Source organism: Gilvimarinus sp. 1_MG-2023, assembly GCF_030548285.1.
Genome location: NZ_JAUOSC010000011.1, coordinates 56938 through 114608, shown reverse-complemented (window position 1 = coordinate 114608; position 57671 = coordinate 56938). Strand labels below are relative to the sequence as shown.

The following is a 57671-nucleotide window of genomic DNA, read 5'->3' as shown; positions in this document are numbered from 1 at the left end:
ATTGCGCCGCAGCTGTTTGAAGAGCTGGGCTGCGATGTGGTGCCATTGCACTGCGAACCAGACGGCACCTTCCCTAACCATATGCCCGACCCGAGCAAACCGGAAAACCTGCAAGACCTCATTGCCAAGGTTCAAGAAGTTGGCGCCGACTTAGGTGTCGCTTTCGACGGTGACGGTGACCGAGTGGTCGTGGTTACCCCGGCCGGCTCCATCATCTGGCCGGACCAACTGCTGATGCTCTTTGCCAAAGACGTTTTGTCACGCAACCCGGGCGCCGACGTTCTATTTGATGTGAAGTGCTCCAAGCAACTCAACCAATTGATATCCAGCTACGGCGGCCGCCCCATTATGTGGAAGACCGGTCACTCCCACATGAAGAGTAAAATGGTAGAAACCGGTGCACTGCTCGGCGGTGAATATTCCGGTCATATTTTCTTTAAAGAGCGCTGGTACGGTTTTGACGACGGTCTCTACGCCGCGGCGCGACTGATGGAAATTATTACGCTGCGCGACCAATCGGTCGATGAAGCCTTTGCCGCCTTCCCCATGCTACCCAGCACACCGGAGTATCGCGTTGCCATTGCCGACAGCGAAAAATTTGCCTTTATCGAAAAACTGATAGAACAGGGCGACTTCCAAACCGGCAAAGCCACAACCATCGATGGCTTGCGCGTCGACTTTGCCAAGGGCTGGGGGCTGGTGCGCGCATCCAATACCGCGGCGGAGCTAACCTTGCGCTTTGAAGCCGAGAACGAAGCCACCATCGAAAAACTCAAGCAACTATTCAAGCGCGAACTGCGTAAGATTAACAAGAATTTAAATCTGGACTTTTAACTATGTCACTCAACCGTGATGAGGCGATGAACATCGCCCACGTACTGGCGGAAGCCCTGCCTTACATTCAACGCTTTACCGGCAAAACCATCGTCGTAAAATTTGGCGGCAACGCCATGGTGGACGAAGACCTGCAAAACAGTTTTGCCCGCGATATTGTTATGATGAAGCTGGTGGGCATGAACCCTATTGTGGTGCATGGCGGCGGCCCGCAAATTGGCGATTTATTAAAGCGCTTGAATATCGACTCGCAATTTGTCAACGGCATGCGGGTGACCGACAGCAAAACCATGGATGTGGTGGAAATGGTGCTGGGCGCTACGGTTAACAAACAAATTGTTAACTTAATTAATCGCAATGGCGGTGAGGCGATCGGCATCACCGGTAAAGACGGCCAGTTAATTCGCGCTAAGAAATTAGAAGTGAGCGCTCATTCGCCGGAAATCTCGGCCTCCGAAATTATCGATATCGGCCATGTGGGAGAGGTATCCTCCATTAATAAATCGGTCATCGACATGCTGTTAAACAGCAATTTTATTCCGGTTATTGCCCCCATCGGCGTAGGTGAAGATGGTGCCAGTTACAACATCAATGCCGATTTAGTAGCCGGTAAAATTGCCGAAGTCCTACAGGCGGAAAAATTGATGTTGCTGACCAATGTCGAAGGGCTGATGGACAAGCAGGGCAAGATTTTAACCGGGCTTTCCACGGCCGAGGTTGATGAACTGATTGCCGATGGCACTATTTATGGCGGCATGCTGCCTAAAATTGGTTGCGCGCTAGACGCGGTAAAATGTGGCGTCACCTCCGCCCATATTATCGACGGCCGCGTCTCTCATGCCGTGCTGCTGGAAATTTTTACCCATGCCGGTGTCGGCACCTTAATCACCAACAAAGCGGGCCTTTAACCATTAAGCGCACCGTTTTATTCACAAGAAAAAATTGAGTCAGTGCTATGAGTAAATCGAACCAAAAGGTTTCCCGTCGCCAACAGATTCTTGAGGCGCTCGCCCGTATGTTAGAGGCCAGCCCCGGCGCACGTATTACTACCGCAGCACTGGCCAAAGAGGTGGGCGTGTCGGAGGCGGCGCTGTATCGCCACTTCCCCAGTAAATCCAAGATGTTTGAAGGCTTAATTGAATTTATTGAAGAGACGATATTCAGTCGCATTAATTTGATTTTAAGTGAAGAGACCAACGCACTGCCGCGCTGTGAAAATATTCTCTATTTGCTGTTAACGTTTACCGAGCGCAACCCAGGCATTACCCGCCTGCTAACCGGCGATGCCTTAACCGGTGAAACCGACCGCTTGCGGGTTCGGGTTGCTCAGTTATTTGAACGCATTGAAACGCAATTAAAACAAGTCATTCGCGAAGCCGAACTGCGCGAGGGGCTGCGCCCCAACTTGCCGCTTTCGGCCGCTGCTAATTTATTAATTGCGCTGGTAGATGGCCGCATCACTCAATTTGTGCGCAGCGAATTTAAACGCGCCCCAACCGAACACTGGCAAGATCAGTGGCAAGTCGTGGCGGCGGTTTTACTGCGTGAAGATGCGATAGACCAGTAACCTATCGCCCAGGGGATAGCTTAGGATATTAAGGCGTAGGCTCGGCGTTGGACTGCCCTAAAATAACCCGAAAGCGCTCAATGTCTTTATCGAACGCCGCCGCTCGCTCAGCAAGCTCGGCTTCGCGGGCGGCAATCTGCTTACGCACCTCAACCTGTTCATTTTCCAAATTGGCGATATTCTCTAAAGTCGTCGCGGGTATTTTACGGCCATTGCGCTCATGAACACCCGCTTGGCGCTGCTGGGTCTCAAGCTGGGCCACCACACCGGTAAGGTTGGAACGCAGAATAGCCAAATTGCCGGTTAACTCACTCAAAGATCGCTTTTTCGCCGACTCAATATCTTTAATACTGCTGTAACGGCGCTTAAGCTTGGCATCCCATTCGGCTAAGTGTGCTTCGCGGCGCAAGCGCTCCGCGTATTTAACCGCGTCTTCACCACTGAGCGCCTTGGGCACCTTTTTCAAGACCCGCCCACTTTCGGTAATAATCTCATAGCCACCGGCCGCCGCCGCAGGGGGGATACTCTGCTCGACAACTAGGCTGCCGCGCTCGTCGGTGTAACGAAACAAGATGTTGCTAGGCGCATCATCATCGAGCGGCTGAGCCGAAACGGCACTGCCCAATAGACAAAGAAGTATTGCCACCATCAATTGTTTGTTCACCATACCCACTCCTATACGCCGTATTGTGCCCGGTACTCGCGCACGGCTGCCAGCTTAGTCTGATCGCCTTCGCTTTCAAGATAGTTGATAATATCGCCCAAGCTGACGATATTTACTACCGGAATCTGGTAATCGCGCTCCACTTCCTGAATTGCGCTCAATTCGCCTTGTCCTCGCTCCTCGCGATCAAGCCCGATCACCACCGCGGCAGGCGTCGCATTTTGCGCAGCAAAGATATCCATCACCTCGCGCACTGCCGTACCTGCAGTAATCACATCATCCACAATCAATGCCCGTCCCTGCAAAGGAGCGCCCACCAAGGTGCCGCCTTCGCCGTGAGCTTTCGCCTCTTTGCGGTTAAAACAATAGGGCTTATCCAGGTCGTGATGCTCTGCCAAAGCCACCGCTGTGGCGCTGGCCAAAGGAATACCTTTATAGGCCGGGCCAAACACCAAATCAAACTCGACACCGGCATCAATAATTGCTTGGGCATAAAACCGGCCCAAAGACGCCAAACCTTGACCGGTTTGAAAAAAGCGCCCCGCGTTGAAAAAATAGGGGCTTACCCGGCCAGATTTCAGGGTAAATTCACCAAACAACAGTGCCTGCTTTTCAATCGCCAGGTTGATAAATTCGTGTTGGTAATCTTTCATGTACTGTATTCCTATACCCTTTTCGCGAAAAGCAGCTATTATAAACGAGGTGCTTACAATACGCAGAGCACCATGAGGTGATGATTTTTCGACCAAAGAACATAAAAAAAGGTAAAAAATCCCCTCAAACCTTACTACGTCCGATAACTCATAACACAATAGCTTTCGGCTCGGGTATCATACACAGTCCGTAACTAAGGGGCTAACATGAGAGTGATCAGTCTTAGCGTCGATGGCATTTTTCAGGCGGCGCAACGAGGCCTATACGACTGGCTGGATAATCAAGATGCTGACATTATTTGTCTGCAGGATTTGCGTGCGCTCGAATACGAGCTAGATGACCCTGTATTTCACCCCGAAGGTTATTTCGCCTATTTTTTTGATTCGGGCACCGCGCACTATAACGGCGTGGCCATCTACACCCGTAAACAACCCAAGGCATTGATTTTTGGGCTGGGCTTTTCTTCGGGTGTGGATATGGAAGGTCGCTACCTGCAGATCGACTACGAACACATGAGCGTCGGCACACTGCTGGCACCTAGCGCCAGCTCCGAGGTGGAGTCGCAAGAAGTGAAAATTAAATTTTTCGACGACCTGCAGGCGCATATGGATAAAATTACTCGCAAACGGCGCGAGTACATCTTTTGCGGCAACTGGCAGATGGCCCACACCCCGCGCGATGTCACCGACTCCGACGCCATGCAGCACGACTCGGGCTTTTTACCCCACGAGCGCCAATGGCTGAGCCAAATCTACAACCAAATTGGTTACGTAGACGCTTTCCGCCGCGCTATACGCGACCCAGATGAGTACACCTGGTGGCCAGAAGGTAAAATTGGCAGTGGCCCGGGCTGGCGCACCGACTTTCAAATAGCCTCCAACAGCATTGGCCAGAAAGTAGAGTACGGCGCGATCTACAAAACCAACACCTTCTCCACCCACCTGCCTGTGATCGTCGATTACGATATGGAGTTGTAAGGGCGCAGTGCGCCCTGTCTGACGACCGACGTCAGACGTCAGACGTCAGTGCCTCTTGCTGCAGCTTGTTCAGCTCGGCAATGCCCTTTTTCGCCAGAGCAAACATCGCAGTAAATTGCTCCTCGGTAAAGGGGTCGGCCTCGGCGGTGCCCTGAATTTCGATAATACCGCCGTCATCCGCCATCACCACGTTCATATCGGTATCGGCGTTAGAGTCTTCCGGGTAGTCCAAATCCAGCACGGGCACTCCTTGATAAACCCCCACAGACACTGAGGCAATAGCGCGCAATAATGGCTCGCCTTTGCTTAAGCCCTCTTTCTTTATATAGGCAATGGCATCGGCCACCGCCACCCAAGCGCCGGTAATAGACGCGGTGCGAGTACCGCCATCGGCCTGAATCACATCGCAGTCAATGTGCAGGGTGTTTTCCCCTAGCTGGTTAAGATCGACCGCTGCGCGCAATGAGCGACCAATTAAGCGCTGAATTTCCACCGTGCGACCACCTTGTTTGCCACGGGCCGCTTCGCGCCCCATGCGACTGCCAGTCGAGCGCGGCAGCATGCCGTATTCGGCCGTCAACCACCCCTGCCCTTTACCGCGTAAGAAAGGCGGCACACCGGGCACCACACTGGCAGTACAAATTACTTTCGTATCGCCAAACTCAACCAACACAGAGCCTTCGGCATGTTTGGTGTACTGACGGGTTAGTTTAATTGGGCGCAGCTGTTCGGGCTGTCTTCCACTCGGTCTTTGCATAGAGTAATTCCTGTCGTATTGCGAAAATGGGGTGTGATAAGATCAGACCATGTTAACGTCTAACGGGGGGTAATCTCTACCACCCCGAGCCCCTGATTAAAAAGGACACCCGATGCCACGCAGTATGACCGGCTTCGCCCGGCTGGAAAGTAAGCAAACCGACCACACCCTGACCTGGGAGGTGCGCAGTGTTAACCACCGCTATCTGGAAATACACCTGCGCCTGGGAGACGACTTTCGAGAAATAGAACCACAACTGCGCGAAATCATACGCAGCAAACTGCAGCGCGGGAAATTGGAAGTGACCATCAACTTTCAACCCGAACAAGCCGCCGAGGGCAAAATAGGCCTCAACAGCGATCGCTTGGCGCAACTGGCTGACGCTTTCACCCGCATTGACGCCCAAGTGCCCAACTGCGCCGCCGTTAATCCGCTCGAAGTATTGCGCTGGCCCGGGGTACAAATCACCCAAGAGCTGGACCGAGACACACTACACGAGCAGGCCTTAGCCTTGTTTAGCCGCGCGCTGGACCAACTGATTGAGCACCGCACTCGCGAAGGCAACGAGCTGGCTAATTTTATCGAGCAACGCCTAACGAGCATTGGCGAGCAGGTAGCACTGCTGCGCGAGCGCATGCCCGAAATTTTGCAAGCCCAGCGCAACAAGCTCAACGGCAAAATCGCCGCCTTGCAGGTAGAGCTTGATCCCGAGCGTCTGGAGCAAGAAGTCGTGCTGATGGCGCAAAAGGCCGACGTTGATGAAGAGCTCGACCGACTCGATACCCACATTGCCGAAGTGCGGCGCACCTTAAAACAAAAAAACTCACTGGGCCGCCGGCTCGACTTTTTAATGCAAGAGCTTAACCGCGAAGCCAACACCCTCTCCAGTAAATCCGTCGTCAGTGAGACCACCCAGGCCGCGGTCGAACTAAAAGTGTTGATCGAACAAATGCGCGAGCAGGTGCAAAATATCGAGTAAGGCACACACTCGGCAGTTCTCAATCGAATCGCCAAATGCAAAAAGCGCCAAAGACTCAGACGAGCCCCTGGCGCTTTTTTCGATTAACGCGTGTATTTACGTATTTACAACTCGCCATCGACCGCCATTTTGACGTAGCTCGCATCAAAGCGCAGCTGAATATTACTCTTATCACCCAGCACTGAGCCGTCTGCGAACTCCATACCCACAACATCGGGGCTAGGGCTACCTTCGCCAAGTAAACCCTTGTCAAAAGAGAACTCACGCACCATATCCATAAAGCTCATAATCTCTTTACTGCTGGCAAACTTATAAGCATCTTCAGGGGTATAGAACAACATAGTATCCGCCAGCTGTGCTTCATAACCGGCCAGGTCTGTACCCGCCTGCTCTGCCATATAAGTGCGCGCCGCAATAGCCTCGGCCGAATCGCCCTGCATTAAGGCCAAGGTTTCAAACCACGCCCCAACCAACGCTTTACCAAAGGCTGGGTTTGCTTCCAACACCTCGGTTTTAGCTGCCATCATATCAATAATTTCGCCGGGAATTTGTTTGGAGGTAAAAACCTCTGTCGCATCTTCAGCGCTATCTAAAATAATACCTAACTGCGGATTCCATACCGCCACAGCGGTAACATCGTCGGTCATGTAAGAAGAGACTGCATCGGCATCCGAGGTATTAATAACCGTTACGTCCCGCTCAGACATACCATTCATGTCCAGTGCACGCGCCAAAAAGTAATGCGAAACCGACAGCTCCACCAAATTGACATTGCGACCTTTAATATCGGCCATGCTGTCGCCGTTTTTAAGCACAATACCATCGTTACCGTTGGAGTAGTCGCCTAAAATTAAGCCCGTGGTGTCCACACCAAACGCGGCCGGAATGGTCAAAGCATCCATATTGGTCATGGCGCAGGCGTCGAATTCACCAGCGGTAAACTGATTAATGGATTCGATGTAGTCATTCATTTGCACCACTTCGATTTCAATATCGTACTTATCGGCCCACTTTTTAATAATGCCTTTATCCGTTGCGTAGGCCCAAGGCATCCAGCCCGAATAAATAGACCAAGCAACCTTAAACGACTTTTTCTCTTGCGCATGGGCAGCACTTACCCCTAGCACACAAACAATGACACACAGCGCCGTCGCCAGGCGCTTGGCACTCTCTTTAAGACTTAACAGTATATTCATCATGGATTTACCTCTCGGTATTAGAAATAAGATTTGGTATAGCGACACAGGGTTTCTCGCTCTTGTTCAAACCATTGGTTTGCCTGTGCGGTAGTGGTCGTTATTTGGGAATAACTTTGCATTGGCTCCAGTGTGTCAATACGATATAGGCGCTCAATGTCAGTGCCATCGCACAGCGTTACACATTGCTTGAGCGTTTTTCCGTTATCGGTAATGGTAAAGCCATCCAAAGGCAACAAGGGCTCGCCCACACGGTTGGGCTGTGTACTCATAGTTACCTTATAGCCTTTGGTTAAACTGCCCTGCGCCACTGAGGTTTCAAACTCAAACAGTGAGGCCAGAGCATCCCCATTACCGACTGCCGCAACCGCTTTCTCACGCAAAGCGTTAGCGTGCTCAGCGTCAATCGCGCCAGGCCTGGCCAGCACTAAAGCGGCGTAATCCCCGCAAACAATCAGCCCACCGCCGCGTGTTGTAACCACACCGGTGCTCAGATTTTTTTCCTCCGTCAGCCGCAAACCAATTAAGGGGCCGGGCTGACTCGGCTGCAAACGCCAGTCTTCTACATAAGCATTGCTGGGGCAAAATTCCATCATGCAATTGCCGATACGCTTTAAATAAGCCGGCTCTAACCAACGGCCGTGTAACTGCAGCGCCATTTCATTTTGCCAGGCCAGAGTTTCGCCATTCCACACACTGTCTGCCACCCAACCTTCGTAGTTGCCCAGGCGGCGCAATTCCACTGCGCTGTAGTCTTGCCAAGGTTTGGCCGCGACCTGTTCCGCCTCGATGGGCAGGCGCAAATCGATGGTGAAATTGCGACTCTGTAACCAACAGACATGGGTACTCAGATCAGTGTCGCCATTGGCAAAACTGATGCTGCGCCGCTTAAAAAAGCCCAGCATCCAATCTGGCACACCGCTGTCTGCGGTATAGGGAGACTGTTCGATTAATTCTTGTAAATGCACAACGCCCCCTATAAACCGTGATAGCCAAAGCTATCCACATTGCGAGCGTTTTCCGGCAGGCTAATCTCACCGCGTGCCAGCTTTTCTTTTAAATACCCAAAGGTATGAATGGTTTGTGCGTATAGGTGGTCACCGCATTTGATTGTTTCGTACTCCCGATCTTGTCGCCCTTTGGGCAATGAGGCGATAGGGGCGATTTCGGTTTCGTAATCGCAGGCACAGAACAAAGGAAATGAGTAACGTTCCTCTTTGACTTTGCGAACCCGATGCGAGGTTGCCACAAATTGACCATTGCTGAGCACCTCCAGCATATCGCCAATATTAATGACAAACGCGTCGTCTTGTAGAGGGACATCAATCCACTCGCCAGCGCCGTTGATAACTTCAAGGCCCGGAGCGGTAGGCAGCAAAATGGTAAAACACTCGTAATCGGTGTGAGCGCCAATACCGGGGCGGTCCGATGGAGCCTCGGCGTTAAAGGGGTAGTGAATCATACGCAACTGACTGGGAGGATGATTCACGTTGCGCGACAACGCATCTTCCTCCAGGCCCAACGCTAACGCGAAACCGCGAAAAAGTGTATCGGCCACCTTGAGCGCCGCACGGTAATAAGCTTGCACATCTTCTTTAAAGCCCGGAGCATCCGGCCACTGATTAGGTCCGAGCATAGGGTGCCGCCCCTGCTCACTGAGATAATCGTAGTTGACGTCATAGGCTTCTTTAAAATCGGGAGCGCCGTTACCGAGCTTTTCTTCACCCTCGGGAACGTAGCCGCTGTGATTTTCCGACTGACCGATATAGAAACGCATTTTTTCATCGAGTGGGCGAGCAAAATACTCTTGCGCCCGGTCAATTAAACGCTGGCGTATTTCGGGCGCCACACCGTGGCCGGTGATATATAAAAATCCGACATCGCGCGCGGCATCGCCCAGTTCATTCGCGACTTTCTGCCGCTCTTGGCTATCGGCACTAAACAGACCGGCAATATCCACACTCGGCAGCGCAGTAAACGCCGTATGGCTTGATGGGGTAGTGTCTGGCATTGGGGCAACCTCCTGAATAAGTTGGAATATTCAAAACGTCGCCTGGTCGTCCAGACAAAGAAACGGCAAGCCGCTCCGGGTCGTCCCGGATACTTCTTAGCGGATATACAGCAATGCTTATACCAACATATAAAAATGCGCCTAAATGCTTGATTTTTAGCCAATTAATACGCAGCACTCGATACAAAGACACATCGCCTGCAGACCCTAAATGGTGCGCACGCCCTTCGCCGCGCACCATTTGAGTCAATTTATAGAGCCCCAGCACCCATCAACATCTCTCAAGAAAATGCTCAAAATTAATGACAAGCTGCGCACCGACAACGGCGAGGCCATGCGCGACGCCTGCGTGCAGGGCATCACCATCAACTCCAGCTGGAGCGCCTATCAACAATTGCGCAGCGGCGAGCTGGTGCACATTCTTAAAGACTACCCGCTGGTGTCCAACATCTTCCTCTTATCCGTGCTCCGCACTGACTGCTTTCGTTATCCGTAGGCCGCCTTATTTATGCCCTCACCCAACTAGCCACCTCTACCCAACAAGGCAGCGTTGCAGTAATACTGCGCGCACGGCTATTCAATGTTTATCAGCCTGTTGAGTTCTCTCATAACTTTGCCGCCTTTTACTTCGTTCAATGCATCCGGATGAGGATCGGCAAATGCCCCTTTATCATTGTCAAAGTAAAGCCCAGAGGCCTGATCAAACTCCGGGCTCAAAGCAGCCTTTAACAGAATGTCGGCACCAATACTTAAATCGTTACCGGCAACACCAAAGCCCTCTTTCACCATTTTACTGGCGAGTAACGAGCCGGGGTTAACCGCGATTATCGCCGGCCCTTTGCTCTTCAGTTCAAGGCCAAGCTGGTGCGACCACATGGTGAGCGCCAGTTTGCTTTGCGCATAGGCTGCAAAGTCGTCGTTCAAGATTTTTTTGCCTGTCAGCGCCTGTAAATCCACCGGTGCCTGAGCGGCGGATGATAAATTAATGACCCGGCCACCGGGCGGCATTAGCGATAACAGGCTGGTGGTCAATAGGTAGGGGGCGAGAGCGTTCACCACAAAGCGAACATCCTGCCCGCTGGCATTAAGCGGTTGGGCAATGTTGTAAACACCGGCGTTATTGATAATCACATCCGGCGTGACACTCTGGCTTTTGATTTGTTGCACCATGGCCGCCACCTCGGCCAAGTCGGAAAAGTCCGCCCGGTAGGTGCTAATGGATACCGCACCACACTCGCGCAAGGTTTTTGCGGCGGCGTTTAGCTTGGCTTCACTGCGCCCGTGAATCAGCAGCGAGTGACCAAGCGCCGCTAATTTTTGTGCGGTTAACAGGCCAATGCCATCGGTGGCGCCGGTAATCAGTATCGCTTTGCTCATGGTGCTCTCCGTGTTTAAGGTTCACTAGGAAATGGTAATAACCACTTTGCCCATGCCCTGTCCGCTCTCGGCGTAATCGTGCGCGGCGGCGGTTTCGGCCAGAGTAAATTGTTGCTCGGTCAGTACCGGTTTCAGCTCACCGGCATCCACAATACTCGCCACCTGCTTTAAAATTTCACCGTGGCGCTCGCGCCCGACATTGTGCAGCATCGGCAATAACATAAACACAATATGCATGCTGGCGCCTTTAATATGAGCCAGGGTTAAGTCGATTTCCGACATGGTAGAGGTCGTTGCAATTTGGCCGTTCAGCGCAATCGCCTGAAACGAATTGAGCAGGTTGGCGTCGCCGACGGTGTCGTAAATCACATCGAAGCCTTTGCCCGAAGTGTGCTGCTCGACATACTCATCCACCGCTTGGGTTTTGTAGTTGATGCCTGTCGCGCCGAACGATTCAATCAGTTGCAGCTGCTTGTCGCCGCCACCGGTGGCATACACCTCGGCGCCTAATTGTTTGGCCAGCTGCGTTGCAATATGCCCAACACCACCGGAACCACCGTGTACCAATACTTTTCGCCCGGCGCTGACACCGGCGCGGGTAAGGCCTTCAAAGGCGGTAATGCTCACCAACGGCAAAGCGGCAGCCTCGGCCATGCTTAAGGTTTTGGGTTTGTGCGCCATCAAGCGCGCATCGGCGACCATGTACTCAGCCAGAGTACCGGGTAAGTCCGCCAGGCCACCGGCGCAGCCGTAAACTTCATCCCCTACGGCAAAATCCGTCACACCTTCACCGACCGCGTCAACGGTACCGGCAAAGTCCATTCCCAACACGGCGGGCAGAGCCGGGGCAAAGGGTAAGTCTTCCCCTGCGGTGCGAATTTTGTAGTCCACCGGGTTAACACTGGTGGCGGCGATGCTCACCAAAACATGGCCGGGCTTAACCTCGGGCTGGGCGATCTCGCTCAAGGTAAAATGTTCACTGCTACCGTACTGGGTTAAGGTCATTGCTTGCATAGTGTTCTCCTGAAAATTAATTAAAAAAATAAAGGGTGCGGACAAAGTTTGCGGGCCGGGTTGGGCCGCTTATACCAATGGCACGCTGGGAAATTCGGGCAATACATCGCGGGCCAAAACCTCCAGCGTCGCTTCAATAGGGGCGCGGTTAAATCGCAAATTAAGCGCCACATGATTAATGCCTATGTCTTGCAGCGCGTGCAGGCGCTCCACCAAATGGCGGCTGCCCACGTGTAGCCCCAAGTGAATTGCCTCGGGTTTTGCATCCGGGTTTTCGGCCAAATCGATATACAGCGGCTGCATAACCGGCTTGGCAGGCCCGCCGGCCGCTTTTACCCGCGACCGCCACGCATCAATAATGATTTTTTGTTGGTCGGTAGCGCGCGGGTAAAGCATCCAGCCGTGGCCGTTTTGCGCAATCCACTCGGGCGCCTGCTGGCTGGAGCCGGTAATCAGCAAAGGCACTTCGCGCGCGGTGGGCTTGGGCAATAACTCCAGCTCCGGGCTCAGTTGGCCGTAGCGGTTATTGACCTCGGCCGGGTTGTGCCAGGCGCTCTGAATGTATTGCAGGGCATCGCGAAAGCGCTCTGCGCGATCGGCAAAGGGGAGGTTCATCGCCGGGTACTCTTGCGGCCGATCGCCCGAGGCCACGCCCAACAGCAAGCGCCCGCCGCTTAACTGATCCACACTGGCCGCCGCTTTTGCCACATGGGCGGGGTGGCGCAGCGGCAGCACAATGCTGGATACCCCCAAAGCAATATCAGAGGTTTGAGCCGCGAGATAACCCAGGTACACAAAGGGATCATAGACCTGACCGGCATCGCCAAACGAGGGCACATTAAAGGGCACATCGCGCAGCCAAAGCGCGGCAAAGCCCAGTTGCTCGGCCAGCCGGGTACGCTCGATATGCGCCTGCATCGCCGGTACCGGGTTGTCTGGGTAGCGCTCCAAGGGCGCTACTAAACCTAAGGTTAAGCGCGAGGGACGAAACACGCGGGTATAGGCGGCGTTTAGCGTCTGAAATGACTCGGCAATAGGGGCAAATGTATTCACAAAATGGCTCCTTCGGCTCGTAAAGCTTTGCGCTTATCGATAAGGGCCAGTATATTTATACTTGATCTTGTTGATAATGCCGTATTTTAAACAATCACTTTTAAGATTTCGTTGATAATATTATGAACATAGAGCATTTGCGCCTATTCGTTCGCGTGGCGAGCACACACAACATCAGCCAGGCCGGCGAAGAGCAAAACCTGTCGCCGGCAGTGGCCAGTGCCTATATCAACAAGCTAGAGAAGAGCTTGGCAACGCGGCTGATACACCGCACCACCCGGCATGTATCGCTCACCGAAGACGGCGAGGCATTCTTACCCCACGCCGAAGATGTGCTCGCCAGCGTCGAGGCGGCCGAGGCCGCCATAGGCCGGGGCAATCACGCCCCCAGCGGCACCTTGCGTATCACCGCCCCGGCCTCTTTCGGGCGCATGCATTTAATGCCGCAAATGCATGACTTTATGCGAGCCTACCCCAACCTGACCATCGACTGCCGATTCTCGGACGCGATTGTCGATTTGGTTGAAGGCGGTTTTGATATCGCCATTCGCAATGCCGAGCTTAAAAACTCCAGCCTGATCGCCCGCAAGCTGGCACCGGATAACCGCATACTCTGCGCCGCGCCGTCCTACCTAGAAGAGTTTGGCATACCGCAAACACCGCACGAACTGACTCAGCACCAATGCCTGACGCTCACCGGATTAGACACCTGGCGCTTTACCGGCCCCGAGGGGCCAATCGCGCTCAAAATTAAGGCCAAACTGCGCACCGACAACGGCGAAGCCGTGCGCGACGCCTGCGTGCAGGGCATTGGCATCACTATCAACTCCACCTGGAGCGCCTATCAACAATTGCGCAGCGGCGAGCTGGTGCACATTCTTAAAGACTACCCGCTGGTGTCCAACACCTCCCTCTGGGCCGTCTACCCCAGCTCGCGGCAACTGGCACCCAAAGTGCGGGCGTTTATTGATTACTTTGCCGGCTTATACAGTGGAATACCTTACTGGGAGCAATAAAGCATCATGCTACACTGGCGCCTCATGATGAAACCGCCACACTCTCTTGATGCCTAACTCCAACACGCCCGCCACTCGCTTAGCCACCCGCCTCGGTTTTTTAGTGGCGGGGTTTGGTATTGCCTGCTGGGCGCCGATGGTGCCTTTTATTAAAAGTGATTTAGGCATTAGCGAAGCCATTCTGGGTGTACTGCTTTTGTGTATTGGTTTTGGCTCTCTGGTTGCCATGGTGTTAACCGGTATTATTGCGGCGCGTATTGGCAGCCGGTCGGTGATTCTGATCAGTGGCTTTGCGCTCGCATTAATCTTACCGCTCTTACCCTACGCCGCTAGCATTGAACTGCTCGGTGTTGTTTTATTCGCATTCGGCGCCGCCATGGGTTCACTGGATGTTGCTATCAACCTGCACGCCATTGAAGTGGAGCAAGCATCAGACCAACCCCTTATGTCTGGTTTTCACGCCATGTTTAGCTTGGGTGCGTTTATCGGTGCGGGCTTTATTACCTTGCTGCTGTCATTGCAATTAAATTTATTATCCGCGTGCCTGGCAGGTACCGTGATCATGATTGGGACAATGGCTTTTTCCGCCCCCAACTTACTGCATGACCGTCCACCCGCAGGCGATACAACACTGGCCATGCCCCGCGGAAAAATTTGGCTTATTGCCGCGCTTACCGCCATCGCCTTTCTAGCCGAGGGCGGCATTCTCGACTGGAGCGCGCTGCTTATTGTGGCAACGGAAAAAGTGCAGGCAAGCCACGGCGGTTTGGGTTACATGTTGTTTGCGATTGCCATGGTAGCGGGTCGCCTTAACGGTGACCGACTCGCCACCCGCTTTGGCGACTACCGTTTACTCGTCAGTAGCGGGTTACTCTCGGTTGCGGGCTTTGTGATTTTACTGGCCATCGACCAAACAACCGTTTCACTCGCAGGTTTTACGCTAATCGGTCTGGGGCTCGCCAACATTGTTCCCGTACTGTTCCGCCGCGCCGGCAAACAAAAAGACATGCCCCCCGCACTCGCCATCTCCGCCGTTACCACCGCCGGCTACGCCGGCATCCTCATCGGCCCAGCACTGATTGGTTTTGTCGCTGAATGGGTAGGGCTTACCACGTCCTTCTGGTGTTTGGCCGGGTTGTTAGTTTTGGTAGTGGTAAATGCGAAAGGGAGTTGCCGGTGAATTAACGGCCGGCAAATTTCTCAGAAATGTGACTTATAGTCCGTAGACCTTGCAGCCTAGCCGTACAACAATAATCCTGTAACCACGACAGGAGAGCACGCCATGCAATACGAACTTATTGCCGAAGGTATCGGCCAAGCCAACCAACACTACGAAGAGGCTGCCGAGGAGCTTGCCCACGAGTTCCTACGCAGGCGTTATATGGAGCTGGAAGATGCCTATAACGTTTATCAAGCCTACCTGCAAAACGCCGAATCCGAAGACGGGAAGCTATGGCGAGAGCTGGAGGTTTATGCGAATCAGGTGTTGTATGGGGAGATGCATGAGAACTCTTTGATTACGATTGAAGTTGAAATGCTTAAGCCTTCATAAGCTCTGGGGGTAGATACGCCAAGAAATATAGGCGCCGCTAACGCGGACTTAAATTATAAGCTCGTCTCGCCGAGCGTGGCGAGTGACTTTTCTTTGCTTGGCCAAATCAAAGTAACCAAAATGCCGTTCCTGCGTATCCATACACCCACGGCATTAGTGCGTCCTTGCACGTCAAAGGCCACCCCAGCATCTCAGCCCTTCGTCGCTGAGCGTCCGGCCAGCAAGCACAGCTTACTGTTGTTCGATTACGCACAAAGTGGTACTTTGCAAACGCTAGATCTCACCCCTCGCTACAGCCTATTTTAGCGGGCCGCATCGACACGCCGTGGCCCAGGCCAGCCTCTCTTACTTCGCAATTCACCTTCTCCGTGGCGTGGCGATGCTTGCGCAAATGCAGCCCAGGCTGCCCTCTCTTGCTGTGCAATTCACCTTGCCTCTATTTTCTTACCCCTTAAAATAGGCCTACGCTCGGCTGGCTGCAGGGGACCTAAAAGCGGTACTTCGTAGTAAAGTGAATGAGCATATTTATGCGTCTATAGCGTTGACGCCACTTCGTAAAAGCTTTTCCTCTTGATATGGCTAATTATTGCATTTGAGTTTAGGGATGTGACTTATAGTCCGTAGACGTCACTTTCCTCAGGCGCAACAATAATCCTGTAAGCACTACAGGAGAACACGCAATGCAGTACGAACTTATTGCCGAAGGTATTAGCCAAGCCAGCCAACATCACGAAGAGGCGGCCGAGGAGCTTGCCCAAGAGTTCATACGCAGGCGTTATATGAAGCCGGAAGATGCCTATAACGTTTATCAAGCCTACCTACAAAATCCCGAATCACAAAACGGAAAGCTTTGGATTGAGCTGGAAACTTATGCAAATCAGGTGCTGTATAGAGAATTGCACGGGCATTCGATACTAAACATTACCATTGAACTTTGTAAAACCTGAAGCTTATCGTAGCTTACTCATTTAAGTGCAACATTTTATTAAGCTTCCAATAGGGATTCTATATACTCCACCAAACCTTCAACACTATCGAAAGCCGTTTTAACAGACACCATTGTCACTCCTGTTGTATTAGATTCCTGTCCATGGGCGATCCCATTACGCCACTTAACAATTGAGTTTATATGACCTTTTCGCTCATCTTTTGATAACAGCCAACCTTCAAAATCCTCTCCCCACTGACTATTAAAGCTGGAAAGGATAATCTTAATATTTTCCGTAGTCATATTTCGGGATATCGGCCAAGTCACCTCAACATAGCGTAATATTTTCTGATTGGCACCTTTTGAAGCATAATGCAACAACAATTCTTTTATTGCCTGCTCCAGATAACCAGAAGTAAGTACAGCGAGGTACTTCGCGTTATGAGAAAGAGCTTCCGGATCGGGATTTCTCTCCTCGGAGTAAATCCTGAACAAATTATCAATTCTTGACTTATACCTCCTGTACGACTGGTGACGAGCTCTCGACGTCATTGCATTCACCTTTCAAATATTTCCATTGCAATTCTTATTCTATTCTTAACATTTTCGGTATCGTTAATAAAGTCAGAGGTTGCATTCTTGTACTGCTCACTTTCTAAGATCTCATCTATCCTTATCAAAAGATTTGAACTTTGGAAATCACCGTGGAAAAGTCTTGACCTCGCAAACCCAACCATAATTGCATCGAATTTTGATAGGAGAAAAGTCCCACCTTTCTTGAACAAACTTTCTCCGCCCGACACTAATAAACCACGCACAGTCGTCTCAAATATTCTACGATACTCGATCGCTTTCTCACCACTTATACGTCTATTGACCTCCATAAACTCGTCTAAAAAGCTAGGCATGGGCGCCTTATATATCTCAAAACTTTCGTAGAGCGCAAAAAATCTTAATATAGCTTCAACATCCTTATATCGATTATGAACCGCACCGAACAGCTTTCGCCAGCTTGCGTCTTCATTCAAGTCATGCAATAAATCATCAAATTCCCCATGAAATATACAGGACCTTACTTCCTGATGCTGCAACGGCTTTCCGCTAGTGTTCAATCTCCGAAATATTTGAACTACAGCTTTGTTATATTCATATCCATAATCATCACTATCCGAAGCAGGATCCGGTCTTATAACAATACTATGAAGAATAGAATCACTTAACGCTCTCGCATCCGACTCATCTAGAACTTTAGATCTAGATGATTTAGCAACATCAGTATTAAAATAGCGACCTCTTAGATCTTCATGTATTTTCTTGCTATTCGATATTGAAAATTTTCCAGAGAGGTATCGATCTAGCGTCTTTAGCCTTTGCTGCCCATCGACAATATTCAAAGTTTTGGAATCACCATCTTTCGCCAAAAAAATATTGGGCACCGGCAAACCTAGTATTAAGGACTCGATAAATCTAGACTGCTCCGTAACACTCCAAACAAACCCCCTCTGAAAACCAGGAAGCTTTATATCTCCTCGCCTAACTCTTTTAACAAGTCCCTCAACATCACTATCCCACCCATAACTTGACACTTCAAATCTCGAAGGCTCATCTGACTCACTGCTATCCGCCTCTTCAACCTCAGTTATTTCTGAATTTTCATCAACACTAGCGGCAATATCAACTTGGCTCGCTTCTTCAATAATATCTATGAGCTCACCATAATCGGCCGCTCTGGATGGTTCATTATTTGTAAGATTTAGAAGAATAATTTGTTCATTCGAAACAAATAAAGCAAACACCTCCTCTGGCTGTGCAAAATTAGTAAATCGCCCCGGCCAAAATCTTGGATCACCGTCTTTTGTCTTAGGCCGATAGAGAGAAATTTTTGTTTCGAACTGACCACCATCACTAAGCACCACACAAGGAATAAAAACCTTACCCTCCGCCCCCTTATTTTGTCTTTCGTAATCATGAAGTTGCTCATCCCCTAGCAGCTTGACGATGGGTTTGGTAGCGTCGATTATATGATGATCGAGAGCATTTCTTGTTAGAAAGACTAGAGCATAATTAATCTTCCTCTCCTTTAACCATACCTCCCATTTTAACTCATCGCTATTGAGCACTCTATCTCCCATACAATCACCTCATCCGTTTTTTCGAACTTCATTGCTGTAAAATCATTCTAAATAACTAGCAGCATATCCTATGCCGGTCAAAACTACAGAAACTGACATAACTAAACTCTAATTAGCAAATTAGCCAAGGCATTACCTACGGCCAAGCCAAGCAACGGAGGAACCGCGTTGCCCACCTGCGTATACTGAGGAACTTCATATCTTCGCATTTGGCCACCGGTAGTAACCTTGGAACGAAAAACAAAATCATCAGGGAAAGACTGAATTCTTGCCATTTCCCGAACAGTCAACGTTCGAAGCTCAGCCTCATCATAATGACACGCATCATCAGGTATTGACAGCGCAGCGGGCGCTGGCAACTTAGAGTCCAGTGCATTTTGAGTTCTTTTTTTAGTAGTATGAGCATGAAAAAACTCTATTAAATTTGACTTTTCACCATGCCTAAATAACTTATATGAACCATCTTTCAGCAAGAATCTGTATTCCCTCAACTCACCCCAAGCACGCTCACTCAACTCAGAACTCATACCCTTAAGAACTTGCAAGGCCTCTCGCTCAGTTGCTTTTGAGCACTTTTTAATTATCTGATATATTCGAAAGCGTCGCCGGACCGAATCACTATTATTTCTAGGTTCGTGATTAAATATTTCTTTTCTTTTTTTCAGAAATGAAAACTCCCTATTAACACTCTTTACGAACCTCGACTTACCAGAAGGATTAGAAAACTTTATATCGTCCAAAGCATCTTTTACTGACACCTGATTTTTTATCACCAAATCAGACAAAAAGGATTTTTTCATCAAATCTAGATCTTTATCTCGTAGAACATCAAAGTACTTTAAGTCCTCCAAGCCTACAGACTCGGGGTTTTTTCTTACCTTTCCGACAAACTTTTCTCCATACGAGAAAAGTAGTTTTTCACTATCGTTAAGATTTGGCCTGAGAGACCTATAGAAATCCAGACGAGCTCCAATCATTAAAAATCTTGGTCTATTCTGAGGAACACCAGCTAAACGAGCATTTACATGCAAACATAAAGGCACATATCCGATTTCAGCAAAAGCTTTCGCAACTTCAAACCAGGCATGGTAGCGAACACCTCCTTCAGTAAACGCACGCAGAATACCCGTGACGTTTTCGAGAACGGCAAAACGAGGCTTTATCATTTTTACAAATTTGGCAAATTCCCACGGAAGTACGTTCTTATCACAATCCTTTTTCCGTAGTCCAGCCATACTAAAGCTTTGGCATGGAGGCCCTCCCGAAACTAGATCGATACCACCGGCGCCGTAGCCATCCCTTATTGCCATTCGCAGGGAAGTTCTTTTTTCTAGAAGCTTATTCAATTCAACAATGCTTCCGACAACTAGCTTTCCCTTCATTGACTCTATGTTTGAATCAATGTCTGAAAATCCCTCATCGATACCGGGAAATTGAAAGGGGTTTTCTCTTAAGCGCTTTGATATATCTATAGTGTCATACTTGCTTGAGAGCCATTTTACTGATTCCGGCACCCTGCCAACCACTGCATAATTTTCAAGATCTTCGCCAAAGAAGTTATAGGCGAAAGTTTCTGCAGCCATTGGAGAGAGCTCATTAGCCAAAACCAGGTTAAAACCAGCTTTTTCCAATCCTAGAGAAAGACCGCCACAGCCAGCAAATAGTTCGATATGGTTCAAAGTAGGGTGCCCATTTAGAGTTAGTTATGCCGAGGCGTATTCTAAAGGAATTCACCCGTAAATTCCAGGAGGGGGTTATTGACACTAACTATCACAAACGGTAATCTAATATCTAGGCTTCTGAGAGCAGCCTTCAGCCCACTCTAGTAAAGACCCCTCGCGTCCTCTCGTATTACAACATCAATTCGGTTAGAAAGCTTATTTGTGGGCAGTAAGTTTGCACCTTCCGAACATAGACTGTTGTAGTGCAGAGGAAATTATGGCGGACCAACCTCCACTTACTGAACGTAAGATCAAGCGCTATAAGCAAGCTGCTAAAAAATTAAAAAATGAAACCAACTGCACCCATGCCCAAGCTCTCGATTACGTTGTCCGAGAGGCAGGCTTCAGCAGCTGGAAAGAATTACTAAAAAAAGCAGAAGAACATAAACAATCAGAATTTCAATCGTTACATATAGACCTTGCTGAGGACACAAAGAGGAACGACACCACCTCTGAAATAAATAATTTAACCGAACTCAATCGCCGGTTTCTCGCAAAAGAAGGTATTGCGTTTTCTGCATTTTTTCCTACACCGACAGGGTTAAAAAAGTCCATTCTAGACGCCACACAACAAATTAGAACGCACTTTTTATTGGAAAGCTTTCATAACTATGACGATCAACCACAAGGGCCTAATCACAAAATACTAAAAGACGCCTTTTTTGTATATGACGATCGGATTCAAGGTACCACTATGAGCCTGTACCGGCCGATTACAAAAAATGGCGACCCCCGAATGTGGTTTCGAGAGTTAAATCATTTTTGCAACGCAGGAGATTTGATAGCTATTGTACTAATTGATGGCACCCCCCATCTTTTTAATCTAGCACAACAAGATTTATCTAGTGGCTTTGAAACTGACTGCGCAATACGTCATGCGTTGTTGAAGTATTTAGAGTCGAGTCAAGACACAGTAAATGAGCTTTTAGGTAAGTTGCGACAGCTGGCAAAGGCGCCGCTCAAAGCTATAGGTCATGGAAATACTACAATTGGTATGACGATTGAGGCCGCACTAGGAGTTGACCCTAATTCAAGCAAGTTGCCAGACTATAAGGGAATAGAGCTTAAGTCAGGGCGAAGCCCTAAAAATCGCTCAACTTTATTTGCTCAAGTTCCAGATTGGAGTAAAAGTCAGTGCAAAAGTAGCGCTGAGATTTTAAAAAAATATGGCTATCAGCGCGAAGACGATTATAAACTGTATTGTACAATTAGCGCACGGAAAGCTAACTCTCAAGGCCTTTACTTTAAATATAGCGACAGTAAAGATGAGCTAACGGAGGTTCATACTTCGGGTCAAAATGTTGCTGCTTGGTCTGGCGAAGTACTTAGAAGAAGGCTAAAAGAGAAGCATAGTGAAACATTCTGGATTCATGCCACCACCAGAATTGTCAATGGGGAAGAATATTTTAACTTGGAAACAATAACTCACACTAAAACGCCAATTATCAGTCAATTAATGCCCTTAATTGAAGATGGAACTATTACAATGGATCATTTAATAAAGCGATCCGGTAAATTGAAGCCTAGAGTTACAGAGAAAGGCCCCCTGTTTAAAATAAACAAGCGAGACCTACCTTTGCTATTTCCAGAGCCACGAGAGTACCAGTTAGTTGATAGAAGGGAGCATCACACATAATATCGTGCTTCGGGCCTAGGGTGGAATATTAAACTGCCCCTCACACATTTTGACTGCGAATAAAACAAACAACTGAAAAGCTAGTTATGGGGCAGCCGCGATATTGGATTCAATTTTCGTCCTCCGCTCCTCGAGCCGACCCAGCGCCTTCGGCAAAGCTGGTCCCGCGAGCAAAAGATTGAATTAGCCTCAGTGAACCCCTTTACGTCAAACCACTTCCCGCACACCGTCGCCCACTCTTCACGTTGATTATGTACCAGGCAGCAACCGAAATGGCGCCGTATACGTTGTTAGATTGACGGTTTAATACAATCGCCTCGTATATGTCCATGACATCGACACACCGGCCTTTTATGTCGATACTTTACTACTTTTTCGACATAAACGACGTTTTATCCAGACCCCACCGCCCGTAAACCGCTCCCCGTAAACCACACGCCGTCCTCCACTGTTCAGAAAACCAACTTCAGCACTCTCTATTTAACCGATTTACCGGGTGGGGTGCGCACCACTCATAATAGAGGCAAAACCGAAACTGGGTAAAAAATGGGCGCGGCCATAAGCCGCCCGCCCCACTAAGCCCGGTACTGCCTAGAACAAGTCAAACATATACCTTTTGGCATATGACCTTTACATACCCTTACCGTCAGAATTATTATTGGTCATTTAGTGCTCAACGAAAGTGCCCCGAACCCACACTAACAGCTGTAATTATTTACCCATGTAGCTGCATCACGCTTTGATATAAGTAATCGCAGGCTCTCTAAAAATAGGAAAGGGAATATTTATGGATCAGTCGCCTGTGCAAAAGCTCCTTGTTATTCGCCAGTCAGATGGGCAATTAGTCACTCAATCGCTCCCCCTCGAACAACCTATAATGGCAGTACCGCAAAGCGGTTATGCGATTATCGATCCGGCAACAGGCAAACCCCCCGCCAACCTAATCGCCAAAAAACGCGACGACGACTTAGTCATTGACCTGGAAGGCGAGCAAGCCATAGTGGTTGAGGCCTTCTTTAGCACTGAAGGCACCGTGTTTGTTCCGCAAGCGACACTGGCCGACGATGCACTTACCGGCGCAGCCTTGGATGCCCTCGCCGCAGCCGATGGCAATGAAGACTCTATTGTTTGGCCGCAAAGCTCAGAGGACGAGTCATCGCTTTTGACTCCAATCGGTTGGGGTGTGGGCTTTGTGGGTGGGTTGGCACTCGCGCTGGGTGGTTCCAGCAGCAGCGATGACGCAACAAATCCAACCGGGCCAGCACCAACCCCAGATCCAGAACCTATCGTTACCAACATTACTGGCACCCTAGTGGCAGGCCCCGTTATTGAAGGCAACGGCCTCACTGTGGATGTGTTTGCCGCCGACGGCGTAACATTGCTCGGCACCACAACCGTTGATGCCAACGGTCAGTTCATCATTGATGTAGGTGACTACACGGGCGCTATTATCGCCCGTGTGCGCGACGCAGACGATGGCGCCGACTACCTGGATGAAGCCACCAACCAACCAACCGATCTGACCGCAGAACTTAGCGCTATTGGCGTTGTAACCGAAGCGGGCAGCCGTGTTTCGCTTAACATCAACCCGGTTACCACGCTGGCGGCGGAGTTTGCGCTCAATAACAGCAGCGACGGTTCGCTAACCGCGGAGTCGGTTAACGCGGCCAACCAAGCCATTGCCGAACTGTTCAACCTGGGCAACTTGCACGATGTCACCCCGAGTGCCACCAACAACGGCACTTTTGATGGCACCGATGGCTTCTCGCCAGCCGAAATGTATGGCCTGCTCTTATCAACCTTCTCAGGGGCGGACCAACAAAACGCGGGTGACAGTCAGGCCACTATTAACGACATTCTGGCCGCCATCAGCACCGACGATTCAGGCAATCTGGTGCTTTCTGAGCAGGGGCAGAGTCAACTGCTGGCAGGCGCGGATCTTGTCACTCTACCTTCCGGCGACCCAACGACTCACAATGTCGCGCCAATGATTGATACCTACGCACCCAACTTTACCTCAGAGCCGGTGGCAGACAACCTGGCCGAAAACAGCGGCGCCGCGCAAACCGTTTTTACCGCCGCCGCCACCGATGCCAGCATCATTACTTACAGCATTAAACAAACCGATGGTGATGATTCATCACTGTTTACCATCGACGCTCAAACCGGCGACCTTACGCTAACGCACAACCCAGACCACGAAACGCAAGCCAGTTATCAGCTCACCATTATCGCCACCGACAGCGCCGGCAACAGCAGCGAGCAAACTCTGACCCTGAACGTTGACGACCTTGACGAATCCACCCCCAACTTTACCTCCGCATCAACCGCACCCGCCATTGAAGAAGACTCCGGGGCGGGCCAGGTTATATACACCGCTGCGGCTACCGACACCGCCGATGTGGATGACAGTACCGACACCTCAGCAGAGCTCACCTACCAATTAAAACAAGAGGGCGACCACGCACAGCTTAGTATCGACGCCAATACAGGTGAGGTAACGCTGATTGCGAACCCCGACTTCGACACCCAAAGTCGTTACGACTTTACCGTTATCGCCACGGATGTTGCCGGCAATACCACTGAGCAAGCCGTGAGTCTGGACATTGACGAAGTCGCGGATGTAACACCGCCGGTCACCCCAGACAACACCAGCCCGGTTATTACCTCTGCCGCGACGGCCCCGGCCATCGACGAAAACTCCGGCGCAAACCAAGTTATTTATACCGCAAGCGCTACCGACAACAGCGCCGTCACCTACTCCCTGACGGCCGGTAGCGACGCGGCACTGAGCATTAACGCCATCACCGGCGCCGTCACCTTAACCGACAACCCCGATCACGAAGCCCAAGCGAGCTACAACTTCACCGTCGTCGCGACCGACACGTCCGGCAACAGCAGTGAGCAGGCAATTACCCTCAACGCCAATGACCTCGACGAAAGCGCCCCCAGCATCACCTCGGGCGCAACCGCCACTGCAATTGATGAAAACTCCGGTGCAAGTCAGGTTATCTACACCGTTACCAGTACAGACAGTGCCGATATCAACACAGGCAGCACTGCCTACAGTCTTAAAGCGGTGGACGATCACGCCCTGTTAACCATTGACCCTTCCAGCGGCGAAGTCACCCTTACCGGTGACCCAGATTTTGAAACCAAAGCCAGCTATAACTTTACCGTCGTCGCCACCGACGCTGCCGGCAATACCAGTGAGCAAGCGGTTTCTCTCGGTATTAACGACATAACCGATGAAACCGCGCCTACCGTGAGCAGCGTTGCCATTACCAGCGCTACCGGCATCCAAAACAGCGCCGTAAATGCCGGCGATGTCGTCACCGCCACGGTAACCATGAGTGAAGCCACCAATGTCGACACCACCGATGGCGCCCCGCGCTTAGCACTTAACATTGGCGGCAACGCCGTTTACGCCAACTACGCAGGCGGCAGTGGCACCAACGCCTTAACCTTTATCTATACGGTGCAGGCAGGCGATACCGACGCCAACGGCATCAGCATTGCTGCCAACGCGCTGAACGCCAACGGCGGCACACTCGAAGACGCCGCCGGTAATACCGCCGAGCTTGCTCACAGCGCCGTAACCGATAACGTCAGTTATTTGGTGGATACCACCGCCCCTACCGCGCAGGTTATTCTTAACCCACTCCAGCATATGCTCGAGCCCACGGGCGTCACGGATGGCGATGACCAAGTCCCCCAAATCACCGCCCTGGGCAGCGACGGCGCCTTTGCCGTGACTTGGTCTGGAGACGATGCCGGCGGCCATGAAAGTATTTTTGTGCAGCGCTTTAACAGCAGCGGTGCGGTGGTTGACTCACCGATATTACTTGAGCCCGACGGTGTCACGAATGGCAATGACTTTTACCCCCAAATCACCGCCCTGGGCAGCGACGGCGCTTTTGCCGTGACTTGGTATGGGCAGGATGCCGACGGCGATTACAGTATTTTTGTGCAGCGCTTTAACAGTGCCGGCGCGCCGTTGGGTAGCCCCATACTGCTCGAGCCCGACGGTGTCACGAATGACCATGACCTAGACCCCCAAATCACCCCTTTGGGAAGCGACGGCGCCTTTGCCGTGACCTGGCATGGATTCGATGCCGGCGGCGATTACAGTATTTTTGTGCAGCGCTTTAACAGTGCCGGCGCAGCAGTAGGCAACCCCGTACTGCTAGAGCCCGACGGTGTCACAAATGAAAATGACTATGTCCCCCAAATCACCGCCCTAGGCAGCGATGGCGCCTTTGCCGTGACCTGGAGAGGAGACGATGTCGGCGGCGATTTAAGTATTTTTATTCAGCGCTTTGACAGTGCCGGCGCAGCGGTAGGCAACCCCGTACTGCTGGAGCCCAACGGCGTCACGAACGGCATAGACAGTTACAACCAAATCACCCCCCTGGGCAGCGACGGCGCCTTTGTCGTCACTTGGCGTGGGCAGGATGCCGGCGGCGATTACAGTATTTTTGTGCAGCGCTTTGACAGTGCCGGTGCACCGGTGGGCAACCCCGTTCTGCTGGAACCCGACGGCGTCACAGGTGGCGGTGACTATGCCCCCCAAATCATCCCTCTGGACAGCGACGGCGCCTTTGTCGTGACTTGGTATGGAATCGATGCCAGCGGCGATTTCAGTATTTTTGTGCAGCGCTTTAACAGTGCCGGCGCAGCGGTGGGCAGCCCCGTACTGTTGGAGCCCGACGGTGTTACGACTAGTACTGATCGAGACCCCCAAATCACCGCCCTGGGCAGCGACGGTGCCTTTGTCGTGACTTGGCATGGGCAGGATGCCGACGGCGATTACAGCATTTTTGTGCAGCGCTTTGACAGTACCGGCTCAGCGGTGGGCAGCCCCATACGGCTCGAGCCCGAAGGCGTCACGGGCGGCGGGGACGAAAACCCCCAGATCACCGCCCTGAGCAACGACGGCGCTTTTGCCGTGACCTGGCGAGGAGCGGATGCCGGCGGAGACGACAGCATTTTTGTCCAGCAATTTAACGCCGACGGTACACCAGTACTGCAAAGCACCATTGATGCCTCAGGTTCAGTCACAGTGCAAAGCACCGAAGTAGGCACGGCCTATTTAGTCCACGACTCGGTCACCGTAACCAGCGTCAGCGACATTACCGGCGCGGCGGATCAGTTCTGGAACCAGGCCGCGATTGCCACCGCCAATACCGATGTCAGCGTGGCGGCCACAGGTTTGGCCGATGGCGACTACCAAGTGTACACCGCCGATGCGGCCGGTAATGTATCCGCCGCAGCGGCCACCGGTATCACCATCGATAACACAGCGCCCAGCTTTACCAGTGGCGCAAACGCCACGGCTATTGATGAAAACAGCGGCGCCGGGCAAGTGGTTTACGACGCCGATGCCACCGACGTTACTGATTTAACCTACAGCCTAAAAGCCGTAGACGACCACGCCGACTTCACCATCGAAGAAGCCACCGGCGAAGTCACCCTAACCGGCGACCCAGACTTTGAAGCCCAGAACAGCTACAACTTTACCGTCGTCGCCACCGATGCACTGGGTAACAGCTCCGAGCAAGCAGTGACTTTGGGTATTAACGACATAGCCGATGAAACGGCACCCACGGTCAGCACTGTTGCCATTACCAGCGCCACCGGCATCCAAAACAACACCCTCAATGCCGACGATGTGGTTACCGCTACCGTCACCATGAGTGAAGCCACAAATGTTGAAACCACCAACGGTACCCCGCGCCTGGCACTGAATATCGGTGGCAATAGCGTGTACGCCACCTACGCAGGCGGCAGTGGCACCACGGCACTCACCTTTACCTACACCGTGCAGGCAGGCGATACCGACGCCAACGGCATCAGTATTGAAGCCGATGCGCTGGATGCCAACGGCGGCACGATTGAAGACGCCGCCGGTAATACTGCGGTGTTGACTCATATTGCAATTGCCGACAATGCCGGTTATTTGGTGGATACCACCGCCCCCACCGCGCAGGTTGTTCTATACCCCATACAGCATTTGTTAGAACCCGACGACGTTACTAATGGGGACGATCAGCATCCCCAAATCTCCTCCCTGAGCAGCGACGGCGCCTTTGCCGTGACTTGGTCTGGCGTCGACACCGGCAACGACAATAGTATTTTTGTACAGCGGTTTGATAACAGCGGCGCAGTGGTTGGCTCGCCGATATTACTCGAGCCCAATGGCGTAACATTGGGTAATGACATAAGCCCTCAAGTCACCGCATTAGGCACCGAGGGCGCTTTTGTGGTCACTTGGCGTGGAGAGGATGCCGACGGCGACGACAGCATTTTTGTTCAGCGTTTTGACAGCAGCGGCACGGTAGCTGGCTCGCCGATAGCACTTGAGCCCACTGGCGTGACGGATGGTGATGACGATGATCCTCAACTCACCGCACTGGGCACCGAGGGCGCTTTTGCGGTCACTTGGAACGGGAGGGATGCCGACGACGAAGACAGCATTTTTGTGCAGCATTTTGACAGCAGCGGCGCGGTAGCTGGCTCGCCGGTACTACTTGAGCCCACTGGCGTGACGGATGGCGGTGACTATTATCCTCAGCTCACCCCACTGGGCGCAGATGGTGCCTCTGTGGTCACTTGGTCTGGTCAGGATACCGATCGTGACCTCAGCATTTTTGTGCAGAGATTTAACAGCAGCGGCGCAATGATTGGCACTCCAGTATTGCTTGAGCCTAGTGGCGTAACAACGGCGAGCGACGTATATCCTCAAGTTGCTGCATTAGGAAGCGATGGTGCCTTTGCTCTGACATGGAGTGGGGGCGATACCGATGGCGACCTCAGTATTTTTGTGCAACGTTTTAACAGCAGCGGTGTGGCCGTTGACACGCCCATAAAACTTGAGCCCGATGGCGTAACGAACGGTACTGACCAAGCCCCCCAGCTTGTCGCGCTGGGCACCGACGGCGCCTTTGTGGTCACTTGGAATGGGTTTGATACCGATGGCGAAGACAGTATTTTTGTCCAGCGTTTTGACAGCAGCGGTGTGGCCGTTGACACGCCCATAAAACTTGAGCCCGATGGCGTAACAAACGGTACTGACCAGGCACCCCAGCTTATCGCACTGGGCACCGACGGCGCCTTTGCGGTTATCTGGTCTGGGGTTGATACCAACGGCGACAACAGTATTTTTGTACAGCGCTTTGACAGCAGCGGTGCGATGGTCGACACGCCGATTTTGCTTGAGCCAGATGGTGTTACAAATGGTTCTGACGACAACCCACAAATTACCCCTCTGGGTACCGAGGGCGACTTTGCGGTAACGTGGTCTGGGAGAGATGCCGATGGCGACCACAGTATTTTTGTACAGCGCTTTAACGCTGACGGCACCCCCGTTCTGGAAAGCACCGCAATGGATGCCTCAGGCTTGGCCACCATTCAAAGTGCAGAACCCGGAACCGCCTACTTGGTACACGACTCAATTACAATCAACACCCAAAGCGATATCACCAGCGCGGCGGATCAGTTCTGGAACCAGGCCGCGATTGCCACCGCCAATACCGATGTCAACGTCGCCGCCACAGGTTTGGCCGATGGCAATTACCAGGTGTACACCGCCGATAGGGCCGGTAATTTATCCACCGCTGCGGCCACCAATATCACCATCGACAACACACCGCCCAGTTTTACCAGCGGTTCGACCGCCGCCGCTATTGAGGAACACAGCGGCAGCGGCCAAACCGTTTACACCGCCATCACCACCGACCTTACCGACCTTACCTACACCCTAAAAGCCGTAGACGACCACGCCGACTTCACCATCGACGAAACCACTGGCGAGGTAACCCTAACCAGCGACCCGGACTTTGAGACCCAAAGCAGTTACGACTTTACCGTCGTCGCCACAGATGCACTGGGTAACAGCTCCGAACAAGCCGTTACTTTGGGCATTAACAACACCGCCCCCACCGCACAGGTTATTCTGGACCCAATGCAGTATATGCTGGAGCCCAACGGCGTCACGAATGACCAAGACATAGCCCCCCAAATCACCCCCCTGGGCAGCGACGGCGCCTTTGCCGTGACCTGGTATGGAAAGGATGCCGGCAACGATTGGAGTATTTTTGTACAGCGTTTTGACAGTGACGGCGCGCCGTTGGGTAGCCCCATACTGCTCGAGCCCGACGGTGTCACGAATGGCCACGACAAAGACCCCCAAATCACCCCCCTGGGCAGCGACGGCGCCTTTGTCGTCACTTGGTATGGGTGGGATGCCGACGGCGATTACAGTATTTTTGTGCAGCGCTTTGACAGTGCCGGTGCACCGCTGGGTAGCTCCATACTGCTCGAGCCCGACGGTGTCACGAATGGCCCTGACCTATACTCCCAAATCACCCCTTTGGGAAGCGACGGCGCCTTTGCCGTGACCTGGCATGGATACGACAGCGGCAGCGATTACAGTATTTTTGTGCAGCGCTTTAACAGTGCTGGCGAACCAGTGGACAATCCCATACTACTCGAGCCTACGGGCGTCACGGATGGCCATGACTATGCCCCCCAAATAACCCCCCTGGGCAGCGACGGCGCCTTTGTCGTCACTTGGTATGGAATCGATGCCAGCGGCGATTTCAGTATTTTTGTGCAGCGCTTTGACAGCATCGGTTTGGCCGTTGATACACCGATATTGCTTGAGCCAATTGGCGTGACGAATGGTACTGACTACGACCCACAAATCACCCCCTTGGGCAGCGACGGCGCCTTTGCCGTGACCTGGCATGGATACGATGTCGGCAGCGGCCGCAGTATTTTTGTGCAGCGCTTTAACAGTGCCGGCGCAGCGGTGGGCAGCCCCGTGTTTCTGGAGCACGACGGTGTTACGACTAATACTGATCAAGACCCCCAAATCACCTCCCTGGGCAGCGACGGCGCCTTTGTCGTGACCTGGTATGGGTACGACGGCGGCAGCGATTCCAGTATTTTTGTGCAGCGCTTTAACAGTGCTGGCGAACCAGTGGACAATCCCATACTACTCGAGCCTACGGGCGTCACGGGTGGCAATGACGACGCCCCCCAAATCACCCCCCTAGGCAGCGACGGTGCCTTTGCTGTGACTTGGAGAGGGTACGACGGCAGCGATTTAAGTATTTTTGTGCAGCGCTTTGACAGCATCGGTTTGGCCGTTGGTACGCCGATATTGCTTAAGCCAATTGGCGTGACGAATGGTACTGACTACGACCCACAAATTACACCTTTGGGCACCGAGGGCGCCTTTGCGGTGACTTGGTCAGGGCTAGATGCCAATGGCGACCGGAGTATTTTTGTGCAGCGCTTTAACGCCGACGGCACGCTGGCGTATCCTGACTCGACAATTATTAATGCATCGGGAACAGTCACGGTACAAAGCTCCGACCCCGGCACCGCGTATGTAGTACACGAGTCAATTACGGTTAATACCCTAAGCGATATTACCGGCGCGGACGACCAATACTGGAACCAAGCGGCCATTGCCACCGCCAATACCGATGTCAGCGTGGCGGCGACAGGATTAGCGGAGGGTAATTACCAGCTGTACACCGCCGATCCGGCCGGCAACTTATCCGCCGCTGCGGCCACCCCCATCACCATCGACAACACTCCGCCCAGCTTTACCAGCGGCGCAACCGCCACCGCTATTGACGAAAACAGCGGCGCCGGCCAAGTGGTTTACGACGCCGATGCCACCGACGTGACCGACTTAACCTACACGCTAAAAGCCGTAGACGACCACGCCGATTTCACCATCGACGCAACCACCGGCGAAGTGACCCTTACCGGTGACCCGGACTATGAAACCCAAGCCAGTTACAGCTTTACGGTCGTTGCCACCGATGTCGCCGGAAACAACAGCGAGCAGACCGTGACCCTGGGCATCAACGATCTGGACGATGTGGGCCCCACCGTCAACAATGTTGCCGTCACCAGCGCCACGGGAATTCAAAACAGCACCTTAAACGCTGACGATGTGGTTACCGCCACGGTAACTATGGATGAGGCCACGCTAGTCGACACCACTGGTGGCATACCGCGCTTAGCACTGAATATTGGCGGCAACACCGTTTACGCCATCTACGCAGGCGGCAGCGGCACCACCGAATTAACCTTTACCTATACCGTGCAAGCGGGCGATACCGACGCCAACGGCATCAGTATTGCTGCCAACGCGCTGGACGCCAATGGCGGTACATTGGAAGGCGCTGCCGGTAATACCGCCGTGTTGACTCACAGCGCCGTAACCGACAATGCCGGTTATTTGGTGGATACCACCGCCCCCACCGCGCAGGTAATTCTTAACCCCATACAGCATATGCTGGAGGCAGCTGGTGTGACCGATGGCGTTGACGCCTCGCCCCAGCTCACGGCTCTGGGCACCGAGGGCGCCTTTGCGGTCACTTGGTATGGAGTCGATGCCGACGGCGATCGCAGTATTTTTGTGCAGCGTTTTGACAGCGGTGGTACAGCTGAAGGTACGCCGGTATTTCTTGAGCCCAATGGCGTGACGGATGGGGAAGACATTTCACCTCAACTCATTGCACTGGGTACCGAGGGCGCCTTTGCGGTGACTTGGAGTGGAGCTGATGCTGGCGGCGATTACAGTATTTTTGTGCAGCGCTTTGACAACAACGGCGCGGCGGTTGGCACGCCGATTTTGCTTGAACCCGATGGCGTGACAGATGGGGACGACTGGTATCCCCAGCTCACCGCGCTCGGCTCCGACGGCGCCTTTGCCCTCACTTGGCAAGGAGTGGCCGGCGGCGACTTCAGTATTTTTGTGCAGCGTTTTGACAGCAACGGTGCTGCGGTTGGCACGCCGATTTTGCTTGAGCCCGATGGTGTGACAGGTGGGACTGACTGGCGTCCTCAACTCACCGCACTGGGCACCGACGGGGCCTTTGCGGTGACTTGGTATGGAGACGATGCCGATGACGATGACAGTATTTTTGTTCAACGTTTTGACAACAGCGGCGCGGCGGTTGGCACGCCGATTTTGCTTGAACCCGATGGCGTATCGAATGGTAACGACCGCAATCCCCAACTCACCGCACTGGGCACCGACGGGGCCTTTGTCGTCACTTGGGGTGGGCAGGATGCCGGCGGCGATTACAGTATTTTTGTGCAGCGCTTTGACAACAACGGCGCGGCGGTTGGCACGCCGATTTTGCTTGAACCCGATGGCGTGTCGAATGGTAACGACCGCGATCCCCAACTCATCGCACTTGGCACTGAAGGTGCCTTTGCGGTGACTTGGTATGGAGAGGATGCCGGCGGCGATAGCAGCATTTTTGTCCAGCGCTTTGACAGCAACGGCGCAACGGTAGGCAGCCCCATACCGCTCGATTCCGGCGGTGTCACGGCTGGCTACTATAACCCCCAAATTACGCCGCTGGGCAGTGACGGCGCCTTTGCCGTTACCTGGCGTGGGAAAGATGCCGGCGGCGATGACAGTATTTTTGTGCAGCGCTTTGACAGCAACGGCGCAACAGTGGGCAACCCCATACTGCTCGAGCCCGACGGCGTCACGGATGGTACTGACTGGTATCCCCAAATCACCCCGCTGGGCAGCGACGGCGCATTTGCCGTGACTTGGTATGGAGACGATGCCGACGGAGACTACAGCATTTTTGTCCAGCAGTTTAACGCTGACGGCACACCCGTACGGCCAGATTCAACCGTTATTGATGCATCAGGCTCAATCACCACCCAAAGCACCGAAGTAGGCACGGCCTATTTAGTCCACGACTCGGTCACCGTAACCAGCGTCAGCGACATTACCGGCGCAGCGGATCAGTTCTGGAACGAGGCTGCGATTGCCACCGCCAATACCGATGTCAGCGTGGCGGCCACAGGTTTGGCCGATGGTAATTACCAGGTGTACACCGCCGATGCCGCCGGCAACCTCTCTGCCGCTGCGGCCACCAATATCACCATCGACAACACAGCGCCCAGCTTTACCAGTGGCGCAACCGCCACCGCTATTGACGAAAACAGCGGCGCCGGCCAAGTGGTTTACGACGCCGATGCCACCGACGTGACCGACTTAACCTACACGCTAAAAGCCGTAGACGACCACGCCGATTTCACCATCGACGCAACCACCGGCGAAGTCACCCTAACCGGTGACCCAGACTTTGAAGACAAAGCCAGCTACGACTTTACCGTGGTAGCCACCGACGCTGCCGGCAACAGCGCCGAGCAGGCGGTGTCTTTGGGTATTAACGATGTAGCGGAAGCAGAAGCGGATACCAGCGTGGTGGTGTTTGATTTGGTGAATGGCCAAAGCTCCGACCACAGCGACCGTACCTTCTCGGCCGCCGAAAGTTACACCATTTATATTCAGGTGGATTCTGATAGCAGTGCGTTGAATTCGGGCTTTGCTCGATGGTCTGGTGCTAATAATCTAAGCGCTGATGATCGTATTGTTATTGTTGGCAATGGGAGTGATATTATAGGTTTCTTCGATAACGAGGTTACTGCTAGTATTGCAAACTCAACGTATTACCGACTTAGCTCAAATTCTTTTACTGCCGTTAACCTTGCCAGAAATAACGGTTCATTCATTCGGTATGCACCGGATGGCAGCGCAATTTTTAATTTATGGACAGGCAGCAGTTGGGCCTCCAACCCCAACAACAATAACAATTTCAGCACCCTCTATTTAACCGACTTACCGGGCGGGGTGCGCACCAGCCAAGGGTTGGTATAAAAACCGGTGCAGGCGACAGAGCAGCCCCATTACCGGTTGTTGCGGCAACTGGCCGAGTGCCAGGCCTACCCGGCACTGCTGGAGGCCTGCGCGCACGAGGCCGGCTCAACCGAGGTAGACTCGCTGCGCGCTTTGGCGCTGGCGCAACTGGGCGAAGCGCAAGAGGCCGAGCAACTGCTGCAATTGCTTAACGCGGCCCCAATAACTGAGGTAATGGCCGTGGATATGGCCGGCGCCTATTTGGCGCTTGGCCACACCGACAGGGCCGAGCCATTATTGCGCCGCCCACCCATTGCCGATGCCCCCACCGAGAGCTTGCGACTGGCCCGGCTCGGGTTGTGTCAACTGCAACAAAATCACCCGCGTGAAGCACTCGAACAATTACTGCAAAGCATAGTGCAGCACCCACGAATTACCGTTTTTACCCATGCGCTGCGCCTGTGTGCTAACCCCCAAAATACTGAGCAAGGCGAGCAGTTGCTGGCCGCCGCCAAGCAACACTGGCTTACCGAGCGCGCAAACTGGCCCGAAGACGGCGCCGCCTTTTACGACCAGCAGCTGCGCGGCCTGCGCTTAGACCTGTGGCTGGTCGGTGACGCCTTTGACGCCGCCGAAACCTGGCTGGAGGAGCAGCGCCACACCTTACCCGAGAGCGATTGGTGCCACTTGTTAATGGGCTACGCCCAGCGCTTGCAGCAGCGCGACCGCCACACCGAGGCCGAAGAGCGACTGCGCGCTGGCCTTAACCATTACCCCCAACACCGGCCCCTGTTGTTGCAACTGGCCGAGCTGACCCAATTACAGGGGCGCAAAGCGCAAGCCAATGCGCTCGTGCGCAAGGCCATAAACGCCGCTGGGCAAGCGGGTGAGCCCACGACTGGCCTTTGGCTGCGACTCGTTCACAACAATGTGCAAAACAATGCCCCATTAGCGGAACACGCCCTGGCAAAAGCGCGCCAAGAGTTGGACGCACTGCCGGCCGACTCCATGACCGATTCTAGGGCCGACAGCCAACAGGCTGCGCTGGAGTTTCAGTATCGGCTGGGGCTGGCCGGGCTCTACGGGCAACAGCAATCGCTGGACAAAGCCGAGGCCGAGTACCGCCAATTGCTCAGTGAACAGCCCGACAATTTGGGTGTGCTACAGGGCCTGGGCCAATTGCTGATGCAACTGGGGCGCATCGACGAGGCCATTGAATACTTTGAAACCCTAAAAACCCAAGACCCGGCCCGCGGCCACGCCGCGCTGATTAACGCCAGCCGTTACCCCGAAGACGACGCAACGCTGCAACAACTGGAAGACGTAGCCCACACACCGGGGCAAGAAGGCAGCGTGCGCGCCAGCTTGTTACTGCAGCTGGCTAAAACCTACGAAAAACGCAAAGATTACCCCCGCGCCATGGAACTTGCCAACCAGGCCAATAGCGCCGCCCAACGGCTGTTAAACTACGACCCCAAAGCGCACCGCCAGCGCTGCGCCCGTATTCGCCATGCCTTTAACGCTGAATTTTTTAAATACCGCCCACCGGCACAATACGGGCTGAATACCAACGTGCCGGTGTTTGTGGTGGGTATGCCGCGCTCGGGCACCACTTTGGTTGAGCAAATACTGGCCGGCCACAGCGAAATACACGGTGCCGGTGAGCTGGGTTTAATACCGGGCGCTATAGCCGGCATGGAGAGATGGGAAAGACGCACGGGCTCGGGCCGGCGCTACCCGGATTGCGCCGATGACTTAAGCCCCAAGGTCGCCCAGGGCATTGCGCAAAACTTACTGGATGAATTGCAAAGCTACGCCCCCGAGGCCAAGCATGTGGTGGATAAACTGCCGCACAATTTTGAAAATGTTGGGCTGATAAAATTTTTATTCCCCAACGCAAAAATTATTTCCGTAAGACGCGATCCGCGTGATATTGCTCTGTCCAATTACTTTACCGACTACGCGGCTAAACATGGCGGCATGGGCTTCGCCTACGATCTGGACTGGATTGGCGAGCAACTGGCCGACCACAATTTATTGATGCACCACTGGCAGCAAGTACTGCCGGGCGAGATTTTAGAAGTCCAGTATGAAGAGGTCATCGCCAACCCCGAAGCCTCGGCGAAAAAGATGCTGGAGTACATTGGCGTAAGCTGGGAAGCCGACGTGCTCAATTTTGCCGAGCTGGACCGCCCGGTCAAAACCGCCAGCGTGTGGCAGGTGCGCCAACCGATTTACCAAACCAGTAAAGCTAAGTGGCGACGCTATCAGAATCACTTAAAACCATTGATTAGCGCTACCAATCGAAAAATTACATGGGAGCCAATACGTATGACCAGCTTGCCCGAACCCGGCTGGCTGGACACCGGCGTAGACCACTATAACGCGCAGCAATTCAATAAGGCCGAACGCTGCTTTAAACAACTGTTACACTTTGTGCCCGAGCACGGCGCGGCGAACTTTATGCTGGGCTTGGTATACGCCAACAACGGGCTCTTAGCCGACGCTATTGGTCATATGGAGCAAGGGCTGGAGCGCTGCCCCTGGAACCGCGACTGGCGCAATGACCTGGCCCGCGCCTACCGTTTAAACGGTGATGAAAACAAAGCTGACGCTCTTTTTAAAAAACGCGAGCTCGAAAACGAAATAAATACACCGGAAGATATAATGAGCGATACACGCTATACAACGCCGACAAGCTCAGGAGTTTATTGAATGACTCGGCAACATTTCCCCCGTTTGAATTTACTGCCCAAATTGTTGAGTACGTTGTTAGTAATCTGCACATTGGCAGTTCAAGCCCAAGTCAGCTCATCGCTACCTAAAGACGGTTTAACCGCCGCTCTGCGCGCCACGCTTGCCAACCACCCAGCCATTGCCGGTAAGCGAGCCGAAATCCAAGCCAGTGATTACTCCCTGGGTGAAGCTCGCAGTCAAAGATTGCCCAGTGTTAGTTTAAACACCGCCTATGGCGAGGAGAACCGAGCTAACTTTAATCAAGACGAATACGCCTACCCCACGACTTTGCGAGTCCGCCAGCCGGTGTGGACCTTTGGTCGCATCAGCAACAACATTGAAGCCGCCGAGGCGGGCCTGGACAGAGAATCTGCCGATTTGGTACGCGTACGCCGCGAACTTTTAACAGACACAGCACTGGCTTACGCCGGTGTGCTAAGCGCCCGCGCCAGAGTGGCGGTGGCAGAACAAAACTTAATGCAACTGGAAGTGTTGCGCCAACAAATACAAAGGCGTGCGGCGGGGCAATTAGCCTCCGATGCGGACACGCGTCTCGCCGATACCCGGCTCACTCAAGCCAAGATTTTACTCTCGCGTTATCGCGGAGAAGTCGATATCGCCCGCAATACCCTGCAAAGCCTAACGCAGTTACCCATTGTCGGAAGCACCCCCATTGCCAGTGGCCTGTTGCAGCTTGAAGCCGACGCACTGCTCGAGGAGCGTGTACTAAAACAAAGTGCCCAAATACAATTGCGCAAGCAGAATGTTGCGCAAGCTCGCGCTCAAGTCAATCAAACCCGCACCTCTGCCATGCCCACCGTGTACTTACAGGCAGAGCAGTTTTACGACCAACCGGCGCTGCGCGATGACAGCCAGATTAGTGTGGTGCTTGAAGCGCAACTGGATGGTTTGGGGTTCAGCACTCGCAACCGCACCGGTGCCGCCAGCGCCCGACAAATGGCAGCCGAGCAAGAACTGCGCTTAGCTCATATACAATTGCAGCGCGACATCCGCCGCCTGCAACGACAGCGCACCTTGATGGGGGATATCGTCGAATCACAACGTGGCGCCGTTGAAGACTTGCAGGCATTGCTGGACTCTTACCAGCGCCAGTACGAGTCTGGCAGTAAAAGCTGGCTTGAGGTCATGAATATTCAGCGCGAACTCAACACGGAACGCGTACTGTTAACCGACAGCCAAAATGAGCAACTGCGTTACAGCCTTGAATTGTTGGGTTTGAGCGGCGAGCTCGACCTGCTCGCCGGGCTGGAGGTGAACAATGACTGAAACACCCCTATCAGAGGAAGGTCCCAAGCTGACGGAAAACCTTGCTGCAAAAAAGGTGTGGCGAGCCCTGTTTCGTGAAAAGCGCTGGTTGCGGCGAGTTATTGTCGCAACCTGCTTGATTAACTTGCTGGCGGTGTCTATGTCGCTGTTTGCCATGCAGGTGTACGACCGCGTGGTACCCACTTTGGCCTACGCCACGCTCACAACCTTAACCGTGGGTATGATTATTGTCATTGGCTTTGACTGGAGTTTAAAAACCCTCAGAGCGCGCATACTCGACAGTCTAGCCAGCGCCGTCGATATACAACTGTCGCAGCGCGTTTATGAACACTTGCTAAAGCTGCGTTTAGACACTCAGCCGAAAAGCCTGGGCACATTGGCCGCACAGGTCAACAGCCTGGACGCTGTGCGTCAATTTTTTTCTTCGGCCGTCATTTTTGCGTTAGTGGATTTACCCTTTGCTCTGATGTTCTTGGTTTTTATTGCGATTATCGGCGGCAAGGTTGCTTGGGTTTACGCTGCACTGCTGCCCATTGCGTTAACCCTAGGCTTGGTTAATCAGTGGCGTCTACGGCGCCTAATGCGCGAACAGATTCAACGCAGCAACGAGCGCCAGGGCTTATTGGTAGACACTATTCGCGGTGCTGAAACCATTCGCGCCAGCGGCGCCAGCAATTCGTTCGGTGAGCAGTGGCGGGACATGACCGGCACCATTAACCGCTACACTTTGCGCCAGCGTGCCATCAATAGTTTGGTTACCGTTACCGCCACGAGCTTGTCCATGTCGGCCTATGTCGGCGCCATTGTGGTTGGTGTGTGGCAAATTGAGGCGGGCCTACTCACGATGGGCGGCATGATTGCCTGCAGTATTTTAGGGGGGCGCATCATTGCACCGGTTGCACAAAGCGCACAGTACCTAATGCAGTGGCAACAAGTCAGTCAATCACTGCGCTTGGTGCACGATGTTTTGAGCCTGCCGGGCGAGCGCCGTCACAATCAAACGCTGCTCAAGCCCAACGCGGCGCCGCAGCACCTGCAACTGGAAAAAATTCGCTTTGGTTACCCCGGCTCACCCGTGATGCAAGTAACGCTGGACGAGCTTACTGTGCGCAGTGGCGAGCGCACTTTGTTGCTTGGGCCTGTGGGCAGTGGCAAATCGACTTTGTTAAAAGTCATGGCAGGCTTGCTTCCCCCCACTGAGGGCAGAGTGCGACTGGGCGATGCCGACCTGTGGGAAATTGACCCGACATTGGTCAGCCAACAAATTGGATATTTACCTCAACACACTCAACTTTTTCGCGGTACGTTGCGCAGTAATTTATTGCTGGGTAACGAGTGCAGTGATGACGAGCTTGTGACTCTGTGCCGGGATTTAGGCATCGATAAAATCGTCGATAATAACCCGCTCGGGTTAGACCTGGTCATTAGCGAAGGCGGCGATGGTTTATCCGGCGGACAACGCCAACTGGTGGCCCTGGGACGATTAATTTTAGCAAGGCCGAAAATTTGGTTATTGGACGAACCCGGTGCAGGTCTCGACCGCGACACCGAAGAACGTTTTTGGCAATGTCTGGAAAGCGCGCTAAGCACGGATGATATTTTGGTTGTGAGCACCCACCGGCCCATGATTGCAGGCCGGTTTGCCACCCGCGCAATGATAATGGCGGACGGCGTCATTCAGCGCGACGGGGCGCCCGAAGCGATACTGCCCATGCTTAGAACACGCGCGACGAATGAGTCTCCTGCGGCACCTAAAAAAGGAGGCTTTGATGTTATCTGACCCAGTGGATACCGACACTCGCCTGTCCCAATACCATACCGCCCGCCACGGCGCTTTTATCTACGTAATACTGGTTGCGGTGCTGGCTTTTATTGTGTGGGCGAATGTGTTTACTTTGGATGAGGTCGCCCGTGCTCAGGCCGAGGTTATTACGCCCAGCCGCATACAAGTTATTCAGGCGGTGGACGGCGGCGTGCTGCACGAGCTGCACGTACGAGAGGGTGACCGGGTAAGCCCCGGCCAGGAATTGGCGCGACTGGACCCAACCCGTTTTGCCGCGTCAGTGGGCGAAATAGAAGCGCGGCTTTACGCACTAAAAGCCAAAGCCGCGCGCTTGCGTGCCGAAGTGATTGGCGCCGAGAGCCTGACTCTGTCCGATGACATTCGGACCCAGGTGCCAGAAGTCGCCAGTGTAGAATTAGCGCTGTTTGAGCAGCGCCGCCAAGGCCTGGCTGACGAGCTGAGAATACTGCGTGAGGGCGTTGCGCTGAGCCGCAAGGAATTGTCACTGGTACAGTCATTGCGCCAACAGGGTGATGCCAGTGGCGCAGAGCTTTTGCGCGCAGAACGAAGCCTAAACGAAGCCGAGTCGCGTTTGGTGAACCGGCGCAATCAATTTTACGAAGACGCTCGTCAGGAACTTACCCGCGCTGAAGATGAAAGTGCACAGGCCGAACAGCTGCTTATTCAACGCCAAGAAGAGCAAGCGAGTAGTGTATTTCGCGCTACCGTACCGGGCATTGTTAAAAATATTCGGGTAACCACCGTTGGCGGCGTGCTGCGCGCGGGCGATGAACTGATGCAGATTGTACCGGCCGAAGATAATTTGATTTTACAGGCTCGCGTTAGCCCGGCCGATATTGGCCGCGTGGAAACAGGCCTAAGTGCCAACATCCGCCTCGACCCATTCGACTACACCATACACGGCACCGTGCAGGGCAAGGTCACCTACGTCAGCGCCGACACACTAAAAGAAGAAACCGCCGACGGTGTTGATATTTACTACCGGGTGCATATCGAGCCTGTTGCTTTCCCCGTAACGACCACGACGGGCAAAAGACTGACGTTATCGCCGGGCATGACCTCGCAGGTGGATATTCGCACTGGCGAACGCAGCCTTATTAATTTTCTGCTAAAACCGATACGAAAAACACTGTCATCATCGCTAGGGGAAGAATAAGAAATCGAACATTTAGGGAGTGCCTTCGACGGCGAAGGGAGGGCATTTCCGTTCCCCGTAAACCACACCCCGTCGTCCACTCTTCAGAAAACAACCGTCAACAACCGCAAATCAAATATTAACACCGCATTCGGCCCAATTTTATTGCCTACGCCCTTCTTGCCCCACGCCAGTTCGGGCGGTACGACGAACTCGTAGCGGGCGCCCACTTGCATTAGCTGCAGGCCTTCGCGAATACCGGGGATGGCTTCTTTCATGCTGAATTCGTCGGGCAGGCCTTCTTTGTAGGTATCGCCGATGATTTTGCCTCCCACCAGCTGAATGCGCTGATTGACTTCGACGGTGTCGGTTTCCGTGGGGGTCATGCCGTCGCCGTCTTCCAGTACGCGGTAAAGCAAGCCGGTGGCGGTTTCTTGCACGCCCTCTTTTTGGCGGTACTTATCTATGTAGCTCTCGCTGGCGGCGCGATTTTGGCCGGAGGAGCCTTTGTTGAGTTTCTTCTTTGCCATAACTTTTTCTGGAATAAATTCTGTCGATTAACACACTAAGCCCGGCTGGGCGAAAAAGACCTGGCCACCCTTACAATTGGAACAAAGTAATGATTACCTAAGGCCTGATATGGCTTCGAGACGCTCAAATATTAGATTTTCTCGGTCTGAGTCCCCTCTAGCCGTCGACTGGACAACATACGGAGTATCCGGGTGCTTGAGAAGCTTACCGAACTCTTCGGCTAAATATTGGCGGAGTTCTTCAGGAGCCATTGGCAACTCTGTTGCAAGTTCAGCGCGACCATCTACAAGGTTAAAAATATCTTCCGCATCGTGACTCTCTAGCAAATCATTATTACCCCGCCCCTTAAACGCTTCGAGCTTAGTCGCCAAGAAATAAGGCGGTGTCACCAACCGAATGCGGATGGATGATGACAACATTTGAGCTTGCGCAGCGTTTAACGCCTCACTATACCAACGGTTACTAAATCCAAGCACCTCCGCATTATCGGGCATAAAATCTACCTGCAGTGCACCTAAACGAAAGCGGCAGTTTACGGCCTCGTTCATGGCAATACGAAAACCGCGCGCCTGTAGCTGTTCACTTAAGAGATGCCACTGAGAATAGCCCAAGACACTGACTATTACATCCACATCATCCGTATAGCGGACGGTTTCACGAGTGTATGGATCGGTCATAAGTAAGCCGGTAGTACATCCCCCAACAAACGCCATAGAGTCCATCATTTCGGGCCCTAAGGCCCGGGCAACCAGCTCTATCATGTCCCGATGGCGGTTAAATTGGCTCATACCGAAAACTCTTGCTTGAGCATGTCACTCGCCACTTTAGCCTCGCGAGGCCGCCCGAGGCGAATGGCATCTACCAACGCCAGCAATTTATACAATTTTTCGTCTTGCGCTGCTGCAGCGGGGACAGCTTTGCACAAGGGCTCGACACCCTGCCCCATGTCAGTAGCCTTAGCATCAGGCCACACCGGTAATAAGTCGCCTGCAGACATAACTTTTCCAACGAGTGTCGGCGCGGCAAATGCAGTAGGAATACCCCGTACCACCGGCCCTAGACTTGCTGGAAACACATATTTAATACCCTCGCGTAAGAAACCCAAAAGAGCGCGCCGGTTAACTCTGGGCAAATTCGTAGGCCGATCACGCGCTACCAACCCCACGTGAATACAACGGTTAAGAGCCTGATTAAGCTCACTTTTACTGATACCCGTGGCCTGCGCCAAAGCCCGAACGCTGTACTGATGGGGTTCGTTCGCATGGCTGGATTGCTCCAAACTGACCATCTTCAACAACAAGAGAATATCTTTACTTTTCATCACCGTAACCGCCAAGTTGAAGACCTGCAACGTCCTGCGTCCCAGGACAAAGGACAGCACTTATGGGAAGTGTGCACCTAGCCAATGTTGTCGTCAAGAGAATTCACCAAGGCAGAAACAAGGCTTAAACCTCAAGAACCATAACAAGTAGGTGACGTCGATTCGTCGCGGTCGGCGGCGTCTTCGGTGCGCAGGGCATCGAGCAGGGCGCGGCGCAAAATTGGCAGGTGGGATTGGTCGGGCTTTTTACTGGCCGTTAGCAAGGTCAGCCGGCCCTGACGGGCGGCGCGCATTAGCGGCAATAGGCAGTCGGGCGCCTGATCTAACTGGTGGCGGTAGGCGTGGCCGAAGGCGGCTTCGGTGAGTTCACCGCGGTGCCAACACTGACGCAATCCGGTGGACGGGGAGGCCTCTTTATACCAGTCGTCCAGTGCCAATTCGTCTTTTTGTTTGCCCCGGGGCCAAAGGCGGTCCACCAGCACGCGCGCACCATCGGCGGGCGAGGCGTCTTGGTAAATACGTTTAAAGCGGATGTCGTAAGCCATAAACAAAGTCTAGCAAATCTGCTTCGCCCTGCCGATGCCCGACGCCGCTGTTTATTCGCGGCCGCCTTCCATGCGGTGGCGTTCTTCGCTCAACAATTGCAAAGCTTGCTCGGCGGTCAGTTTCGAAGCCGGCGTTATCAGCGTCACGACAACACCTGCCAGCAGTGAGCTGAGCACGGTGGGTATGACCGGGTTGCCCCAATAATACTGATAAACATTCACCACTACCAGCGAGGCCACAGACGCCGCCACCAGCGAGGCAATGGCCCCGGCGGGATTAAAACGCGGCCAGAAACGACCCAGTAAACCACAGACAAACAGCCCGGCCATAACGGTGGAGATCATGGTGGTGATATAGCCAATAATGTCATTGGATAAAAGCGCAAAGCAAAGCGCGACGGCAATAATGCTTAACAGCGCCAAACGGGACTGCTGAATAACGCGATGCCGGGGCGGCATTTTGCCGGTAACCATACTGTAGATATCGCGCATTAAAATACTCACCCCGGCGATGGCATCTGAGCTTGCGCTAGACATAGTCGCGGACAAGCCGGCAATCAATACCACCACCCCCACCGCCAGCGGCAACACTTCTGCCGCTAAAAACGGGAAGGCAAAATTGCGGTTATCCAACTCTGGGTTGAGCGCATAAGCGCCCATGCCAATAATCGCAGGCACGCAAGAAAAGAAAACATAAAGTGTGCCGGAAATATAAAACGATTGGCGCACCGAGCGAATGCTTTGCGCGGAGTAAATACGCTGGCGAAATGACGGGGTGGCCAATACGCCCACGGCCACAACCAACATCAGTGACACGGCGTGTAAACCGCCGATGGCGTCTATGGCCAAAAAGCCAACATTGCTCGTCGGCTGCGCGGCCAGCAGCGCTTGCCAGCCACCGACAGCGTCCACCGCTAACACTGCCATTAATATAAAGCCGACAAATAAGATAATCGCCTGTAGGGTATCGGTCCAAACCACCGCGCTGTAACCGCCGATAATGACGTAGATGGCAAAGCTAACGGCAATAATAATTTTGGCCAACTGCAAATCGATGCCGGCAATCCAGGCGAGGTACAAACCACCGCCGAGAATATGCGCACCCAACCAGCCAATACTGGCGACAAAAATCAATATCGCGACAATGTTTTTAACCCAGCGGCTGGCGCCCACGTAGTAGGAAAGCTCCTCGCTCATGGTCATAAATTCAAATTTACGCACCGGGGCAAAGCAAAGGCCTAACAATAAAATACCAATAGCACCGCCAATACCGTAGAGCATACCCGCCCAACCATTGGCGTAGCCAAAACCCACTGCACCCATGGAGGAGCCCGTACCCACCATAGTGGCAACAGTAGTGCCGATGGTAAGAAAAATGGGCAGGCCGCGACCGGCCAGCAGAAAGTCCTCGCCATTTTTATTGCCGCGCGACACAAAAATACTGAGCGCGATTAAACAAGCAACATAAGTGGCGAGCGCGGTTAAAAATAGATTGGTGCTCATAAGTTTCTTCAACAATGACGTTATTGGAATAATGTCTAACGTTCAGCGTTCAGCTAATGATCCTATTCCGGCGACTTATAACAGACCACGCCCACTTCCACTTTACAGTCGACCACTAAATCACACACTGAGCAAATCCGCGCCGGTGGCGCATTGCCAAACACTTGCTTAAAAACTTTGTTGAACGATTGAAAATAGCGCGCATCGGTCAGGATAACCGTGAGGTGGACGACGTGCTCTTTACTGTAACCGGCGTTGGCCATTATTTTCAGGCAATGATCAATGGCCAGCTGGGATTGCTCTACCACTGAGCCCTCCACCACTTCGCCATCAATCATCGGCGTTTGGCCCGATACATACAACCAGCCTGCAGCCTCGGCTGCCATGGCAAAGGGTAGGTGTTGGCCACCGGTACCCATACTGCCCTCGGCGCCGTAACGTGTAATACTCATGTTGAAATCACTCCTGTTTAATATGAACTAGGCAATCATAATTGCCTAGTTAAAATATCAATGATTCTGCGCCGGGCTGCCCCCAGCGGTTATGACTGGCATCGCGACAAAAACTGCCCGTTGCGGCCGGTTTTATACTGACCGGGTACATAGCTCAGCTCGCCGTTTACCCACACGGACTGAATGCCCGTTGCTACCTGTTTGGGATTGGCAAAGGTGGCGGTGTCCTGAATTTTTTCTGCATCAAACAACACCAAATCGGCCCAGTAACCCGCGCGAATTTCGCCCCGACGAGGCAGGCGGAATTCAGCGGCAGACAAACCCGTCATTTTGTGAATGGCGGTGGCTAAATCAAAAATTTTTCGCTCGCGACAATAGTGCGCTAACACTCGGGGAAAGGCGCCCCACAATCGTGGGTGTGGGTGCGGATCGTTAGGCAAGCCATCGGAGCCAACCATAGTGCGCGGGTATCGCAAAATATTTTCCACATCCTGTTCACTCATGCAGTAGTAAACCGCACCGGCCGGCTGTAGACGCTCGGCGGCCTGAAGCAAACTCACCTGCCATTCGGCGGCAATTGTGCCCAGCGTTTTTCCCGCGTGTTCGGGATGGGGCTCCGACCAGGTAATAAAAATATCGGTGTCTTCGGTGACCTGCGCCAAGTCCAGAGTGCTGGAGCTGGCGGCATAGGGATAACAGTCGCACGCCACTTTTTGTGTTTGCGCGGCGCCTTCTAAATGCTGCAGTAATTCTGTACTGCGGCCCCAGTTGCCTTTGCCTGCACACTTTAAGTGAGAAATAATCAGCGGTGCCTTACCCGTATGCGAGGTGTAAAACGCTTCGTTCATCGCCTCCAGCACGCCATCGAACTCGGTGCGCAAGTGAGTGGTATACACCGCCCCGGCCTCACCCAGAATCTTGACCATCGCGAGCACTTCGTCAGTAGTGGACTGCTTGGCGCTGGCGTAGGCAAGGCCGGAGCTCATACCGAGCGCGCCGTCTTGCAGCGCCTCTTGCAACTGGCCGGTCATGGCCGCCAGCTCAGCATCGGTGGCGGCGCGGTCGAGCCGAGCCATATGATTGTTGCGAATTGCGGTGTGCCCAACCAGCGCGCCCACATTAACGCTAGGCTGAGCGGCTTGCACGGCACTCACATAGTTAGCAAAATGCGGATATTGGAACTGGGCGTTATCCCCCAGTAAGCTGAGCGGGTCGGGCGGGTCGCCAGCCAAAGTGACCGGGCTGGCACTAATACCGCAATTGCCCACGATGACGGTCGTTACCCCCTGGCTGATTTTCTCCAGCATATGGGGGTTGTGAATCACATTGAGGTCGTCGTGGGTATGCACATCGATAAAACCGGGGGCCAAGCACAGGCCCTCTGCGTCTACCGTGTGATTCGCGCTCGCCTCTAGGTGCGGTGCCACGGCGGCGATTTTGCCCGAGGCGATGGCGACATTGGCACGAAAAACTCCGCCGCCGGTGCCATCCAGCACCAGCGCGTTTTGAATCAGGGTGTCGTACTGCATAAGTCTCTTATTTACTAACAAACCCTAACTCAAAATGGTTGCGAGTTTGCCGTCAGTCTCCAAGGGGCAAACGATCTTTGCCCTGCTTGTGTGTATCCAGCGTGTGCTTTATGCGGCGCAGTGTCTCTCGGCTTTTACGTTTTTGGCGCACCGCCAACTCTGTTACTAATACATCGAGAGCGGCGAGCATCACATAACGCGACGCACTGGGTTTAAAAATAAAATCGGTTTCCATCGATTCGATTGGCAACAAACAATCGACCATATTGCCCAGCGGAGAATTCTGTACGGTAATCCCCACCAACTTGGCGCCGTACTCGCGGGCGATTTCTGCCGCCGCTTGCACATCTGGGCTGTAACCCCCGGCCGACAGGCAGATCACGACATCGTTAGCTTCAAGGGTTGCGGCTGCCATTCGCATCAGCATGGGGTCCGAGTAGGCGGTGGCACTCACCCCCAGTCGGAACAATCGATACTGACATTCCTGCGCCAATACGGTGGAACCGCCGCCCACCCCAAATACAACGATTTGCCGAGCCGCGACCATGGCCTCCACGGCGGGCTCAACCACTGCATCGGTGATTAGTGCCGCACTGTGCTCTAAAGCAACTTGCACCGCTTCAAATACCGCGTGCTTCCCATCCAGCTCCGTGGGCGGCTCGCTGTAAAACCGCTGGCCGATCGCCACCGATTGGGCCAATCGCAATTTCAAATCGCGTACATTTTTACAATCCACAGCGCGGGCAAAACGGGTAATACTGGCCTCACTGACCCCAGCCTTAGCCGCCATATCACTGATACTGGCTTGTGAGGCAAACTGTAGGTCGGCCAAAATCATTTTGGCGATTTTCTGCTCGGCATCACGCAGTTGTCCGTACAGAGTGTTAATGCGCGATACGATGTCTAGATCATGAGTCATTACCCGTCTCCTCGCCCGCACAATAATGGTCGATTACCCAGCCTGGCTGGCGTTATTATGCACCCAATGAAATTATGTATCAACATTTGACCATCTTTACTGTTATTTAATATCATAAGTAATTGCAACACTTCACTTTACCGGCCTGGGCCACCCTATGACGACCACGCAAGACACAACTCATTCACTCAGCGACAAAGGGATTGTGATTACCGCGCAAGCGGCGCCTTACTTGTTAGACGAAGCCATCAGCTTACCTGCAGCGGTATTATACCAGTCGCGGCTGACCAACAATCTTAGCTGGATGCAGCGCTTTGCCGACGCACAAGGCGTCAAACTGGCCCCACACGGCAAGACCACAATGACCCCAGCACTGTTTCAACAACAATGCGAGCAAGGAGCCTGGGGCCTTACCCTTGCCACTCCTCCGCAAGTTGCAGCGGCGGCCGAAGTGGGCACCCGGCGTGTTCTTATGGCTAATCAGTTGGTTGGCCACGCCAATATGCAGCTCATCAGCCAGCTGCTGGAAAATTCTCAACTGGAGTTTCACTGCCTGGTAGATAGCCGCGCTAATGTGGAAGCACTGAATCGATTCTTTACCAGCCGCGGCCAAACGCTCAATGTCATGATTGAGATGGGCGCCGACGGGGGACGCTGCGGTTGTCGCACCAGCGAGCAGGCACTGGCACTGGGCCACGCCATTGCCCAGCAACCCGCCCTAAACCTAACCGGCATTGAAACTTACGAGGGCGTCATTAGTGGCCCCAATGCCCCGGCGCGTATTCGCCAACACCTGACATGGGTGCTTAAAACGGCGCAGGAAATATACGGGCAGGGATTATTTACCGGCGCCAAGGCCATCCTTACCGGCGCCGGATCCGCGTGGTACGACTTGGTCGTGGAGGTATTCAGCCAGGCCGACCCCGATACATTTACAACCGTTATTCGCCCCGGCTGCTACCTGATTCACGACCAGGGTATTTACCTTGAAGCACAACAAAACGTACGACAACGATTGGGGGACACATGTACGATACCGGGCGACTTACAATCTGCCCTTGAGATTTGGGCCTATGTGCAATCGCTGCCCGAAGCGGGAGTGGCCATTATTGGGCTGGGCAAACGCGACTGCGCCTTTGATGCCGGCCTCCCCCAACCCACCTTACATTTTCGCCCTATGGATGACACCCCAAAACCGGCACCATCATCTTGGCAGGTGGTAAAGATCATGGATCAGCACGCCACCATGACCATACCCAGCGACAGCAATCTGCGCGTGGGCGATATGATTGCCTTTTCTACCTCGCACCCCTGCCTTACCTTCGACAAGTGGCGACAGCTGCATGTCATTGATGACCAATTCCGAGTACTGAATACCATCGACACTTTTTTTTAATGAGCGGCATAACGATGAAACGGATTACCACTTTTTTGCTTTTGGCCTTCGCGGTAGTGAGCCTAAAGGCTGCGGGGCACACTCACACCACCCCAGTCGCCGCCGCGCTTATGCCACAACCGCAATCGGTTACCACCGAAGAAGGTCTGCTGCATTTAACCGGTATACCAAGCATTAAAATAATAGGGTCAAACAGCGACAGACTAATCGCAGCTGGCCAGCGTTTTACTGAGCGCTTTAGTCGCCAAACCGGTCTTACCCGTTCAATACCAAACACGCTATTAACCTTGCGTATCCGTAACTCTGCACTGCCTCTGCTGGACAAAAAAAGCGAGTCTTATACGCTTGCAATAACCCCCCAAGGCATCACCCTAAACGCTGCCACCGAGCTTGGTGCCTTGCGCGGCTTGCAAACATTGCTGCAATGGGTCGGCATAAACCAAGGGCCGAGCTTGGCCTTACCCTCGGCCGTGATTCGTGACCAACCGCGTTTTGCCTGGCGCGGTTTGCTACTGGATTCGGTGCGGCACTTTTTACCGGTGACAGATATTAAGCGACAACTTGATGGCATGGCCGCAGCTAAGCTCAATGTATTGCACTGGCATTTAACCGATGACCAAGGCTGGCGTTTTGAATCTAGCGCTTATCCGCGCCTGCACACCGTTGCCAGTAATAACGGCCAATTTTATAGCCGCCAACAAATAACCGACGTCGTAAACTACGCGCACGCACGCGGTATTTACGTGTTGCCCGAAATTGATATGCCGGGGCACGCCAGCGCCATTGCACTGGCCTACCCGGAGCTTATGTCCGCCCCCGGCCCCTACCGGGCGGAAGATCGCTGGGGCGTACACAAGCCGCTACTCAACCCCGCCAACCCCAAGGTATATCAATTCGCTCAAACCATTTTACAAGAAGTCGCCGAGCTGTTTCCATTTCCCTATGTGCACATCGGCGGCGATGAAGTTGACCCGGAACACTGGCAAAATAATCCGAACATTCAAGCCTTTGCCCGAGCTAATAATCTGCCGGATAGCCACGCACTACACGCCTACTTTAATCGACAACTGTCCGATATTCTCTCGCAACTGAACCGGGCGATGATCGGCTGGGACGAAGTACTGCACCCCGAGCTTGCCCCCGGTACCATTGTGCAGTCCTGGCAGGGGCCAGATGCTCTGGGCCGGGCGATCAATATGGGTTTTCCCGCACTGTTATCGACCGGCTTTTATCTCGACCAACCGCAGTACGCCAACTATCACCACCGCGTCCGCTTTTTACCGCAGCCGATTGATATCGACACCACCCCGGCCGACAACGAAAGCTGGAGCAGTTGGCGCTTTATGGTACCGCGCAAACGCGGCAGTGATGTACAAGGGCAATTGACAGTGATTGGCGAAGAGGAAAATGCTCGCGGCTTTATTGATTTTCAAGGCAAGTCGCGTCAGGTGGTGCAGAACCTTCGCCGACAAGACGGCGACATACAGTTTAATGTCGATACCTGGATGGGGCCGGTGGCAGCCACTCTCACAACCACGCAAAACCAGCTGTACGGAACACTGCAGGTAGGCAATGCCCCCTACACGTTAACCGGCGAGCGTGTGGCAGGCAGCGATATCGCTCACAGCCGCATCCCTGTGCCACAGCCCAAAGATTATATCGACAGCGACAAACAACACTTACTGCTCGGTGGCGAGGCGGCACTGTGGAGTGAAATGGTTGATCGTACCAATTTGGATTTACGCTTGTGGCCGCGCGGTTTTGTGGTGGCCGAGCGTTTGTGGTCCGACGCCTCGGTCAGAGAAGAAAAATCCATGCAACAACGTTTGCGCGCTGTGGCGAATTGGTCAGTGCACTCTGTGGGCTTGCTGCATGATGAGCAGCAAAAAAATAAACTGGCAACTCTGGCTCCCAAGGCCGAGTTATCCACCTTGCTGACGGTCAGCTCTGCCTTAGAACCGGCACACTATTATCATCGCCACCACGAAAAATCCGTGCACGAAACCTATTCGCGGCGCGACCGGCTCAACCGCCTGGCCGACGCTTTGCCCGCACAAAGTGATACCGCCATAGAGTTTGCACAACAGGTAAACGCCTGGCTCACTGCCACCAATGACAAAGCGCAAACGGCTGCCCTGCAAACGCAGCTGCGCGCTTGGAAAAAAGCCAGTGAGGCATTGAGTAAAACCTCTGCCAATAATGAACTACAGGCATTGAATGCCAGTGTGTACGACATCAGTTGCGCGGGGCTTACACTCATCAAACATATTCAGGCCAGACAAACACTTGAGCCCGACCAGCTAACAGACATTCGTAACCATCTCAACACAGCACTCAGGCTTCAACACGAAATCATCGTAGCGGCGGCGTTTGGAGTGGAGCGGCTCTTTCTCCACTCGCAGACCATGCCACCTCAAGGACAATAACCATGCGACAAAAAAAACTTAATAATATTTTTATCAATACACTCGTCGCAGTAAGCCTTGGCGCCTGCGCACACAGTTTTGCCGCCGACAGCATCGACTGGGTAGAGGAGAATACGTTTACCCAAGGGGTGGAGGGGCCGGTGGTGGGGCCGGATGGCACACTCTACGCGGTCAATTATCAACGCGAAGGCACCATCGGCCAAGTGTTGGCTAAAAACCAAGCCAGCTTGTGGTTAGCATTACCCGAGGGCAGCACCGGCAACGCGCTGCGTTTTGCCCCCGATGGCAGCATGCTGGTCGCCGATTACACCGGCCATAACATTCTGCGCATTGAACCTAAAACCCAAGCGGTAACTGTGTTGGCCCACAACACCAAAATGAACCAACCCAATGATATTGCGGTAGCAGCCAGCGGGTATATTTACGCCAGCGACCCCAACTGGGCCGAGAGCACCGGCCAGCTATGGAGGATTAATCGCAACGGCGATACTACGTTACTCGAGGCCAACATGAGCACGACTAATGGTATAGAGTTATCCCCCGCTGGCGACACGCTCTACGTTAACGAAAGCGTAGCACGCAAAGTTTGGGCTTACGATGTGAATAATGAAGGCGAGCTCGACAATAAACGAGAGTTTTATACCTTTGCCGACTACGGCTTAGACGGCATGGCCTGCGATGAAAGCGGCAATGTGTATATTGCCCGTTACGGCGCCGGCACCATTGTCGTACTGTCGCCGCAAGGTGAACTGATTAAAACCGTGGCGTTAACCGGCCAATATCCCACCAATATTACCTTCGGCGGTGAAGGCAACAAGCGGGCGTTTGTCACCATGCAAAAGCGTGGTGCGATTGAGAGCTTTTTGATTGATTGAACGGTTTTGCATTCGGAGCGGTGTGTTTAAATATTTTTTGCTTGTGTATTATTTAAATTGTTGAGCGTCACTATGGGCGCGCTTAAGTCCGGCCCATTACAAATGTTGATCAACCGTGGAGACCATAGCCGCGATACCACCGCCTTTCAGTTTGGCCACTAATTCGGCTAAATCAGCCAGTTGCGCGCGCTCGATAAGTTGCTCGCTGTCTGGCTGCAGGCGCCCCTTGCTGATCATCGATTCCACAAACGTTGTACTAGTGCCTAAAAATTCAGCACCTTCTTGAATAGACAGTCGTTCTTTCATACCGCAATACCTTCGGTTAACAATTTTTGGGGCAGTAGATCAAAGACAGATGGCACAGTGTTCGATACCGACACCCTGTGCCATAATACCTGCTTTGATTTATCCCTGTGCATAAAAGGTAGGCCAATCAGCCATGAGTAAAGGAATTCTGTACACCGTTTCTGCCCCTTCCGGCGCAGGGAAAACCAGTTTGGTCAATGCTCTGGTGCAGTCCAACCCAGAAGTGTGCGTGTCAGTTTCTCATACCACCCGCCCCATTCGCCCCGGCGAGCAAAATGGCGTTAACTATCATTTTGTCAGCCACGATGAATTTGAATCCATGCTGGCCGAGTCTGCCTTTTTGGAGCACGCCGAGGTGTTTGGCAACTGGTACGGCACCTCACAACAGTGGGTAGAACAAACGCTGGCCAGCGGCATGGACGTCATTTTGGAAATTGACTGGCAGGGCGCGGAGCAGGTGCGCAAATTAATGCCCGATACTGTCAGCCTGTTTATTCTGCCCCCCTCCCTACCGGCCTTAAGACAACGCCTAACCGGCCGCGGCCAGGACGACCCGGCGGTGATCGAAGGACGAATGAATGAGGCGATTAACGAAATCTCCCACTATGTAGAGGCGGATTATTTAATCGTTAATGACGATTTCACCACCGCCTTGGCACAACTGCAGGCACTGATTACCAGCCAGCACCTGCGCCAAGTGGTGCAGGCCGATCGCCATAAAGATCTGCTGGCCGAACTGTTAAACAGCCAATAACGTAAAATAGCTTTTACTATCGCGCGTTTTGTGTACAATATCGCCCCCGCTCGCGACCGCCCTCGCTGGCTCTTAGCGTCACTTTGACGCATAATAGTCTCAAAGGCCGCGAATATCGCGAGCTCCCAATCAAGCATTACGAAACGGAAACACTCATGGCACGTATTACTGTTGAAGATTGTCTCGATCATGTCGACAACCGCTTTGAACTGGTTATGGTAAGCAGCAAACGCGCTCGCCAAATTGCGGTGGGCGGCAAAGAGCCTCACGTGGCAGAAGAAAACGACAAGCCAACGGTTATCGCGCTGCGCGAAATCGAAGAGGGTTTTGTCGATGCCAGCATTTTGCTTGAGCGCGATGAACCAGCACCCGCACCGCAAATGGAAGAGAGCAACTTCGAGCCTCAACCCCCTATGTAATGAACCTTAATTCGATCGGAGGACCCCATTGTTAACCATTGAGGCACTGAGCCACAGACTTTCGTCCTACTTAGAGCCCCCTCAGATCGAACAGGTCAAACGCGCCTATTTTTACGCTGAACAAGCGCACGATGGGCAGAAGCGCCGCTCGGGTGAAGATTATATTACTCACCCGCTGGCGGTTGCGGATATCCTCTCCGGCATGCACATGGATCACCAGAGCCTGATGGCCGCCATGCTGCACGATGTGATTGAAGACACCGGCATCCCCAAAAAAGCCATCGCCAAACAATTTGGCGATACCGTTGCCGAATTGGTGGATGGGGTCAGTAAGCTCACCCAAATTGAGTTTGAATCACACGCTGAAAAACAAGCCGAGAACTTTCAAAAAATGGCACTGGCCATGGCCGATGATCTGCGGGTTATTTTGGTCAAGCTGGCCGACCGTCTGCACAATATGCGGACTCTGGGCGCCATGCCGCCACACAAAAAACGCCGCATCGCCAAAGAGACACTGGAAATCTACGCACCCATCGCTCATCGCCTGGGTATGAACGATTTGCGTCTGGAGTTTGAAGACCGCGGCTTTTACGCCATGTACCCGCTGCGCGCCACCCGCATGCAGGCGGCCCTCAAAACGGCCCGCGGCAACCGCAAAGAGCTGGTGGAGCAGATTCAAACCGCCATTGAAAAGCGTCTAAACCGAGAAAAAATTACCGCGGTGGTCATTGGGCGAGAAAAACATCTTTTTAGCATTTATCAAAAAATGCGGCAAAAGAAGAAATTTTTCAAAGAGATAATGGATGTTTACGCCTTTCGCATTATCGTCGACAGTATCGATGCCTGCTACCGCGCGCTGGGCATGATTCACAACCTGTACAAGCCCGTGGCGGGCGAATTTAAAGATTATATTGCCATCCCCAAGGCCAACGGCTATCAATCTCTGCACACAGTATTGGTGGGCATGCACGGCGTACCCATCGAGGTGCAAATTCGCACCAAAGAAATGGACGAAATGGCCAACACGGGTATTGCGGCTCACTTCTTGTACAAGTCCGACAGTGATGACTCGCTCAGCAGCAGCCACAATCGCGCCCGCCAATGGGTCCAGGGCCTGCTGGAAATGCAGCGCCGCGCCGGCGATTCGCTAGAGTTTATTGAAAACGTAAAAATCGACCTGTTTCCGGATGAAGTCTATGTCTTCACCCCCAAAGGTCGCATTGTCGAGCTGCCCCACGGTGCCACGGCGGTGGACTTTGCCTATGCGGTACACACAGACATCGGCAATACCTGTGTGGCCTGCCGTATTAATGGCCGCTTGGCTCCGCTGTCGCAACCACTACGCAGTGGCCAAAAAGTCACTATCATTACCGCGCCCGGCGCGCAGCCCAACCCCAGCTGGCTGGACTTTTCTATCTCCGGTAAAGCGCGCAGCTCCATTCGCCACTTCTTAAAAAACCAACGCCACCACCAGTCGGTTGCCTTGGGCAGAAAAATGCTCAGCCGCGCCCTGGGGGACCTCGACCTCGACATCGACCAGCTGACCGAAGAGCAAACCCAAAAATTGCTGCAACCCACAGGCGCCCAATCACTCGAAGCGCTGTGCGAAGATATTGGCCTCGGTAACCGTATCGCCTTTGCGGTGGCTAAACTGTTACAACCAGATGCCGATATCGACCCACGCGGTGGCAGCATTTATTCGCCACTGTCTATCGATAGTTCGGACGGTGTATTAATCACTTTTGCCAAATGCTGCCGGCCCATTCCCGGCGACCCAATTCTCGGCCATATCAGCTCGGGTAAAGGCCTGGTGATTCACCAGGATACCTGCCATAACCTGGCTGAATTCCGCGACAATCCCGAGAAAATCAGTCACGTTAACTGGGCGCCTACCGTCACCGGTGAATTCTTGGTCGATATTCGCGCCGAGGTGGAATCGGAACGGGGCATTATTGCCACACTGGCGACTCGCATTACCGAGCAAGGCGCCAGCATCGAGCATATTCACGTCAATGAGCGCGACGCCCACAACAGCGTCATCAACCTGTGCATCGGTGTGAAAAATCGCATCCACCTGGCCAATATCATGCGCCGGGTACGCAATCTGAGCTTCGTTATTCGCATTCACAGAGCGAAAAATTAACCAGCCCCACCCTTGACACATTCACTGCTTCTATTTCTTTTTGTGCAGCAGCGGCTTAGGCTCTGCCGTGCAGGGCAAATTAACGTAGCTTATCGACCAGTTAAAACCTGAGTTAGCAAGCCAATCAGCACTGGAAAAACGACACTGATTGTGAAAATATGTGAGCTACCACTCAAAACCTAACTGCCACCAGCAAGGAAGTCTTATGAAATTTGCCACATCCAGAGCTTGGGGAGCACTACCCCTTCTCGCCCTATCCGCGTACACCTCCAACACTTACGCTCAAGGTGTAGGTTCAGGCAGCATCAGTGCACTACCCGCTGCTAGTTCAATCAGTATCGCAGCCACATTAGTAGCGTTAGCCACCATCGCCTTTTTTGCCCTGCGTAATCGCAACTTTACCGCAGCCCTGATCGGCCCTTCACTGCTTATCGCAGGGGCCACCGCTTTGGTGGTTAGCCCAGACTTGCAGGCTATTAACCCTATTACCCAAGTGCAATTCACCGATCCGAGTGGTGAATACATCGACTTACAACCACAGTTTTCCTCTGGCATACGCGAGTTCGAAATTACCAATACAACAGGGAAAGCGCTCAAGATTGTTCGTGTAGAGGACCCTGACCCAAGTGACTGCTTACTCCAGCCAGTTAAACCTGAAGTACAAGGACATAAGGGTGAGGTTAAACTGGAAGCACCGGGATACCCCACTTGCACAGTAGGCGACACGCTCGAAGTGGGCTCCACCTGTAAACTCAATTTTTGGAGTGCATGTGTGACCTAATGATTGACCGACATAAACGGAGAGCTTCGGTGAAGCTCTTCGACCTTTCA

The 57671-nt window shown here is 53.0% G+C and carries 44 protein-coding genes (1 of these 44 running past the window's edge); 23 read left to right on the top strand and 21 right to left on the bottom strand.

The window, feature by feature from the left end; genetic code table 11:
* The 3 genes in view from Q4563_RS12545 to slmA are tightly spaced (at most 47 nt apart) and all read left to right on the top strand, a layout consistent with a single transcriptional unit that may run on beyond the window.
* A protein-coding gene (locus tag Q4563_RS12545) for a phosphomannomutase/phosphoglucomutase (RefSeq protein ID WP_303604716.1) crosses the window boundary here: on the top strand, nucleotides 1-834 show its 3' end. The gene continues 1713 nt to the left of window position 1, outside the view; 834 of the gene's 2547 nt are visible here — the last part of the coding sequence; the start codon falls outside the window, past its left edge; its stop codon occupies nucleotides 832-834.
* Between the two features lie 2 nt (nucleotides 835-836).
* Nucleotides 837-1742, top strand: a complete 906-nt coding sequence (gene argB / locus Q4563_RS12540) for an acetylglutamate kinase (RefSeq protein ID WP_215975052.1) — start codon at nucleotides 837-839, stop codon at nucleotides 1740-1742.
* A 47-nt stretch (nucleotides 1743-1789) separates the two neighbouring features.
* The gene (gene slmA / locus Q4563_RS12535; RefSeq protein WP_215975053.1) at nucleotides 1790-2401 is read left to right on the top strand and encodes a nucleoid occlusion factor SlmA; all 612 of its coding nucleotides are present in this window, start codon (nucleotides 1790-1792) and stop codon (nucleotides 2399-2401) included.
* 28 nt (nucleotides 2402-2429) lie between these two features.
* Here the strand turns inward: slmA and Q4563_RS12530 are convergent, their stop codons facing one another.
* Together Q4563_RS12530 and pyrE are read right to left on the bottom strand one after the other, a co-directional pair.
* Nucleotides 2430-3068 carry a hypothetical protein gene (locus tag Q4563_RS12530; protein WP_215975054.1) on the bottom strand — a complete coding sequence of 213 codons (639 nt, stop codon included), beginning with the start codon at nucleotides 3066-3068 and terminating at the stop codon, nucleotides 2430-2432.
* An 8-nt stretch (nucleotides 3069-3076) separates the two neighbouring features.
* Nucleotides 3077-3718 carry an orotate phosphoribosyltransferase gene (gene pyrE, locus Q4563_RS12525; protein ID WP_215975055.1) on the bottom strand — a complete coding sequence of 214 codons (642 nt, stop codon included), beginning with the start codon at nucleotides 3716-3718 and terminating at the stop codon, nucleotides 3077-3079.
* Nucleotides 3719-3925: 207 nt separating this feature from the next.
* On the opposite strand from pyrE, the gene Q4563_RS12520 reads away from it, so the two are divergent.
* Complete coding sequence (locus tag Q4563_RS12520) at nucleotides 3926-4696, top strand: exodeoxyribonuclease III (RefSeq protein WP_215975056.1); 771 nt, start codon at nucleotides 3926-3928, stop codon at nucleotides 4694-4696.
* A 31-nt stretch (nucleotides 4697-4727) separates the two neighbouring features.
* On the opposite strand, the gene rph is transcribed toward Q4563_RS12520, so the two are convergent.
* Nucleotides 4728-5453 carry a ribonuclease PH gene (rph, locus tag Q4563_RS12515; RefSeq protein WP_215975057.1) on the bottom strand — a complete coding sequence of 242 codons (726 nt, stop codon included), beginning with the start codon at nucleotides 5451-5453 and terminating at the stop codon, nucleotides 4728-4730.
* Nucleotides 5454-5565: 112 nt separating this feature from the next.
* Here rph and Q4563_RS12510 point away from each other — a divergent pair, with 112 nt between their 5' ends.
* Nucleotides 5566-6432, top strand: coding sequence for a YicC/YloC family endoribonuclease (locus tag Q4563_RS12510; RefSeq protein WP_303604715.1), 867 nt, complete (start codon nucleotides 5566-5568; stop codon nucleotides 6430-6432).
* A 104-nt stretch (nucleotides 6433-6536) separates the two neighbouring features.
* On the opposite strand, the gene Q4563_RS12505 is transcribed toward Q4563_RS12510, so the two are convergent.
* From Q4563_RS12505 to Q4563_RS12495, 3 genes are read right to left on the bottom strand one after another with little or no spacing between them, the layout of a single operon-like run.
* Nucleotides 6537-7631 (bottom strand): putative urea ABC transporter substrate-binding protein, encoded by a 1095-nt coding sequence (locus Q4563_RS12505; protein ID WP_303604714.1) that lies wholly within the window; start codon nucleotides 7629-7631, stop codon nucleotides 6537-6539.
* A 17-nt stretch (nucleotides 7632-7648) separates the two neighbouring features.
* Nucleotides 7649-8596 (bottom strand): hypothetical protein, encoded by a 948-nt coding sequence (locus Q4563_RS12500; protein WP_215975060.1) that lies wholly within the window; start codon nucleotides 8594-8596, stop codon nucleotides 7649-7651.
* A gap of 8 nt (nucleotides 8597-8604) precedes the next feature.
* The gene (locus tag Q4563_RS12495; RefSeq protein ID WP_215975061.1) at nucleotides 8605-9639 is read right to left on the bottom strand and encodes an isopenicillin N synthase family dioxygenase; all 1035 of its coding nucleotides are present in this window, start codon (nucleotides 9637-9639) and stop codon (nucleotides 8605-8607) included.
* A gap of 211 nt (nucleotides 9640-9850) precedes the next feature.
* Between Q4563_RS12495 and Q4563_RS12490 the strand changes: the two genes are divergently transcribed.
* Nucleotides 9851-10135, top strand: coding sequence for a hypothetical protein (locus Q4563_RS12490; protein WP_303604713.1), 285 nt, complete (start codon nucleotides 9851-9853; stop codon nucleotides 10133-10135).
* 77 nt (nucleotides 10136-10212) lie between these two features.
* Here Q4563_RS12490 and Q4563_RS12485 read toward each other — a convergent pair whose 3' ends face one another.
* From Q4563_RS12485 to Q4563_RS12475, 3 genes are all read right to left on the bottom strand, one after another.
* Nucleotides 10213-11016, bottom strand: coding sequence for an SDR family NAD(P)-dependent oxidoreductase (locus Q4563_RS12485; protein WP_303604712.1), 804 nt, complete (start codon nucleotides 11014-11016; stop codon nucleotides 10213-10215).
* Between the two features lie 24 nt (nucleotides 11017-11040).
* On the bottom strand, nucleotides 11041-12030 hold the full coding sequence (locus Q4563_RS12480) for a zinc-dependent alcohol dehydrogenase family protein (protein ID WP_303604711.1): 990 nt from the start codon (nucleotides 12028-12030) through the stop codon (nucleotides 11041-11043).
* Nucleotides 12031-12099: 69 nt separating this feature from the next.
* Nucleotides 12100-13083, bottom strand: coding sequence for an LLM class oxidoreductase (locus Q4563_RS12475; RefSeq protein ID WP_303604710.1), 984 nt, complete (start codon nucleotides 13081-13083; stop codon nucleotides 12100-12102).
* 122 nt (nucleotides 13084-13205) lie between these two features.
* On the opposite strand from Q4563_RS12475, the gene Q4563_RS12470 reads away from it, so the two are divergent.
* The 4 genes from Q4563_RS12470 (at nucleotide 13206) to Q4563_RS12455 (ending at nucleotide 16598) form a co-directional block, all read left to right on the top strand.
* Entirely contained in the window at nucleotides 13206-14099 is an 894-nt protein-coding gene (locus Q4563_RS12470) for a LysR family transcriptional regulator (RefSeq protein ID WP_303604709.1), read from the top strand.
* Nucleotides 14100-14148: 49 nt separating this feature from the next.
* Entirely contained in the window at nucleotides 14149-15279 is a 1131-nt protein-coding gene (locus Q4563_RS12465) for an MFS transporter (protein WP_303604708.1), read from the top strand.
* A 102-nt stretch (nucleotides 15280-15381) separates the two neighbouring features.
* A complete protein-coding gene (locus tag Q4563_RS12460; protein ID WP_303604707.1) occupies nucleotides 15382-15651 on the top strand; it encodes a hypothetical protein in 270 nt (89 codons plus the stop codon).
* A 680-nt stretch (nucleotides 15652-16331) separates the two neighbouring features.
* A complete protein-coding gene (locus Q4563_RS12455) occupies nucleotides 16332-16598 on the top strand; it encodes a hypothetical protein (protein WP_303604706.1) in 267 nt (88 codons plus the stop codon).
* A 38-nt stretch (nucleotides 16599-16636) separates the two neighbouring features.
* On the opposite strand, the gene Q4563_RS12450 is transcribed toward Q4563_RS12455, so the two are convergent.
* From Q4563_RS12450 to Q4563_RS12440, 3 genes are all read right to left on the bottom strand, one after another.
* Entirely contained in the window at nucleotides 16637-17131 is a 495-nt protein-coding gene (locus tag Q4563_RS12450) for a HEPN domain-containing protein (RefSeq protein ID WP_303604705.1), read from the bottom strand.
* Between the two features lie 5 nt (nucleotides 17132-17136).
* Nucleotides 17137-18699 (bottom strand): DUF262 domain-containing protein, encoded by a 1563-nt coding sequence (locus Q4563_RS12445; RefSeq protein WP_303604704.1) that lies wholly within the window; start codon nucleotides 18697-18699, stop codon nucleotides 17137-17139.
* 113 nt (nucleotides 18700-18812) lie between these two features.
* Nucleotides 18813-20390 (bottom strand): DNA cytosine methyltransferase, encoded by a 1578-nt coding sequence (locus Q4563_RS12440; RefSeq protein ID WP_303604703.1) that lies wholly within the window; start codon nucleotides 20388-20390, stop codon nucleotides 18813-18815.
* A gap of 259 nt (nucleotides 20391-20649) precedes the next feature.
* On the opposite strand from Q4563_RS12440, the gene Q4563_RS12435 reads away from it, so the two are divergent.
* The 6 genes from Q4563_RS12435 to Q4563_RS12410 all read left to right on the top strand — a co-directional run bounded on the left by Q4563_RS12435 (nucleotide 20650) and on the right by Q4563_RS12410 (nucleotide 41742).
* Complete coding sequence (locus Q4563_RS12435; RefSeq protein ID WP_303604702.1) at nucleotides 20650-22068, top strand: MvaI/BcnI family restriction endonuclease; 1419 nt, start codon at nucleotides 20650-20652, stop codon at nucleotides 22066-22068.
* Between the two features lie 787 nt (nucleotides 22069-22855).
* Nucleotides 22856-34780: a beta strand repeat-containing protein gene (locus tag Q4563_RS12430; protein ID WP_303604701.1), complete on the top strand. Its 11925-nt coding sequence runs from the start codon at nucleotides 22856-22858 to the stop codon at nucleotides 34778-34780.
* Between the two features lie 6 nt (nucleotides 34781-34786).
* Nucleotides 34787-37474, top strand: coding sequence for a sulfotransferase (locus Q4563_RS12425; protein WP_303604700.1), 2688 nt, complete (start codon nucleotides 34787-34789; stop codon nucleotides 37472-37474).
* On the top strand, nucleotides 37475-38782 hold the full coding sequence (locus Q4563_RS12420; protein WP_303604699.1) for a TolC family protein: 1308 nt from the start codon (nucleotides 37475-37477) through the stop codon (nucleotides 38780-38782). It abuts the gene before it with no gap.
* A complete protein-coding gene (locus Q4563_RS12415; RefSeq protein WP_303604698.1) occupies nucleotides 38775-40562 on the top strand; it encodes an ATP-binding cassette domain-containing protein in 1788 nt (595 codons plus the stop codon). Before Q4563_RS12420 ends, Q4563_RS12415 begins: the two co-directional genes overlap by 8 nt.
* Nucleotides 40552-41742, top strand: a complete 1191-nt coding sequence (locus Q4563_RS12410) for an HlyD family efflux transporter periplasmic adaptor subunit (RefSeq protein ID WP_303604697.1) — start codon at nucleotides 40552-40554, stop codon at nucleotides 41740-41742. Before Q4563_RS12415 ends, Q4563_RS12410 begins: the two co-directional genes overlap by 11 nt.
* Before the next feature lie 83 nt (nucleotides 41743-41825).
* Here Q4563_RS12410 and Q4563_RS12405 read toward each other — a convergent pair whose 3' ends face one another.
* From Q4563_RS12405 to Q4563_RS12370, 8 genes are all read right to left on the bottom strand, one after another.
* Nucleotides 41826-42251, bottom strand: coding sequence for an FKBP-type peptidyl-prolyl cis-trans isomerase (locus tag Q4563_RS12405; RefSeq protein ID WP_303604696.1), 426 nt, complete (start codon nucleotides 42249-42251; stop codon nucleotides 41826-41828).
* A gap of 93 nt (nucleotides 42252-42344) precedes the next feature.
* Nucleotides 42345-43040, bottom strand: a complete 696-nt coding sequence (locus tag Q4563_RS12400) for a hypothetical protein (protein ID WP_303604695.1) — start codon at nucleotides 43038-43040, stop codon at nucleotides 42345-42347.
* Nucleotides 43037-43573 carry a hypothetical protein gene (locus Q4563_RS12395; protein WP_303604694.1) on the bottom strand — a complete coding sequence of 179 codons (537 nt, stop codon included), beginning with the start codon at nucleotides 43571-43573 and terminating at the stop codon, nucleotides 43037-43039. The genes Q4563_RS12400 and Q4563_RS12395 overlap by 4 nt, the downstream gene beginning before the upstream one ends.
* 131 nt (nucleotides 43574-43704) lie before the next feature.
* On the bottom strand, nucleotides 43705-44118 hold the full coding sequence (locus tag Q4563_RS12390) for a DUF488 domain-containing protein (RefSeq protein ID WP_303604693.1): 414 nt from the start codon (nucleotides 44116-44118) through the stop codon (nucleotides 43705-43707).
* A gap of 51 nt (nucleotides 44119-44169) precedes the next feature.
* Nucleotides 44170-45621 carry a sodium:solute symporter family protein gene (locus tag Q4563_RS12385; RefSeq protein WP_303604692.1) on the bottom strand — a complete coding sequence of 484 codons (1452 nt, stop codon included), beginning with the start codon at nucleotides 45619-45621 and terminating at the stop codon, nucleotides 44170-44172.
* A 62-nt stretch (nucleotides 45622-45683) separates the two neighbouring features.
* Nucleotides 45684-46073, bottom strand: coding sequence for a RidA family protein (locus Q4563_RS12380; RefSeq protein WP_215974986.1), 390 nt, complete (start codon nucleotides 46071-46073; stop codon nucleotides 45684-45686).
* Nucleotides 46074-46162: 89 nt separating this feature from the next.
* Entirely contained in the window at nucleotides 46163-47602 is a 1440-nt protein-coding gene (locus Q4563_RS12375) for an N-acyl-D-amino-acid deacylase family protein (protein ID WP_303604691.1), read from the bottom strand.
* Nucleotides 47603-47654: 52 nt separating this feature from the next.
* A complete protein-coding gene (locus Q4563_RS12370) occupies nucleotides 47655-48521 on the bottom strand; it encodes a MurR/RpiR family transcriptional regulator (RefSeq protein WP_215974988.1) in 867 nt (288 codons plus the stop codon).
* A gap of 157 nt (nucleotides 48522-48678) precedes the next feature.
* Between Q4563_RS12370 and Q4563_RS12365 the strand changes: the two genes are divergently transcribed.
* The 3 genes from Q4563_RS12365 to Q4563_RS12355 are packed head-to-tail and all read left to right on the top strand — an operon-like array spanning nucleotide 48679 to nucleotide 53218.
* A complete protein-coding gene (locus Q4563_RS12365) occupies nucleotides 48679-49917 on the top strand; it encodes an amino acid deaminase (RefSeq protein ID WP_303604690.1) in 1239 nt (412 codons plus the stop codon).
* Nucleotides 49918-49931: 14 nt separating this feature from the next.
* Complete coding sequence (locus Q4563_RS12360) at nucleotides 49932-52343, top strand: beta-N-acetylhexosaminidase (protein ID WP_303604689.1); 2412 nt, start codon at nucleotides 49932-49934, stop codon at nucleotides 52341-52343.
* 2 nt (nucleotides 52344-52345) lie between these two features.
* Nucleotides 52346-53218 carry an SMP-30/gluconolactonase/LRE family protein gene (locus Q4563_RS12355; protein WP_303604688.1) on the top strand — a complete coding sequence of 291 codons (873 nt, stop codon included), beginning with the start codon at nucleotides 52346-52348 and terminating at the stop codon, nucleotides 53216-53218.
* 96 nt (nucleotides 53219-53314) lie between these two features.
* On the opposite strand, the gene Q4563_RS12350 is transcribed toward Q4563_RS12355, so the two are convergent.
* Nucleotides 53315-53524, bottom strand: a complete 210-nt coding sequence (locus Q4563_RS12350) for a hypothetical protein (protein WP_303604687.1) — start codon at nucleotides 53522-53524, stop codon at nucleotides 53315-53317.
* A 133-nt stretch (nucleotides 53525-53657) separates the two neighbouring features.
* On the opposite strand from Q4563_RS12350, the gene gmk reads away from it, so the two are divergent.
* The 4 genes from gmk (at nucleotide 53658) to Q4563_RS12330 (ending at nucleotide 57621) form a co-directional block, all read left to right on the top strand.
* The gene (gmk, locus tag Q4563_RS12345) at nucleotides 53658-54278 is read left to right on the top strand and encodes a guanylate kinase (RefSeq protein WP_303604686.1); all 621 of its coding nucleotides are present in this window, start codon (nucleotides 53658-53660) and stop codon (nucleotides 54276-54278) included.
* A 155-nt stretch (nucleotides 54279-54433) separates the two neighbouring features.
* A complete protein-coding gene (gene rpoZ / locus Q4563_RS12340; RefSeq protein ID WP_215974994.1) occupies nucleotides 54434-54697 on the top strand; it encodes a DNA-directed RNA polymerase subunit omega in 264 nt (87 codons plus the stop codon).
* Nucleotides 54698-54725: 28 nt separating this feature from the next.
* Nucleotides 54726-56840 carry a bifunctional GTP diphosphokinase/guanosine-3',5'-bis pyrophosphate 3'-pyrophosphohydrolase gene (spoT, locus tag Q4563_RS12335; RefSeq protein ID WP_215974995.1) on the top strand — a complete coding sequence of 705 codons (2115 nt, stop codon included), beginning with the start codon at nucleotides 54726-54728 and terminating at the stop codon, nucleotides 56838-56840.
* Between the two features lie 205 nt (nucleotides 56841-57045).
* Nucleotides 57046-57621, top strand: coding sequence for a midcut-by-XrtH protein (locus Q4563_RS12330; RefSeq protein WP_303604685.1), 576 nt, complete (start codon nucleotides 57046-57048; stop codon nucleotides 57619-57621).
* Nucleotides 57622-57671: the final 50 nt, after the last annotated feature.

Coding starts and splice junctions, on each gene's coding strand:
- Q4563_RS12480 (WP_303604711.1), bottom strand. CDS start 12,030: ATGCAAGCAATGACCTTAACCCAGTACGGTAGCAGTGAACATTTTACC.
- Q4563_RS12390 (WP_303604693.1), bottom strand. CDS start 44,118: ATGGCTTACGACATCCGCTTTAAACGTATTTACCAAGACGCCTCGCCC.
- Q4563_RS12380 (WP_215974986.1), bottom strand. CDS start 46,073: ATGAGTATTACACGTTACGGCGCCGAGGGCAGTATGGGTACCGGTGGC.
- Q4563_RS12450 (WP_303604705.1), bottom strand. CDS start 17,131: ATGACGTCGAGAGCTCGTCACCAGTCGTACAGGAGGTATAAGTCAAGA.
- Q4563_RS12410 (WP_303604697.1), top strand. CDS start 40,552: ATGTTATCTGACCCAGTGGATACCGACACTCGCCTGTCCCAATACCAT.
- Q4563_RS12430 (WP_303604701.1), top strand. CDS start 22,856: ATGGATCAGTCGCCTGTGCAAAAGCTCCTTGTTATTCGCCAGTCAGAT.
- Q4563_RS12350 (WP_303604687.1), bottom strand. CDS start 53,524: ATGAAAGAACGACTGTCTATTCAAGAAGGTGCTGAATTTTTAGGCACT.
- Q4563_RS12370 (WP_215974988.1), bottom strand. CDS start 48,521: ATGACTCATGATCTAGACATCGTATCGCGCATTAACACTCTGTACGGA.
- Q4563_RS12385 (WP_303604692.1), bottom strand. CDS start 45,621: ATGAGCACCAATCTATTTTTAACCGCGCTCGCCACTTATGTTGCTTGT.
- Q4563_RS12355 (WP_303604688.1), top strand. CDS start 52,346: ATGCGACAAAAAAAACTTAATAATATTTTTATCAATACACTCGTCGCA.
- Q4563_RS12470 (WP_303604709.1), top strand. CDS start 13,206: ATGAACATAGAGCATTTGCGCCTATTCGTTCGCGTGGCGAGCACACAC.
- Q4563_RS12455 (WP_303604706.1), top strand. CDS start 16,332: ATGCAGTACGAACTTATTGCCGAAGGTATTAGCCAAGCCAGCCAACAT.
- Q4563_RS12415 (WP_303604698.1), top strand. CDS start 38,775: ATGACTGAAACACCCCTATCAGAGGAAGGTCCCAAGCTGACGGAAAAC.
- Q4563_RS12395 (WP_303604694.1), bottom strand. CDS start 43,573: ATGAAAAGTAAAGATATTCTCTTGTTGTTGAAGATGGTCAGTTTGGAG.
- Q4563_RS12405 (WP_303604696.1), bottom strand. CDS start 42,251: ATGGCAAAGAAGAAACTCAACAAAGGCTCCTCCGGCCAAAATCGCGCC.
- Q4563_RS12510 (WP_303604715.1), top strand. CDS start 5,566: ATGCCACGCAGTATGACCGGCTTCGCCCGGCTGGAAAGTAAGCAAACC.
- Q4563_RS12465 (WP_303604708.1), top strand. CDS start 14,149: ATGCCTAACTCCAACACGCCCGCCACTCGCTTAGCCACCCGCCTCGGT.
- Q4563_RS12505 (WP_303604714.1), bottom strand. CDS start 7,631: ATGATGAATATACTGTTAAGTCTTAAAGAGAGTGCCAAGCGCCTGGCG.
- Q4563_RS12485 (WP_303604712.1), bottom strand. CDS start 11,016: ATGAGCAAAGCGATACTGATTACCGGCGCCACCGATGGCATTGGCCTG.
- Q4563_RS12360 (WP_303604689.1), top strand. CDS start 49,932: ATGAAACGGATTACCACTTTTTTGCTTTTGGCCTTCGCGGTAGTGAGC.
- rpoZ (WP_215974994.1), top strand. CDS start 54,434: ATGGCACGTATTACTGTTGAAGATTGTCTCGATCATGTCGACAACCGC.
- Q4563_RS12460 (WP_303604707.1), top strand. CDS start 15,382: ATGCAATACGAACTTATTGCCGAAGGTATCGGCCAAGCCAACCAACAC.
- Q4563_RS12490 (WP_303604713.1), top strand. CDS start 9,851: ATGGTGCGCACGCCCTTCGCCGCGCACCATTTGAGTCAATTTATAGAG.
- argB (WP_215975052.1), top strand. CDS start 837: ATGTCACTCAACCGTGATGAGGCGATGAACATCGCCCACGTACTGGCG.
- Q4563_RS12365 (WP_303604690.1), top strand. CDS start 48,679: ATGACGACCACGCAAGACACAACTCATTCACTCAGCGACAAAGGGATT.
- Q4563_RS12520 (WP_215975056.1), top strand. CDS start 3,926: ATGAGAGTGATCAGTCTTAGCGTCGATGGCATTTTTCAGGCGGCGCAA.
- Q4563_RS12375 (WP_303604691.1), bottom strand. CDS start 47,602: ATGCAGTACGACACCCTGATTCAAAACGCGCTGGTGCTGGATGGCACC.
- slmA (WP_215975053.1), top strand. CDS start 1,790: ATGAGTAAATCGAACCAAAAGGTTTCCCGTCGCCAACAGATTCTTGAG.
- Q4563_RS12330 (WP_303604685.1), top strand. CDS start 57,046: ATGAAATTTGCCACATCCAGAGCTTGGGGAGCACTACCCCTTCTCGCC.
- gmk (WP_303604686.1), top strand. CDS start 53,658: ATGAGTAAAGGAATTCTGTACACCGTTTCTGCCCCTTCCGGCGCAGGG.
- rph (WP_215975057.1), bottom strand. CDS start 5,453: ATGCAAAGACCGAGTGGAAGACAGCCCGAACAGCTGCGCCCAATTAAA.
- Q4563_RS12400 (WP_303604695.1), bottom strand. CDS start 43,040: ATGAGCCAATTTAACCGCCATCGGGACATGATAGAGCTGGTTGCCCGG.
- Q4563_RS12420 (WP_303604699.1), top strand. CDS start 37,475: ATGACTCGGCAACATTTCCCCCGTTTGAATTTACTGCCCAAATTGTTG.
- Q4563_RS12495 (WP_215975061.1), bottom strand. CDS start 9,639: ATGCCAGACACTACCCCATCAAGCCATACGGCGTTTACTGCGCTGCCG.
- Q4563_RS12435 (WP_303604702.1), top strand. CDS start 20,650: ATGGCGGACCAACCTCCACTTACTGAACGTAAGATCAAGCGCTATAAG.
- Q4563_RS12530 (WP_215975054.1), bottom strand. CDS start 3,068: ATGGTGAACAAACAATTGATGGTGGCAATACTTCTTTGTCTATTGGGC.
- pyrE (WP_215975055.1), bottom strand. CDS start 3,718: ATGAAAGATTACCAACACGAATTTATCAACCTGGCGATTGAAAAGCAG.